The organism is Sinorhizobium alkalisoli, assembly GCF_008932245.1.
Lineage (GTDB): Bacteria > Pseudomonadota > Alphaproteobacteria > Rhizobiales > Rhizobiaceae > Sinorhizobium > Sinorhizobium alkalisoli.
Genome location: NZ_CP034910.1, coordinates 342,687 through 399,023, shown reverse-complemented (window position 1 = coordinate 399,023; position 56,337 = coordinate 342,687). Strand labels below are relative to the sequence as shown.

General features: G+C 63.4%; 50 protein-coding genes, 2 pseudogenes and 1 riboswitch (2 of these 53 running past the window's edge). Of the genes and pseudogenes, 18 read left to right on the top strand and 34 right to left on the bottom strand.

Annotated features, from left to right (window positions below):
- On the top strand, positions 1-895 hold the 3' portion of the coding sequence (gene hmgA / locus EKH55_RS19490; protein ID WP_151612580.1) for a homogentisate 1,2-dioxygenase. The gene continues 470 nt to the left of window position 1, outside the view; the window shows 895 of its 1,365 coding nt (coding positions 471-1,365); its start codon lies beyond the left edge, outside the window; its stop codon occupies positions 893-895.
- A 460-nt stretch (positions 896-1,355) separates the two neighbouring features.
- The gene (locus EKH55_RS19475) at positions 1,356-2,036 is read left to right on the top strand and encodes a cupin domain-containing protein (protein WP_151612578.1); all 681 of its coding nucleotides are present in this window, start codon (positions 1,356-1,358) and stop codon (positions 2,034-2,036) included.
- A gap of 23 nt (positions 2,037-2,059) precedes the next feature.
- Here the strand turns inward: EKH55_RS19475 and EKH55_RS19470 are convergent, their stop codons facing one another.
- The 3 genes from EKH55_RS19470 to EKH55_RS29465 all read right to left on the bottom strand — a co-directional run bounded on the left by EKH55_RS19470 (position 2,060) and on the right by EKH55_RS29465 (position 4,243).
- The gene (locus EKH55_RS19470) at positions 2,060-2,407 is read right to left on the bottom strand and encodes a hypothetical protein (protein ID WP_151612576.1); all 348 of its coding nucleotides are present in this window, start codon (positions 2,405-2,407) and stop codon (positions 2,060-2,062) included.
- A gap of 231 nt (positions 2,408-2,638) precedes the next feature.
- Complete coding sequence (locus EKH55_RS19465) at positions 2,639-3,496, bottom strand: EAL domain-containing protein (protein WP_151612574.1); 858 nt, start codon at positions 3,494-3,496, stop codon at positions 2,639-2,641.
- A 57-nt stretch (positions 3,497-3,553) separates the two neighbouring features.
- Positions 3,554-4,243: a hypothetical protein gene (locus EKH55_RS29465; protein WP_192803841.1), complete on the bottom strand. Its 690-nt coding sequence runs from the start codon at positions 4,241-4,243 to the stop codon at positions 3,554-3,556.
- Between the two features lie 275 nt (positions 4,244-4,518).
- Here EKH55_RS29465 and EKH55_RS19450 point away from each other — a divergent pair, with 275 nt between their 5' ends.
- Both EKH55_RS19450 and EKH55_RS19445 read left to right on the top strand, forming a co-directional pair.
- Entirely contained in the window at positions 4,519-5,919 is a 1,401-nt protein-coding gene (locus EKH55_RS19450; protein WP_151612570.1) for a sensor histidine kinase, read from the top strand.
- The gene (locus EKH55_RS19445; protein ID WP_151612568.1) at positions 5,916-6,569 is read left to right on the top strand and encodes a response regulator; all 654 of its coding nucleotides are present in this window, start codon (positions 5,916-5,918) and stop codon (positions 6,567-6,569) included. Before EKH55_RS19450 ends, EKH55_RS19445 begins: the two co-directional genes overlap by 4 nt.
- Here EKH55_RS19445 and EKH55_RS19440 read toward each other — a convergent pair.
- Positions 6,559-6,953 (bottom strand): annotated as a pseudogene (locus EKH55_RS19440) (hypothetical protein). The gene EKH55_RS19445 and the pseudogene EKH55_RS19440 overlap by 11 nt on opposite strands.
- 373 nt (positions 6,954-7,326) lie before the next feature.
- Here EKH55_RS19440 and EKH55_RS19435 point away from each other — a divergent pair.
- Positions 7,327-7,998, top strand: a complete 672-nt coding sequence (locus EKH55_RS19435; protein WP_151612566.1) for a hypothetical protein — start codon at positions 7,327-7,329, stop codon at positions 7,996-7,998.
- Between the two features lie 376 nt (positions 7,999-8,374).
- On the opposite strand, the gene EKH55_RS19430 is transcribed toward EKH55_RS19435, so the two are convergent.
- From EKH55_RS19430 to EKH55_RS19380, 11 genes are all read right to left on the bottom strand, one after another.
- Positions 8,375-8,809, bottom strand: coding sequence for a type II toxin-antitoxin system VapC family toxin (locus EKH55_RS19430; protein WP_151612564.1), 435 nt, complete (start codon positions 8,807-8,809; stop codon positions 8,375-8,377).
- On the bottom strand, positions 8,809-9,048 hold the full coding sequence (locus EKH55_RS19425) for a type II toxin-antitoxin system VapB family antitoxin (protein WP_151612562.1): 240 nt from the start codon (positions 9,046-9,048) through the stop codon (positions 8,809-8,811). The genes EKH55_RS19430 and EKH55_RS19425 overlap by 1 nt, the downstream gene beginning before the upstream one ends.
- Positions 9,049-9,124: 76 nt before the next feature.
- Positions 9,125-10,402: a Gfo/Idh/MocA family protein gene (locus EKH55_RS19420; protein ID WP_151612560.1), complete on the bottom strand. Its 1,278-nt coding sequence runs from the start codon at positions 10,400-10,402 to the stop codon at positions 9,125-9,127.
- Positions 10,403-10,419: 17 nt separating this feature from the next.
- The gene (locus tag EKH55_RS19415) at positions 10,420-11,436 is read right to left on the bottom strand and encodes a LacI family DNA-binding transcriptional regulator (protein ID WP_151612558.1); all 1,017 of its coding nucleotides are present in this window, start codon (positions 11,434-11,436) and stop codon (positions 10,420-10,422) included.
- Positions 11,433-12,389, bottom strand: coding sequence for an ABC transporter permease (locus EKH55_RS19410; RefSeq protein ID WP_151612556.1), 957 nt, complete (start codon positions 12,387-12,389; stop codon positions 11,433-11,435). Before EKH55_RS19410 ends, EKH55_RS19415 begins: the two co-directional genes overlap by 4 nt.
- Positions 12,386-13,378 carry an ABC transporter permease gene (locus EKH55_RS19405; RefSeq protein WP_151612554.1) on the bottom strand — a complete coding sequence of 331 codons (993 nt, stop codon included), beginning with the start codon at positions 13,376-13,378 and terminating at the stop codon, positions 12,386-12,388. The genes EKH55_RS19410 and EKH55_RS19405 overlap by 4 nt, the downstream gene beginning before the upstream one ends.
- Complete coding sequence (locus EKH55_RS19400; protein ID WP_151612552.1) at positions 13,378-14,883, bottom strand: sugar ABC transporter ATP-binding protein; 1,506 nt, start codon at positions 14,881-14,883, stop codon at positions 13,378-13,380. The genes EKH55_RS19405 and EKH55_RS19400 overlap by 1 nt, the downstream gene beginning before the upstream one ends.
- Positions 14,884-14,945: 62 nt before the next feature.
- Positions 14,946-15,968, bottom strand: coding sequence for an ABC transporter substrate-binding protein (locus EKH55_RS19395; RefSeq protein WP_151612550.1), 1,023 nt, complete (start codon positions 15,966-15,968; stop codon positions 14,946-14,948).
- 105 nt (positions 15,969-16,073) lie between these two features.
- A complete protein-coding gene (locus EKH55_RS19390) occupies positions 16,074-16,394 on the bottom strand; it encodes a c-type cytochrome (protein WP_151612548.1) in 321 nt (106 codons plus the stop codon).
- A 184-nt stretch (positions 16,395-16,578) separates the two neighbouring features.
- The gene (locus tag EKH55_RS19385; RefSeq protein WP_069460945.1) at positions 16,579-17,640 is read right to left on the bottom strand and encodes a LacI family DNA-binding transcriptional regulator; all 1,062 of its coding nucleotides are present in this window, start codon (positions 17,638-17,640) and stop codon (positions 16,579-16,581) included.
- 57 nt (positions 17,641-17,697) lie between these two features.
- Positions 17,698-18,633: an AraC family transcriptional regulator gene (locus EKH55_RS19380; RefSeq protein WP_069460946.1), complete on the bottom strand. Its 936-nt coding sequence runs from the start codon at positions 18,631-18,633 to the stop codon at positions 17,698-17,700.
- Between the two features lie 184 nt (positions 18,634-18,817).
- On the opposite strand from EKH55_RS19380, the gene melA (EKH55_RS19375) reads away from it, so the two are divergent.
- From melA (EKH55_RS19375) to melA (EKH55_RS19350), 6 genes are all read left to right on the top strand, one after another.
- Positions 18,818-20,290 carry an alpha-glucosidase/alpha-galactosidase gene (melA, locus tag EKH55_RS19375; RefSeq protein ID WP_151612546.1) on the top strand — a complete coding sequence of 491 codons (1,473 nt, stop codon included), beginning with the start codon at positions 18,818-18,820 and terminating at the stop codon, positions 20,288-20,290.
- 151 nt (positions 20,291-20,441) lie between these two features.
- Complete coding sequence (locus tag EKH55_RS19370) at positions 20,442-22,523, top strand: ABC transporter substrate-binding protein (protein WP_069460948.1); 2,082 nt, start codon at positions 20,442-20,444, stop codon at positions 22,521-22,523.
- Between the two features lie 107 nt (positions 22,524-22,630).
- Complete coding sequence (locus EKH55_RS19365) at positions 22,631-23,638, top strand: ABC transporter permease (RefSeq protein WP_151612544.1); 1,008 nt, start codon at positions 22,631-22,633, stop codon at positions 23,636-23,638.
- 2 nt (positions 23,639-23,640) lie between these two features.
- Entirely contained in the window at positions 23,641-24,765 is a 1,125-nt protein-coding gene (locus EKH55_RS19360; RefSeq protein ID WP_151612542.1) for an ABC transporter permease, read from the top strand.
- An 11-nt stretch (positions 24,766-24,776) separates the two neighbouring features.
- Complete coding sequence (locus EKH55_RS19355) at positions 24,777-26,447, top strand: ABC transporter ATP-binding protein (protein ID WP_151612540.1); 1,671 nt, start codon at positions 24,777-24,779, stop codon at positions 26,445-26,447.
- Between the two features lie 22 nt (positions 26,448-26,469).
- On the top strand, positions 26,470-27,843 hold the full coding sequence (gene melA / locus EKH55_RS19350) for an alpha-glucosidase/alpha-galactosidase (protein ID WP_151612538.1): 1,374 nt from the start codon (positions 26,470-26,472) through the stop codon (positions 27,841-27,843).
- Between the two features lie 313 nt (positions 27,844-28,156).
- Here melA (EKH55_RS19350) and EKH55_RS19345 read toward each other — a convergent pair whose 3' ends face one another.
- Genes EKH55_RS19345 through thiC form a run of 5 tightly spaced genes read right to left on the bottom strand, consistent with a single transcriptional unit; the run spans position 28,157 to position 32,599 of the window.
- Positions 28,157-28,762 carry a thiamine phosphate synthase gene (locus tag EKH55_RS19345; RefSeq protein ID WP_151612536.1) on the bottom strand — a complete coding sequence of 202 codons (606 nt, stop codon included), beginning with the start codon at positions 28,760-28,762 and terminating at the stop codon, positions 28,157-28,159.
- A complete protein-coding gene (locus tag EKH55_RS19340) occupies positions 28,759-29,532 on the bottom strand; it encodes a thiazole synthase (protein ID WP_151612534.1) in 774 nt (257 codons plus the stop codon). The genes EKH55_RS19345 and EKH55_RS19340 overlap by 4 nt, the downstream gene beginning before the upstream one ends.
- A 1-nt stretch (position 29,533) precedes the next feature.
- The gene (thiS, locus tag EKH55_RS19335) at positions 29,534-29,731 is read right to left on the bottom strand and encodes a sulfur carrier protein ThiS (protein WP_151612532.1); all 198 of its coding nucleotides are present in this window, start codon (positions 29,729-29,731) and stop codon (positions 29,534-29,536) included.
- Positions 29,728-30,768, bottom strand: a complete 1,041-nt coding sequence (gene thiO, locus EKH55_RS19330) for a glycine oxidase ThiO (protein ID WP_151612530.1) — start codon at positions 30,766-30,768, stop codon at positions 29,728-29,730. Before thiO ends, thiS begins: the two co-directional genes overlap by 4 nt.
- 1 nt (position 30,769) lies before the next feature.
- Positions 30,770-32,599 (bottom strand): phosphomethylpyrimidine synthase ThiC, encoded by a 1,830-nt coding sequence (thiC, locus tag EKH55_RS19325; protein WP_151612528.1) that lies wholly within the window; start codon positions 32,597-32,599, stop codon positions 30,770-30,772.
- Positions 32,600-32,695: 96 nt separating this feature from the next.
- Positions 32,696-32,807, bottom strand: a riboswitch (TPP riboswitch).
- Positions 32,808-33,096: 289 nt separating this feature from the next.
- On the opposite strand from thiC, the gene EKH55_RS19320 reads away from it, so the two are divergent.
- Together EKH55_RS19320 and EKH55_RS19315 are read left to right on the top strand one after the other, a co-directional pair.
- Complete coding sequence (locus EKH55_RS19320; protein WP_151612526.1) at positions 33,097-34,974, top strand: ABC transporter ATP-binding protein/permease; 1,878 nt, start codon at positions 33,097-33,099, stop codon at positions 34,972-34,974.
- A gap of 1,331 nt (positions 34,975-36,305) precedes the next feature.
- Positions 36,306-38,165, top strand: coding sequence for an ABC transporter ATP-binding protein/permease (locus tag EKH55_RS19315; protein ID WP_246231943.1), 1,860 nt, complete (start codon positions 36,306-36,308; stop codon positions 38,163-38,165).
- Positions 38,166-38,434: 269 nt separating this feature from the next.
- Here EKH55_RS19315 and EKH55_RS19310 read toward each other — a convergent pair whose 3' ends face one another.
- Both EKH55_RS19310 and EKH55_RS19305 read right to left on the bottom strand, forming a co-directional pair.
- The gene (locus EKH55_RS19310; protein ID WP_151612522.1) at positions 38,435-39,796 is read right to left on the bottom strand and encodes a sigma-54-dependent transcriptional regulator; all 1,362 of its coding nucleotides are present in this window, start codon (positions 39,794-39,796) and stop codon (positions 38,435-38,437) included.
- A 4-nt stretch (positions 39,797-39,800) separates the two neighbouring features.
- Positions 39,801-41,666, bottom strand: a complete 1,866-nt coding sequence (locus EKH55_RS19305) for a sensor histidine kinase (RefSeq protein WP_151612520.1) — start codon at positions 41,664-41,666, stop codon at positions 39,801-39,803.
- 228 nt (positions 41,667-41,894) lie between these two features.
- On the opposite strand from EKH55_RS19305, the gene EKH55_RS19300 reads away from it, so the two are divergent.
- The gene (locus EKH55_RS19300; protein WP_151612518.1) at positions 41,895-43,220 is read left to right on the top strand and encodes a dicarboxylate/amino acid:cation symporter; all 1,326 of its coding nucleotides are present in this window, start codon (positions 41,895-41,897) and stop codon (positions 43,218-43,220) included.
- A 76-nt stretch (positions 43,221-43,296) separates the two neighbouring features.
- On the opposite strand, the gene EKH55_RS19295 is transcribed toward EKH55_RS19300, so the two are convergent.
- Positions 43,297-44,217 carry a response regulator gene (locus EKH55_RS19295; RefSeq protein ID WP_427915861.1) on the bottom strand — a complete coding sequence of 307 codons (921 nt, stop codon included), beginning with the start codon at positions 44,215-44,217 and terminating at the stop codon, positions 43,297-43,299.
- Positions 44,210-47,590 (bottom strand): hybrid sensor histidine kinase/response regulator, encoded by a 3,381-nt coding sequence (locus EKH55_RS19290; RefSeq protein ID WP_151612515.1) that lies wholly within the window; start codon positions 47,588-47,590, stop codon positions 44,210-44,212. The genes EKH55_RS19295 and EKH55_RS19290 overlap by 8 nt, the downstream gene beginning before the upstream one ends.
- A 226-nt stretch (positions 47,591-47,816) precedes the next feature.
- On the opposite strand from EKH55_RS19290, the pseudogene EKH55_RS30300 reads away from it, so the two are divergent.
- Positions 47,817-47,993, top strand: a pseudogene (locus EKH55_RS30300) (RES family NAD+ phosphorylase); the annotation flags it as partial.
- A 140-nt stretch (positions 47,994-48,133) separates the two neighbouring features.
- Here EKH55_RS30300 and EKH55_RS19280 read toward each other — a convergent pair.
- The 5 genes from EKH55_RS19280 to EKH55_RS19260 form a co-directional block, all read right to left on the bottom strand.
- Positions 48,134-48,409 (bottom strand): type II toxin-antitoxin system RelE/ParE family toxin, encoded by a 276-nt coding sequence (locus EKH55_RS19280; protein ID WP_151613883.1) that lies wholly within the window; start codon positions 48,407-48,409, stop codon positions 48,134-48,136.
- Positions 48,409-48,669, bottom strand: coding sequence for a CopG family ribbon-helix-helix protein (locus EKH55_RS19275; RefSeq protein WP_151612511.1), 261 nt, complete (start codon positions 48,667-48,669; stop codon positions 48,409-48,411). Before EKH55_RS19275 ends, EKH55_RS19280 begins: the two co-directional genes overlap by 1 nt.
- 169 nt (positions 48,670-48,838) lie before the next feature.
- Positions 48,839-49,231, bottom strand: a complete 393-nt coding sequence (locus EKH55_RS19270; RefSeq protein ID WP_151612509.1) for a GFA family protein — start codon at positions 49,229-49,231, stop codon at positions 48,839-48,841.
- A gap of 52 nt (positions 49,232-49,283) precedes the next feature.
- Positions 49,284-50,513: an extracellular catalytic domain type 1 short-chain-length polyhydroxyalkanoate depolymerase gene (locus EKH55_RS19265; RefSeq protein ID WP_151612507.1), complete on the bottom strand. Its 1,230-nt coding sequence runs from the start codon at positions 50,511-50,513 to the stop codon at positions 49,284-49,286.
- A 30-nt stretch (positions 50,514-50,543) separates the two neighbouring features.
- Positions 50,544-50,957, bottom strand: coding sequence for a CopG family transcriptional regulator (locus tag EKH55_RS19260; protein WP_151612505.1), 414 nt, complete (start codon positions 50,955-50,957; stop codon positions 50,544-50,546).
- A gap of 128 nt (positions 50,958-51,085) precedes the next feature.
- Here EKH55_RS19260 and EKH55_RS19255 point away from each other — a divergent pair, with 128 nt between their 5' ends.
- The 3 genes from EKH55_RS19255 to EKH55_RS19245 are packed head-to-tail and all read left to right on the top strand — an operon-like array spanning position 51,086 to position 52,367.
- Positions 51,086-51,424 carry an ArsR/SmtB family transcription factor gene (locus EKH55_RS19255; protein ID WP_151612503.1) on the top strand — a complete coding sequence of 113 codons (339 nt, stop codon included), beginning with the start codon at positions 51,086-51,088 and terminating at the stop codon, positions 51,422-51,424.
- A 32-nt stretch (positions 51,425-51,456) separates the two neighbouring features.
- On the top strand, positions 51,457-51,921 hold the full coding sequence (locus EKH55_RS19250; RefSeq protein ID WP_151612501.1) for an SRPBCC family protein: 465 nt from the start codon (positions 51,457-51,459) through the stop codon (positions 51,919-51,921).
- Complete coding sequence (locus EKH55_RS19245) at positions 51,918-52,367, top strand: GFA family protein (RefSeq protein ID WP_151612499.1); 450 nt, start codon at positions 51,918-51,920, stop codon at positions 52,365-52,367. The genes EKH55_RS19250 and EKH55_RS19245 overlap by 4 nt, the downstream gene beginning before the upstream one ends.
- Positions 52,368-52,475: 108 nt before the next feature.
- Here EKH55_RS19245 and EKH55_RS19240 read toward each other — a convergent pair whose 3' ends face one another.
- From EKH55_RS19240 to EKH55_RS19220, 5 genes are all read right to left on the bottom strand, one after another.
- Positions 52,476-52,739 (bottom strand): ribbon-helix-helix domain-containing protein, encoded by a 264-nt coding sequence (locus tag EKH55_RS19240; protein WP_151612497.1) that lies wholly within the window; start codon positions 52,737-52,739, stop codon positions 52,476-52,478.
- Positions 52,740-52,902: 163 nt separating this feature from the next.
- Positions 52,903-53,814, bottom strand: a complete 912-nt coding sequence (locus EKH55_RS19235; protein ID WP_151612495.1) for an SMP-30/gluconolactonase/LRE family protein — start codon at positions 53,812-53,814, stop codon at positions 52,903-52,905.
- A 118-nt stretch (positions 53,815-53,932) separates the two neighbouring features.
- A complete protein-coding gene (locus tag EKH55_RS19230) occupies positions 53,933-54,883 on the bottom strand; it encodes an ABC transporter permease (protein ID WP_151612494.1) in 951 nt (316 codons plus the stop codon).
- Positions 54,880-55,827 carry an ABC transporter permease gene (locus EKH55_RS19225; protein ID WP_151612492.1) on the bottom strand — a complete coding sequence of 316 codons (948 nt, stop codon included), beginning with the start codon at positions 55,825-55,827 and terminating at the stop codon, positions 54,880-54,882. Before EKH55_RS19225 ends, EKH55_RS19230 begins: the two co-directional genes overlap by 4 nt.
- On the bottom strand, positions 55,824-56,337 hold the final stretch of the coding sequence (locus EKH55_RS19220) for a sugar ABC transporter ATP-binding protein (protein ID WP_246231941.1). Its footprint extends 932 nt past the window's final position; 514 of the gene's 1,446 nt are visible here — the last part of the coding sequence; the start codon falls outside the window, past its right edge; the stop codon is at positions 55,824-55,826. Before EKH55_RS19220 ends, EKH55_RS19225 begins: the two co-directional genes overlap by 4 nt.

The following is a 56,337-nucleotide window of genomic DNA, read 5'->3' as shown; positions in this document are numbered from 1 at the left end:
GGCGGACGAATATTTCTATTCCGCCGACGGCGAACTGCTGGTCGTACCGCAGGAAGGCCGGTTGCGCTTCTCAACCGAGCTTGGCGTCATCGATCTGGAGCCGAAGGAGATCGCCATCCTGCCGCGCGGCCTCGTCTACCGCGTCGAGGTGCTGGAAGGCCCCTGCCGCGGCTTCGTCTGCGAAAACTATGGCCAGAAGTTCGACCTGCCCAATCGAGGGCCGATCGGGGCAAATTGCCTTGCCAATCCACGCGATTTCAAATGCCCGGTCGCAGCCTTCGAGGATCGCGAGGTTCCCTCGCGGGTCATTCTCAAATGGTGTGGCCAATTCCACGAGACGAAGATCGGCCATTCGCCGCTCGACATCGTGGCATGGCACGGCAATTACTGCGTATACAAATACGATCTGCGCACCTATGCGCCTGTTGGCGCGATCCTGTTCGATCATCCCGATCCGTCGATCTTCACCGTACTGACTGCGCCGTCGGGGCAAGAGGGCACGGCAAACATCGATTTCGTGCTCTTCCGCGATCGATGGATGGTCGCCGAGCACTCCTTCCGCCCGCCATGGTATCACAAGAACATCATGTCGGAGCTCATGGGCAATATCTATGGCGTCTATGACGCCAAGCCGCAGGGTTTTGCGCCGGGGGGCATGAGCCTTCACAATTGCATGTTGCCGCATGGACCGGATCGCAATGCTTTCGAGCATGGATCGAACGAGCCGATGGTGCCGCAGTTCCAGGCCGAAACCATGAGCTTTATGTTCGAAACCAGATTTCCGCAGCACCTGACGGAATGGGCGGTCAACAATGCTCCGCTGCAGGACGACTACATCGATTGCTGGGACTGCCTCGAGAAGAAGTTCGACGGCACGCCGGGCATCAAGCCCTGATCGCCCGACGCCGGTCGCCATACCGGAATGAGACTGGAAATCGACGAGGCCCCTGAAGCCTAGCTGAGCAGGGTGGAAAGCGCCAACCGCGCCGGAACGCAAGGGTGTCATCGCCCTTGCCGGAGCGCAGCCGCCGCCATGAGCGCAAGCTCATGCCCAGTTCCGGATTGAAGCGCCGGGCCAAAGCTCGAGGCGAATTCTTCAAGGCCCGCCCGCCTGATCGCGCTCGGCGTCGGCAAGGATCCGCTGCCGGTGTCGGCGGGTTATCTGGTGGGAGCCGAACGCGGCGTGATAGGCTCGGTGACCGGCTCCGCGTTCGAGAAGACGTTGGATTCCAGGGTACCGACCGCCGTGCGGCCGACGATCGAGACCATGCCGCTGGAGCGCCCAGGATGCTGTTCAAAAGATGAGGTCCGGTGACGCAAAGTTCGGATCGTGCTGACGATGGGGGACCAGACCAATGCGCATCAATGAAGACCTGGCAAGACCAGTGATCGTCCAAGCGGCTAAACTCGACTGGGTTCCAAGCCCTTCAGCGGGCGTCGATCGCCGCATGCTTTACCGCATCGGCGGGGAGGTCGCCCGCGCGACTTCCATCGTGCGCTACGTGCCGGGAAGCGCCTTCCCACGCCATGTCCATAGCGGCGGCGAGGAAATTCTCGTGCTCGAGGGAACATTCCAGGACGAGCATGGCGACTACCCGGCGGGGTGCTATTTCCGCAACCCGCCCGGCACCTCACATGTGCCGGCATCAAAAGACGGCTGCACGATCTTTGTGCGTCTCTGGCAGTATCGCGAGGGTGACGACGCGCAAATCGTTCGGCAGCCCGGCGAGGGCGAGGCAGCGCCGTTGCGCGAGGGGGCCGAGGCCGCGCGCGTGCTGTTCGATGATGGGAAGGAGCGCGTCTTAATCGAGGACTGGCGGCCGGGTTCGACGGTAATCGTTGAAAACCAGCGCGGTCTCGAGTTCCTCGTGCTCACCGGCAGCCTTACGGTTGGGAGCGAGCAACTAGGCCCGCAGAGCTGGGGCCGGATGCCCGCTGGCGAACCTCTTGAAGCGGGTGTTGGCTCCGAGGGAACGCAGATCTGGATCAAGGATGCGCCCCTTCAGCATCCAGACGTGCTGCAGATGCCCGCCTGAAACGGCGCTATGACCCTACCTGGTCAGCGAAGACGGCTATCGGACCTGGACTCGCGTGCCTTTGTCCGGGTGTGCGCAAATTCGCTCGGGCGATTGTTGTTGGCCGCGGTGATCTGTCTTAGCCGCCTTTTTACAACCTGTCCGTTCCGGTCCTCTCGAAGTTTCATGAGTCTCGCCGGCGGGTCGAGGAAGGTTACGAGCAGGAAGCCGACAGGCACGAGCAGGTAGGCCGGAATACCTGTGCCGGCACTTGCCAGAAACGCGATCGCCATGGCGATTGCAACGTAGACCGCGAATGCGAGCGGGCTGGCTAGCAGCCGAAAGGCGAAATCGGATGGGCGATTTTTTCGTTCGGTGAACGAGAAAGCCATTTCGGGGACTCCCAGATAGAACCTCAGTTCGTCATTGGCCGTTGCCCCCTCGGCGCTGATTCGCACCATATGGAACGGGCGAGCTGTTTGGCAACGACACTAGGACCTTTGGATGCAAAGATCGGACCAAGGTCCTACATGCTGCGGTTGTGGGAAAGGTCGTCGCGATCGACGCAAGGCGCGGTAACAGCCGTAGGTCTAGCCGTGATCTCTTATACCGCCGTGCGTCTTTCAGACGCGCAAAGGTCGCTGTGACTCTTTGAAGCTGCGCCTCGAGCTTTGCGGCAATCGGTTCCGATTTTCGGGCAGATGCGCGAGTAGATTCCCGCGTTGGACCAGCGGGCGATACGGCTCGGAAAATACGGGCGGCAGGGTAGGCTCCGACAGGAGAAGACCCTGCACATGGGTCGCCCCGGCGATCCTTGCTGCGTCAAGCTGCTCGTATGTCTCGATACCTTCGATTACCACGATCGATGCCGAGCGGGATGCCCGGGCAATAATGTGGCGGAGCATGGGCGCGGCGTCGCCCCGGCAATGCCGTACGAAAGATGCATCGACTTTGACAATGTCGACGGGGAAGGACGAGAGCGTGCCCGCGGTCGCGTGTTCGGTTCCGAACGCCTCTATCGCAATCCGGTACCCCAGCGCGCGGGCGCTCTGGAGCATCGCTGCCGAATGTGCCTTCAATGCAACGCTTCCCGTGACTTCGAGAACCATGCGCCGCGCCGCTGCCCGGTGCTTGAAGAGCAATGCGTACAAAGTCGCCGAGCTGTGCTTGTCGACCAGACCCGAAGCCTGGATGTTGCAGCCCAGCGCACATGACGGACGACGGGCCAGCCAGCCCAATGCAAGTTGGAGGAGATACCGGTCGAAGGCCGGGCCAACGCCCGAAATTTCGGGCATTGCCAATAGCTCTTCACTGGTTCGGATCGTGCCATCGGGCTCGGTGAACCTGCCCAGGCACTCCGAATAGAGGACCTTTGCCGGGTCGTCGACCGCGTTGATCTGCTGCAGGGAAAACCCGATCCGTTCTTGCCCCATCGCCTGCGACGCGCCGCCGCCTGCGAGGTCGAGTTGCTCTACGTTCATCAGTCGACCTCTTTCGTTCAGCTTCACCGGCGGCGCCCAATTGTCGATGGGTCAGGTTCACTCCGACGCTTCGAGCTCAGTGTCCGCAGGTTCGGGAAGCGTTTCGCGAATCTGGTCGATCTTGCCGACTGCGGGTCCAACGCCGAGGATCTCCTTGGCTTCAAGAAGCGCATCGTCGGTCACAACGCCTCCCTTGGTGAAACTCTCGAGCGCCTCCCGAAGCGCCTCGTCGCTGAGTGCCGGATCTGTCGGAACGGCGTCGGGACCGAACTCGGCTTCGAACTCGGCATAGGAAATCACATAGGCAGAGATCGCCGCCATGCGCGGATCGTTGGAGTTGAGATAGGCGTGATAATTCCTCTTCAGCGAACTCAGTCCGGCGGTGTCGCTCTTGACGCTCTTCGGCTTGATCGTTGCAACGCTTCCCGTTTTCGGGACCTTCGCGGATTTGATCGTCTTCTTGGTCTTGGTGCCCCGCGTGAAAAGCGACTTCAGGAGATCGCCAGCGTCTCGATTGCTCTTGCCTGCCTTGTCCTGTTTGCCGCCGGTGGAATGCCCTTTCCCGTGGCTCCCTCCATTGCCATTTCCTCCGCCCTTGCCGTTTCCTCCGCCGTTGCCATTGCCGCCGCCGCCGTTGCCGCCTTTGGCAAAAGCAAGTTCGGCGGTGCCCAAAGCAATGCTCGCCACTGGAGCAAGCGCGATGGCCAGGACGACGACGCTCCGCCCGATAGTCTTGGACACACTCATGCAGGCCTCCTTCGAATCAATTGCCCCTCTCTGCGGAGGGAACAGGCACAGTCGATCGGCTGCGACGGTAGCTCGCAAGACGGCAAGGCGCCACCGCTCCCGGACCATTGCCCTGGTCGGTAGGACTTAGGTCGCATCGGCCGTCGGGAAAAAGGTCCAATCCGTGGCGCGAACCATGGCATGCCATTGACCGCTTTTTCGCGGGCGATAGTTTATGCTTTCAATTCGACCTCAGTGCCGCCAGCGAATCGGGCGGGCGATCCCGAGAACTTTTCGTGCGCACCAAGGACTTGATCACACGATGGAATGCGCAAGCGCTGAGCAGGCAGTTCCTGCTGGCCGGCGGCATAGTTGCGGCTGCGGCGATGCTGGTGGTCGGGGCGTTCGTGACCAGCCTCATAGAGGAGGCGGTCACGAGAAACTCCGCAGCGACGACCGCGCTCTATGTCGACAGCGTGATCGCTCCGCTCCTGCCTGACATGCAGACCACGGAAGTGCTGGACGATGCCGTCGCACGGGCGCTCGACGAAACCTTGGGCCAGGGGGCACTCGGAAACCGGCTGCTGGAATTCCGCCTCTGGCGCGCCGACGGTACCGTCCTCTACTCGAATCAAGCGGAGATAGCCGGAAAGCGGTTCGAGCTCAGTCCGCAATTGCGCACGGCCTTTTCCGGCGAGATGGTGGCTCAATTGCAGTCGCAGGACGGCAGTCAGGATGTGACCGGCCGCCCGGCAGGCAATCCGTTCCTTGAAATCTATAATCCGGTCCTGCAGCCCTGGTCGGGCGAGGTCGTGGCGGTTTCCGAATTCCACGAAATCGCCCACGACTTCCAACTGAGTCTGCGTCGGGCGCGGTTTCTCACCTGGCTCGCGGTTGCGGGCTTTACGCTCGCCTTCTTCATCATGCTTTCGGCGATCGTCATGCGGGGGAGCAGAACCATCGAAAAGCAGCGTGCCGCGCTCAAGCAGCGCATCGACGAGCTCTCTGCGCTCCTGTTGCAGAACGAGACCCTGCGTGGGCGCGTGCAGCACGCCTCCCAACGGGCAACGGCGCTCAACGAGAAAATGCTAAGGCGCATTGGAGCGGATCTGCATGACGGCCCGGCGCAGCTCCTGGCCTATGCGTCATTGCGGCTGGACAGCGACCTATTGACGAACCCTATGACTTCGAACGAAAAGCGCGACCGCGAACTCGCCGCGATCAAGGCCAGTCTCGAAGAGGCGATGCACGAGATCCGGACGCTGTGCAACGGGCTGGTGCTGCCGCAGATTGAAACCGCCAATCTGCCCGAGATCCTCGAGCGCTGCGTTGCGGCGCACAGGCAGCGGACCGGTTCGGCTGTGGATCTGTCGCTCTCCGACCCGCCTGCGCGCCTTTCCCCGTCGGCGAAGATATGCATATACCGCTTCGTGCAGGAAGCGCTGAACAATGCATATCGGCACGCAGGAGGCATCGGCCAGCGCGTCACGCAGACCATTGAACGCGAAAGGATCCGGATCGAGGTGGCGGATGGCGGGCCCGGTTTCGATCCAAGCCAGATCAGCTCTACGAGCCTCGGGCTTGCCGGTCTCAGGGAACGGGTGGAGAGTCTCGGAGGAACGTTTGAACTGAACGCGGCCGCGTCGGGCACCGTTGTCCGGATGTGGCTCGACATCAGGGAGATAGGGCAGATATGACGGCTGAAATACGTGTTGCTGTAATCGACGATCACCCTCTGTTCAGGGAAGGGGTCACGAGGAGCCTGTCGGAGATCGATGGATTCGCAGTCGTCGCCGAGGGGGACTCACACGACGACGCACTGAGAATCGCCGAGAATCTCAAGCCCGACGTGATGCTTCTCGACATCTCTATGCCCGGTGGCGGGCTGGCAGCCCTCCCGCTGATCATGGAGGTCGCCCCCTCGCAGAAGATCGTCATGCTCACGGTTTCGGAAGCCGGCGACGACGTCACCGCCGCACTGCAGAACGGCGCCAGGGGCTATGTCCTCAAGGGTGTTGGCTCGAGAGCACTGGCGGATATCATCCGGACCGTCGCCTCGGGCGAGAGCTATGTGGCGCCGACGCTCTCGGCGAAGCTGCTGTCCAGCCGGGCCCCAGAGCCTGCACGCAAGTCCGACCTGATCCGGGATCTGACCATCCGCGAGAAGGAGGTTCTCAATCTCGTCGCCTCCGGCATGAGCAACAAGCAGGTCGCAAGGCGGCTCAATCTGCACGAAAAGACCGTCAAGCACCATATGACCCAGATCATGGCGAAGCTCGACGTCGCCAACCGCACGGAGGCAGCCATGGTGCTGCGCGACGCACTCGACCGCCCGCTCAGTCAATGAGGGACAGGAGCCGTTTCTGATCGTCTTCAGTGGCGCTGCGGTTGACGATGATGCGCCCGCGGGCATCCTTCATGATGTATCGCCCGTTTCTGATCTCTTCGCTTATTCCCTTGGCGTGGCGTACTCGCAAGGTCGAACCCTTGTTTCCGGTGCCCGTGCCTCGCGCGCTCGACCCGCTCGTTGAACTGTCGCGGCCCTTGCTGCTGCCGCCGCCGCTACCGCCCCCCGGCCGTTGCCGCCGGAATTGCCGTTCCCCCCGCCATTTCCCTTGCCCTCGTTCTTGGCGAGGGCAGACTGGGGTGCGACTTCAAGGCTCGAACCGGAAATTGTCGCCTTATAGGGAAGTGCGACGAAGCCGACCAACGCAACGAACAGGACCGCCATGGTCTTCCGTCGCGTCGTCTTCGTCTCCTTGAGGACCATCATTGGCGCACCTTCCGCCTCAAAAAAGTTTAACCCGGCTTTTCGGTGAACAAGGTCACCCGGATCGGGTTCCGCGCAATATCGACACGAAATTCGAAATTCGCACAAAGCACGCGTGATCTTGAGATCACCTTGCTTACGCCCCAACAGATCGTCAAGCCACGCCTTCCGTCGCCAGCACCTTTAGGACCTTTCTCTCGGCCCGGTCGGACCTTCGGCCAAGACGAAGGTCCTAAGCGTCATCCACTTCCCTCTGCTTCATGCCGGTCGTCGGGACCGCCGATCGGATCTTTGTTGATCGGACCAACGGCTCAGACGAAAAGGCAATGGTCCGATGTCATGGGTGCGCACGGAACAATCTCGGGAACGCCGAATTCGAACTTGCCTAACTGAGGCTTGCACTTCGAACCAAGGAAAGGAACACGCACATGACGAGAATTGTCGCAGTTTAGCTGCCGCACTGCTTGCCTGCGCGAGCGTGGCCACACCCGCATTCGCACAGGACGGCAATGGAAGTGGCAATGGAAATCGCGAGGGCAATGGTCGTGGTAGCGAGAACAGTGCCGCCGAAAGCGCCCCCGGCCATGCCAAGGGCGAAGGCGAGAGCGCCAGGGACTTTGCACCCGGTCAAGTGAAAGGCGACGACGAAAGTGCCAAAACTTACGCGCCGGGTCAGACCAAGCGGGCTGACGATGGAGACGACGATGATACGACCGGCAGCGTGAACAACACGAATTTGGGCACGCTGATCTCCACGATCCGCGCCAGCAAGACCGATCTAAGCGGGATTGCGGATGATGTCGAGGTCACCGTTGTCGACGTCGACGAGTTCGCGGTCAATCGCACCGCACTCGACAACGCCGTCGAGGCCCGGGAGGCAGAAATCGCCCAGCTTCGCCAGGATCTGGCCGAACTCGACTTTGACGACCTTACTGATGACCAGATAGACGCCGCGGTTGCGGTGAGGGTCGAGGCTGACGGCACGCTTACCGTGTTCGTCGATTGAGCCATGGTCTCATCAGCCTGATAGGGTGGGGCACTTAAAGCGCGTCGCGCTTCATGGTATTCGTGCAACGCGCATTAGTTCTTGTTTTCATGCACGTCGTTGGCCCAAAACCGCTGCACACTCTTGGGCGACATGCATTAGGCCCTTTCAGGCTGGTTTGCGCCGTTTCGTCGCCGACGACCATAACCGCCCCAACAGATCCTCAAGCCGTGCCTGCCGCCGCCAGTCGGTCAGGACCGTTCCCTTGGCGGCGGTATCGGTCCTCCGGCCAAGACGAAGGCCACGGGTCTTCACATTTGCTATCGCCACTACACGGCGAAAATCGGCCGCAATCTATTCTGTTGCAACCATTTCGGGTAAAGGCCAGGGCTTGGCGCTACCAAGCCAGATCGGTTTCGCTGAAATCGTGGCCCTTATATGCGATCCGCAGCCGGTTCGCCTGGGCACAGGCGTAAGCGAAGCAATCGCCCATGTTGAGCTTGGCAGGGTGATTGACGATTTTGCCATAACGCTGCGCGGCGTCGATCGCCTTGGTGCCCACGTCATCGCCAATCACGGTTTCCTTCGCTGCCAAGTCGGCAATGAACTGGTCGACCAATTGCCGCGCTTTTGCGAGCATGGCCGGGGTGGCGGCCTTGTTTGGTCCCTCGACCTCCGCAAATTGCCGTGTGAGCGACAACACGGCTTCCATGCGGACGACTGCTGACACGTAAAATTGGCCATCGTGCTGTGTCAATCGATCCATCAGGTCGTCTGCATCGTCTTCCAAGCCGATGATCGCCACGATAACCGACGCATCAATAAACAGCATCAATCCTCCCCCCACAGTTCGTCCGTGACCTTCTTGTGGTCAAGGTGAACCATTGGGCCAGCTGCGCGAGCCATTGCGAGGGTCTTTGCAAGACGATCGCGAACATGCAGTTTGGACTTGCGGCTGTCGATCTCGTGCTTGAGCGCAATTTTGACAGCCTCAACCTTGGTAGAGTTGGTGAGTCCGACAAGCTCCTCGGCGAGTTTATCCACCTCAGCGTCTTTGATGTAGAGGGGCATGGCAGCATATCCTTTCGAGGATATTATAATATGCTCGTTTACATATCCCCGCAATGTAAAACCCGCCGTCCGCCTTTCAGGCTGAAAATGCGCCGTTTCGTCGGCGGCGACCATGGCCGGTACGCGCCACCAACGGCACGTAATTCTCGAGCTCCGCTGCCGGAAAGTGCAGCGTCGCGCCGATTTCGGCGGAGCGATAGAGTCCCATCAGGATCTCGACCACGGCAAGCCCGTCCTCAAAGGTCTCGATGGGTTTGATCCCTTTGCGGAAACACTCGACCATGTGCCGGTTTTCGTCGGTGTAGCCATAGACGCCCGCCTCGTCTTCGAGTACCGGCATCAGCCCCTGCTCGGCATTCTGTTTTTCGACGAGGTCCTCGCCCTCGGACCCTTGCACGGCTCGCGACAGGAAGATCTTGAGGCCGGCGCCGAGCGAGTTATATTCGAGTGCATATTCAGGTCCCAACAGCTCGAGCTGGATGCGCAAGCCGGCGCCGACATAAGCCCAGGAGGTCGTCGCCTCGATCATCAGCTCCTGTCCGTTTTCGTCCTCGAGCATGACAGTTGCGCGGGCGAAGTCCTCGGCAGGGCGGTTGCGGTAGTCGACCTCGCCGCCGAAGCGGTGGCGGAGCTGGTCGGCATAGCCAGGCCGCGTCCATTTCAGGTTGGCGACCGTGCCGTTCACCGCCTGGACCTTCAGGGAGTTGCGCGGTGCGCCGGGCGCGGTCAGAAGATGACGCGCCACCTCGACGCTGTGGCACATCATGTCGGAAAGCACGCCGCCGCCCTGTTTGTCGCCCTGCCAGAACCAGGGCTCGTGCGGACCGGAATGCTCCTCCGCCGCCCGCGCCAGATAGGGCCTGCCCGTCGTCGAGACCGCGCGCCGCCAGATGATCTCCTTGCCGCGCTGCACCGGCGTGGCGAATACCTGATTTTCGAGATAGCCGTGATTGAGACCGGCGTCCTCGGCAAGCTGCAGCATTTCCCGGGCTTCCGCGACCGTGCGCGCCAAGGGCTTCTCGCAGGCGACGGCGAAGATCTTGCTGCGTCCCGCCTTGATCTCCCGATGCAGCGCCCGCATGACGTCGATCCGCGTGTAATTCGGAGAGAGAATCCAGATCGCGTCCACGTCGCCGGAGGAGACGAGCGCCTCGAGACTGTCATGAGCGCGGCAGCCTCCGAGCTCGAGCGCCTTCACCGCTTCGGCAAAGCGATTGCGGTTTTCGGGACTGCGGCTATAGACGCCGGTCACCTCGACGTTGCGCACGCCGACCATCGACTTGAGATGGAAGCCGGCGATGAAACCGGTTCCGACAAAACCGACACGCAGCGTCTGCTTCGGTAGCATGGTCATGTCTCCCTCCCAGAATATCAGCGGGGCGGCGCCGTGCTGCTCCTTATGTTCAACGCCGTCGGCAGCACGATCGCATCGTCCGCATCGGTGCGGCCCCCCGACAGGATCTTCAGCAGCAGCTCCATGGCCTTCCGGCCGATCTCGGCGCGCGGCTGGCTGACGGTCGTCAGCGGCGGATAAAAGGCCTTGCTCAGATAGAGATCGTCGAAGCCGACGATGGAAACGTCGCGCGGCACGTCGCATCCCGACCTTCTGAGTTCATGCACGGCGCCATAGGCCATTTCGTCATTGGCGACGAAGAGTGCCGTCGGCGGCTCCGGCAGGGCAATAAGTCGCCGGCACGCTTCCTGCCCGCTTTCGAGCAGGAAATTGCCGCGCACCTCGTAGCCCGCGGGGATATCGAGATCCGCAGCGCGCATGGCAAGGCGATAGCCTTCCCGGCGGTCAAGGCTCATCGGTTCGGGAATGGGGCCGCTGATATGGGCGATCCGCCGATGGCCAAGCGAGATCAGGTGCTCCACCGCCGCCCGGGCGGCGCCGACATTGTCGATCTGCACATGCGGCAGCCTCGAGCCCTTGATCATCTCCAGCGCCACCACCACCGGCAGGCGGCTCCAGCCGCCGGCGCGGGTGCCGCCATCGGGCGGCAGCTTGCCGGTCATCAGGATCATGCCGTCGGCATGGCCGTCGCGCAGCATGTGGAAATACTCGGTTTCGCGGGCCGGTTCGTTTTCGGTATTGCCCATCAGCACCGAATAGCCGGCCTCCCGCGCCGTCGCCTCAACGCCCTTCAATACGTCGAGATAGAACGGATTGCCGACATCGCGTACGACGAGCAGCACCGCCATCGACTTGCGGGTCCTCAGATTGCGGGCGCTGACATTCGGGCGATAGTTGAGCTCGCGTGCAAGCTCACGGATACGCTGGCGCGTCTCGGCCGTGACTAGGCTGGAATCGGCAAGCGCGCGCGAGACGGTGGCGACGGAGACACCCGCTTTGACGGCGATGTCCTTGATCTTCGGACGCTCCCTCATGCCCGCATCGCCCGCCCGCGGCCATAGAACGTCATCAACAGGAGAAGCGTCGCCCCGAAGACCATCTGCCGGCCGGACTCGTCGATGTTCACCGTTGTCAGTATCCCCTGCAGGATGACGAGCAGGACCGCGCCGGCCATCGTGCCGGTATAACCGCCTTTGCCGCCGGCGAGCGAGGTGCCCCCGAAGACGACGGCGATGATGGAGGTTAGCGTATATTGCTCGCCGACATTGGCGAATGAGGAGCCGGAATAGCCGAGCAGGCAGAGCCCGGCGAGCGCCGCAAACATGCCGGAGATGACGAAGAGTGCGATGCGCATCGGCCGCACCGGCACGCCGGCCATATGGGCCGCATGCTCGTTCGATCCGATTGCGTAGATGCGGTGGCCGAAGACGGTGCGGTGGAGCATGAAGGACATCAGCAGCCCCACCGCTATCCAGAGCCAGATGATGCCGGGCAGGCCGAAGACGAGCGGCTGGCTCACGAAGCGCGACAGGGAAGGGGCGGCCTGGCCGGAGGGAATGCCCATGCGGATGACGACCAGCAGTCCTTGCAGCACGCCCAGCATGCCGAGCGTCATGACGAGCGGCGGAATGCGCAGGAGGGTCACGCCGAGCCCGTTCAAGAGGCCGAAGAAGGCGCCGGCGGCGAGGCAGGCGGCGATCGCCGGCAGGATGCCGCTGTCGGCGCCGTTCATGACATTGCCGGCGATTATCGCCGAGAGCGACACGACCCCGCCCACCGAGAGGTCGATGCCCTCGCGCCCGCCGAGAATGACGACGTTCTGGCCCGCTGCGACGATGCCGAGCAGCGCGGCGACGATCAGCAACCGCAGGATCTGCCCGCCACCGGCAAAGCCGGGCGACAGAAGCTGGCCGAGATAGAGAAGCACTACGATCAGCACCAGAGCGACGACGACCGGCTGACGAATAAAGGAAATCACCCGACTCATGACCGCGCCCTCCGACCGGCAAGCACGCCCGCCATCAACACGAGGAGGATGGCGAGCCCTTGCATGAAGTTCTGCCATTCGGACGGCGTGCCCATGAAGAAGACGAGCGAATTGATAAGCCCGATCGTCAGCGCTCCCAGGAGCGAACCGACCACGGTTCCCCAGCCGCCGGCAAGGGCACTGCCGCCGAGCACGACAGCAGCCACGCTGTAAAGCGTCATCTTGCCACCGACGAGCGGATCGCCGCTTGCCGTGTCTCCGGTGATGCAGAAGGCCGCGAGCGCGGCAAAAAGGCCGCAAAGCATGTAGCCCCTGATGCGGATGGACACGACCGGGAGGCCGGTCTGGTAGGCTGCCTGCCGGTCGTCGCCGACGGCAAGCAACTGGGCGGCAAGGCGCGTACGGGCAAGCATGAAAAGGAGCGCGAGCAGCACGGCGAGGATGTAGAAGACGAAAGGCAAATCGAACAGCCGACCGCCATAGGTGCGCCAGAAGAGCGCGGGCGCCGGCGTTCCGGCGACCGGCAGGATATAAAGTGCGAGCCCGGTAAAGAAGATGCTGGTCGCGAAGGTCGCAACGATCGCCTGCAGGCGCAGCACGGCGGCGACGAGACCGTTGACAAGGCCGCAGGCAAGGCCGAGCAGCAGGCCTAGCGCCAGCGAAAGCAGAATGGCGCCGGCGCCCCCGCCCCATCGCTCCATCAACACGATGATCGTCACATTGACGAGCGAGAGGATCGACCCGACGGAAAGGTCGATATCGCCGGCATAGACGACATAGGTCTGGGCGATCGAGAGCAGGATCAGCGCCATATAGGTGCTGAGGAGGCCCGTCAGCGCGCGATAGCTGAGGCTTGCGGGCGAGAAGAAGCCGTTCAGAAGAAGAAGTGCCGCGACGATGGCGAGCGCCGGCAGGAAGGGATAGCGCTCGAGCAGCCTGCGGATGCTGCCGACGCGGCGCGACATCGGGCCGGTTGCGATCTCTGCCATTACGCGGCCTCGTAAGCGGCTTGATAGAGATTGTAGCGGGTGCGTTCGGCACCGGTGAGTTCCCGGCTGACGGACCCACCGTTGAAAACGAGGATGCGGTTGGCGTTGCCGAGAAGTTCGGCATCCTCCGAGGAATAGAGAAGGATGCCGAGGCCCTCGGCCGCCAATTGCCGGATCAATGCGAAAAGATCGGCCTTCGCCGAAAGATCGATGCCTTTGGTCGGGTCGTCGAGCAGCAGCACGTCCGGTCGGTCGATCAGCCAGCGGGCGATGATCACCTTCTGCTGGTTGCCGCCCGAAAGCGCGCTGATCGGATCGAAGAGGCTCGCAAACTTCGTGTGCATACTCTGAAGTGCGGGCAGTACCCGATCACGCAGCTTGGACGGGCTCGCGATCATCACGCGATCGCGCAGATAGTGGATCGGTGAGACGTTTTCGATGATGGGGCGGCCGCTGATGACGCCGTCGCGGCTGCGATCGCCCGAGACATAGGCGCAGCCCCGCCGGATCGCCTCGCGCGGGCTCGAAGCCCTGAAGCGCTCGCTGCCGATCCGGATCTCGCCGGAGGTGATCGCGCCGGCGCCGAAAATTGCTCGAAGCAGGGCGGACTGCCCCTGGCCGTGCAAGCCGCCGAATCCCAGGATCTCGCCGCGGCCGACCTCCAAGCTGACATCGCGGAAGCCGGCGCCGGAAAGATTGCGGACCGTCAGCGCAGCTTCCGCCGCGGTGTCGACGGCGGCGGGGACGGAGGATTGCGAGGCCGGCATGTCGCCGGCGCCGCCGACCATCAGCCGGATCACGGTGGCGGCATCGGTCTCGTCGAGATTGAGGGTCGTGATCGTCTCGCCGTCGCGGATGATTGTGACGCGGTCACCGATAGCCTTTATCTCGTCCATGCGATGGGAAATGAAAATGATACCGCGTCCGCGGCGCTTGAGATCGCCGAGGATCTCGAAGAAGCGCTCGACCTGGGCGCGGTCGAGCGCCGAAGTCGGTTCGTCGAAGATGAGGAGCGGCGCCTCGCTCGCCAGCGCCTTCATGATCTCGACGAGTTGACGCTGGTCCGGGCGAAGATTGCCGACAAGCACGTCGGCCGCGAATCCTTCGCCGGACACGCCGTCGAACAGCGCTATATAGCGTGCCGCCCGCTCTTTCATCGAAGCCCGGTCGACAAAGAGGCCGCCCCTGACCGGCAGAGCCGCCAGGCAGATGTTCTCCTCGACCGAGCGGTGAGCGGCGAGGCTGAGTTCCTGATAGAAGATGCCGATTCCTTGCGCCCGTGCCGATCGCGGTCCGGTGATTGTGGCAGGCGTGTCGTCGATCAGGATTCTGCCGGCATCCGGCCGCACGCTGCCGGCAATGATCTTGCAAAGGGTGCTCTTGCCGGACCCGTTCGAGCCCATCAGCACATGGACCTCGCCGGCTACGACTTCGAGATCGCCCCGGCGGAGCGCCACGGTAGCGCCGTAAGCTTTGCTCACGCCGCTCAGTTTCAGTTTCGACATGGAAACCCGTCCACCACGGTTCGTCGGCCGAGCGCGAGCAACCGGCCCACGCTCGGAGGACCTCATTTGAAGAGAGCTTCCGCCTCTTCGATCGAAAGCGAGCTCGTATAGGAGTAATAGCCGGGCTTGCCTTCGAGCTGCTTGGCCGCCTCCTCCACATTCTCGCTATCGATGAACGGGATCGGCAGGTAGAGCGCATTGCCGTATTGGCCGGCCTTCGCCGGGTCCTTGAGTTCCTTTCCCTGCAGCATCAGAACCGCGACGTTGAGCGCGCTCGCCATGACACCGGGCGGATTGACGGTCGCGCCGGAGTTCAGCTTCTCCTTTATCCAGAGATCGATGAAGTCCTTGCGGATTTCGCCGGTCGCGGCGATCTGGTCTTTCTTGCCTGCATCCATGATCGACTTCCAGGCACCGGCCGCCATGCCGTCCTGGACGAAAACGCCGTTGATGTCAGGATAGGTGGCAAGAATGTTCTGCATCGCCTGCTGTCCCTGCGCCTGGTCCCAATTGGCATTGACCTCGTTGACGATCTGGATGTCCGGATGATCTTTGAAGACCTGCCGGTAGCCCGCGACACGCATCTCGTTCGCCGGATGGCCCGCGACGCCGTTGATCGCCACCACCTTGCCCTTGCCGCCAAGTGTCTTTGTAAGCCACTCGGCGCCGGCGGCACCCCAGGCGGTCTGGTCGATGCCGACATAGATCGCGTCGGGCGACGAAACCTCGGCGTCCGTCGCGATCACCAGGATGCCGGCTTCCTTCGCCTGAGCAAAGATCGGATCGAAGGCCGTCGGGCTGTTCGGGTTGATGATGATCGCGTCCACGCCCTCCGCGATGAAATTGCGGACATGGGCAATCTGCCCGGGCACGTCGACATTGGCGCTCTGTACGGAGACCTCGACGTCGACGCCGCGCTCCTTCCATTTCTCGGCCGCCGTCTTCGCCTCGTCGATCATCTGGGTGCGCCACTCGCTGCCGACCCAGCCGTTCGAAAGACCGATCTTGAAGGTCTCGGCAAAAGCCGATGCCGAAATCGCCATGGATGCGACCGCACCCATCGCAAAAGCAATAAACCTCTTCATAAGATCCTCCCAACTTATGCGACGCTTATGAAGCCAGAAAATGTAATCGATTTCAACGACGATCTGTCGTTGTGCGCCGGTGCGGCTCAGGCGCTGCTGTCGCGATTATCGCGACTGACGCGCGATATAGGCGACGAGGTCGGCGATCTCCGATCGCGCAAGCGACAGCGGCGGCATGCGGGAATGGGTGGGATCCGTCAGGAACGCGGTGAGCGCGGCGTCGTCGAGCCGCTTCGAACTGCCGATCTCGGCAAAGGTCGGAACCGTGTCCGAGCCTCGGCTTTGACCCGGAGCAACTACGTGACAGCCGGCGCACCAGCGCTCGGCAATCCGCTGGCCATTCGCCCAATCGGCCGCCGCGCTTTGCCCTGCCAAAAGGCCGATGAGAGCCAGCGCCACCGTCACGCATTGAACGCATATATGCATCGTCGCAACTCCTCGCCATTCGGCCAACGCATGATCTTTCCGATGGTAGCCTGCTTTCGTTTCGGTGCAACCGGGCGCAAGGTCAGTTCGCAACCGCCTCGACTTGGCGGCGGCCGCTTTGCGGGGCCTGCTTGGTCCGGCGCAGGAGCACGATACATTCCGCCTGGTGCGACACGGAGGCAGCTCAGTTCCGCGCCGCCAGCCGGGTCCCGGTCGTTTCCTCGGTTTCCGCCGGCTGAGCCATGCTGCCGCGCCAGATGATCTCGGTGGCGAGGATCACCTTCTTGGCGACTTCGCGCCCGGAAAGGCGCTCCAGCAGCAGGTCGACCGCGGTTTCGCCGATCAGTTCTGCCGGAATTTTTACCGTGGTCAGCGGCGGAGCAAGGAACTGCGCGACCGGAATGTCGTTGAAGCTGGCCACCGCGACGTCTTCGGGAATTCTGAGCCCCAATTCCCGGATTGCCCTGTAGGCGCCGAGCGCCATGTTGTCGTTGCAGGTGATCAGGAGCGTCGGCGGATTGGGGTTCGACAGCATCGCCTTTGTCAGCATGTAGCCGCTGTCGGGGGTCAGGCGCTCGACCATGCACAGATCCGGATCATAGAGCCCTGCCTTCGTCATCCAGTCGATGAAGGTGCGGCAGCGCCGCTCCGCATGGATATTGTCGGGCCCGTAGAAGGCGTCCACCCAGCCGACGAAGCCGATCCGGCGATACCCCATGCCATGGGCAGCTTCCAGGAGCCGGGTCATGGCATGGGCGACGTCGCTCAATACGCTGTCGTCCAAGTCTCCGATCGGCGCATAGTCGGCAAAGACGAGGTGGCGGCTATGGCGGCGCAGCCATTCGAGTTCCTCGCCATAATAGTGCCCGACGGCCACCACGCCCGAGGCGCCCTCGAGGATCGTCGCTTCCGGAGCGTTTCCCGTGAGGAAGACCTTGACGACCTCGCTCTTCAAGGCCTGACAGCGGCTTTCGATGCCGAGCCGGACGCCGACGTAATAGGGGTCGGCAAGTTCCTTGGCAGGGTCGAGGAAATGCACGAGCGCGATCTTCAGCCCGGCACCGAGGCTTTGAGCGGCTGCGCGGCTGCGGTTGCGCGGCGTGGCATAATTCAGCGCCTCCGCCGTCTCGATGATCGCCTGACGCTTCTTCGTCGAGATCGAGAGCGTCGGATCGTAGTTCAGGACCCGCGAGACGGTTGCTGATGAAACGCCGACGGCCGCAGCGATTTCCTTGATTGTCACCATTTTTACGTTCCCGCGTGCCTATCCTCATTCGTTTAGTAAAATTTTATCGCCGCGATTTCAATCGCGTGCAGCGGCCAAGGTGGTGACGGATTCGCTTGTTTTTTGTCCATTCGGCGCCACGCTTGCATACATGCCGGTCGTGCGGAACTCGGTGGGGCTGGCGCCGAAGACGCGGCGGAAGACCTTGGCGAAGTAGTTGGGATCCTCGAAGCCGGACAAGATCGCGACCTCCTTGACCGGCAGGTCAGCGGTCTTGGTAAGGAGCTTCACCGCCCGTTGCAGCCGCTTCTGCAGCACGAATTCCGCCGGCGGCATGCCTTCGCTCGCGGCGAAGACGCGGGAGAAATGGGCGCGGCTCAAGCCTGAGACACGGGCCAGTTCCTCGACGGGCAAGGGTTTTTCCAGATTAGCGAGGATGTGGTCGATCACATGCTGCATTCGGCGATATTCCTCGCTGAGGACGGGGTGCGAGCCGAAGACGTCGTCGTAAAGCGCCATCGCCGCCTCATAGGCGATTGCCGAGGCGCGGCCAGGCGTTTCCGCTCCGGTGATCAGCCGCAGGCTGCAGTCAGAGAGATGCTCGATCGTTTCCGGGTGCAGCCTGACGACGGGGCCAGTGACCGCGAGAATGGCGCGGTGGATGCGCAACGCCTCCTCGCCGTTCATCGAGATCCAGAAGAATTCCCAGCGGCCGCCGTCCTCGAGCCAGTAGCGATGATTGTGCGGCACGAGCAACAGCAGTGTCTCGCCCTCGCGCAGGCGATAGGTACGGTTCTCATAGCGCAGATTGCCGGCGCCGCCGATCGTGTGCTGCAATACCGTGAACGGCGTCTGGCCGCGCTTTCGCCCGTCCCAGTCATAGCCCGCATCGGTCCGGATCTCATAGCCGGTGCTCGTCGGCATGGTGTGCAGGCTCTGCCGTCCCCGCGGGAGTGAAACGGTCCGCATCACCGGCCCTTTATCGATCAATTGCTGCAGCACAGTATTACCCATGAAAGCACAATACCTCTCTAGCGGTGCGACTGATTATACACATAATGGCTGCAGATCACGCAAGGCAACCGGTTTGGCCGGGTTTGGCGGGCGCGGCTGTGCTCGGCGTGTGAAATCAGTTCGATGAATTGATTTTACCCTTTTGGCGCGAGGATCGCGGTCCGCGAGGAGGAACAAGAAGACCATGAGCAGCTTCAAGATCGCCATCATCGGCGCCGGCAGCGTCGGTTTCACCAAGAAGCTCTTTACCGATATTTTGTCCGTGCCGGAGCTCAGGGACGCTGAATTCGCCCTGACGGATCTGAGCGAGCACAATCTCGGCATGATCAAGACGATCCTCGACCGGGTCGTCGAGGCGAACAGACTGCCGACGCGGGTGACGGCGACGACCGATCGCCGCAAGGCGCTCGAGGGCGCACGCTATATCATCAGCTGCGTGCGCGTCGGCGGTCTCGAAGCCTATGCCGACGACATCCGCATTCCGCTGAAATACGGCGTCGACCAATGCGTCGGCGACACGATCTGCGCCGGCGGCATCCTCTATGGCCAGCGCAATATTCCGGTGATCCTCGACTTCTGCAAGGACATCCGCGAGGTTGCCGAGCCGGGCGCGAAATTCCTGAACTACGCCAATCCGATGGCGATGAACACCTGGGCGGCGATCGAATACGGCAAGGTCGACACGGTCGGCCTCTGCCACGGCGTCCAACACGGGGCCGAGCAGATCGCCGAGATCCTCGGCGCCAGGGACGGCGAACTCGATTACATCTGCTCCGGCATCAATCACCAGACCTGGTTCATCGATGTGCGGGCGAACGGTCGCAGGGTCGGCAAGGATGAGCTCGTCGCCGCCTTCGAGGCGCATCCGGTCTTCTCCAGGCAGGAGAAGCTCCGCATCGACGTGTTGAAGCGCTTCGGCGTCTATTCGACGGAAAGCAACGGCCATCTCTCCGAATACCTGCCCTGGTATCGCAAGCGTCCGGACGAGATCGCCAAATGGATCGACATGTCAGACTGGATCCATGGCGAGACCGGCGGCTATCTGCGCTATTCGACCGAGACCCGCAACTGGTTCGAAACGGAATTTCCGCGCTTCCTCCAGGAGGCGGCCCGGCCGCTGGACACGATCAGGCGCTCGAACGAGCATGCGAGCTATATTCTCGAGGCGCTGGAGACCGGACGCGTCTATCGCGGCCATTTCAACGTCAAGAACAATGGCGTGATCACTAACCTGCCGGCCGATGCGATCATCGAATCGCCGGGCTTCGTTGACCGCTTCGGCATCAACATGGTGTCCGGCATCACGCTGCCGGAAGCCTGTGCGGCCACCTGCATCTCGTCGATCAACGTCCAGCGCATGTCGGTGCATGCGGCGATTGCCGGAGACATCGATCTCCTGAAGCTCGCCGTGCTGCATGATCCGCTGGTCGGCGCGATCTGCACGCCGGAGGAGGTGTGGCAGATGGTCGACGAGATGGTCGTCACCCAGGCGAAATGGCTGCCGCAATATGCGCATGCGGTCGATGCGGCGAAGGAGCGGCTGAGCAAGGCGACGGTCAAGACCCGCGACTGGAAGGGCGCCGCGCGCCGCGATGTGCGCTCGATCGAGGAGATCCGTGCGGAAAAGGAAGCCGCAAAGTTGCGCGCTGCTGGTTAGGTTGTGTGGGCAGAGGGGATAACCCGGCCGCATCCGCACGCGCATCGAAATCATCGCGAGGTCATCTGCGTGAGGAGACGCGGGTGCTCGTGACCAAGGAGGAGTGCCACCCGACCCGGGCGTGGCGAATGAGGAGGGAGAACGAGAGACAATGAAAACGTACCGACTGAAGACAGCGGCCAGCCTGCTGATCGGCATTTCCGCCTTTGCGGTGCAGGCCGCTGCATCCGAACCGACCGTCGTGCCGGAACCGCCGCCGTTTCCGGCGCAGGGCGAGATCACCTATGTGCCGCGCGATTCCATTCTGGAATTCAAGGCGCTCTCCGAATATCACGAGCCTGAATGGGTGACGGAGAAATTTGTCAAGTCCGGCAAGCTGCCGCCGGTGGCCGAGCGCCTGCCGAAGGAGCCGATGGTCTTCAAGACCGGCAACATGCCGGACGGTGCCGGCGTCTATGGCGACGTCATGCGCCATGTCATCGGCGGCCGGCCGGAAGGCTGGAACTACAGCGCCGGCCAGACCCAGGGCTGGGGCGGTATCGACATCGGCATGTACGAATGCCTGACGCGCACGGCGCCGCTCTACCAGGTGGAAGCCGAAGACGTGGAGCCACTCCCGAACCTTGCCAAGAGCTGGGAGTGGTCCGAGGACGGCCATAAGCTCACCATGCACCTGATCGAAGGCGCGAAATGGTCGGACGGCGATCCCTTCGACGCCGAGGACGTGATGTTCTACTGGGACAACAACGTCGTCGATCCAAACGTTTCCCCACTGAACGGCGCGACGCCCGAGACCTTCGGTGAGGGCACGACGCTGAAAGAGATCGATAAGTACACGGTCGAATGGACCTTCAAGGAAGCCTTCCCGCGCCAACACCTCTACGCCATGGCCTACGGCACCTTCTGCCCCGGTCCGTCGCACATCCTCAAGACCAAGCATCCGAAATTCGCCGATACCACCTACGACCAGTACAAGAACGGTTTCCCGCCGGAATATCTGAATATTCCGGTAATGGGGGCATGGGTTCCGGTCGCCTATCGGTCGGACGACATCATCGTGCTCCGCCGCAACCCCTATTACTGGAAGGTCGACGAGGGCGGCAACCAGCTGCCCTATCTGAACGAGGTCCACTACAAGCTCTCGACCTGGGCGGATCGCGACGTGCAGGCGATCGCCGGATCCGGTGACTTCTCGAACCTGGAGCAGCCGGAGAATTTCGTGGAATCGCTGAAGCGTGCGGCGGATGAATCCGCGCCCGCTCGACTGGCCTTCGGTCCGCGTGTCATCGGCTACAATCTGCGCATGAACTACTCGGCCAATGGCTGGGGCGAGCCGGACGACCGCGCCCAGGCAGTCCGCGAGCTCAATCGCAATCTCGACTTCCGCAAGGCCGTAACCATGGCGGTCGATCGCAAGAAGCTCGGCGAAGCTCTGGTCAAGGGACCCTTCACGGCGATTTACCCGGGTGGGCTCTCCTCCGGTACCAGCTTCTATGACCGGGGGTCGACGGTCTACTATCCCTATGACCTCGAAGGCGCCAAGGCGCTTCTCGAAAAGGTCGGTCTCAAGGACACCGACGGCAACGGTTTCGTCAACTTCCCCGCCGGCACCGCCGGCGGCGGCGACGTGCAGATCGTGATGCTCGTCAACTCCGATTACAATACCGACCGCAACCTTGCGGAAGGCGTCGTCGGGCAGATGGAGCGGTTGGGCCTGAAGGTGGTCCTCAACGCGGTCGACGGCACCAAGCGGGACGCGACGCAATATGCCGGCAAGTTCGATTGGCTCGTGCGCCGAAACGACCAGGAATTGACCTCTGTCGTGCAGAACACTACCCAGCTCGCCCCGGTCGGTCCGCGCACGAGCTGGCACCACCGCGCGCCGGAAAGCGGCGAGGTCGATCTCCTGCCGCACGAGAAGGAACTCGTCGACATCGTCAACAAATTCATCGCGACCAACGACAATGACGAGCGGGCGGAGCTGATGAAACAGTTCCAGAAAGTGTCGACGACGAATGTCGATACCGTCGGGCTCACCGAATATCCGGGCGCACTGATCATCAACAAGCGCTTCTCGAACATTCCGCCGGGTGCGCCGATCTACATGTTCAATTGGGCGGAAGACACGATCATGCGTGAACGGGTCTTCGTCGCGGCGGACAAGCAGGGCGACTACGAGCTCTATCCGGAACAGCTTCCCGGCAAGCCCGGCGAAGGTGGGCCGATCAACTGAAACTGAACCCAGGCCTCCCGGATTCGAAGCTCCGGGCCGGGAGGCAGCCCTTTCAGTCCGCGGCGATCTTCGCGTCGTCCAGGGAAAACCGACAGAAGGAAACGGCCATGTTCAGATTTCTGCTTGTCCGCGCCGCCTCTGCCATACCCGTGCTGTTCGTCCTGAGCGTGGTGACGTTCGCCATCATCCAGGCGCCGCCCGGAGACTATAGCGACTACATCCGCTCGCAGCTCATCAACCAGGGCGGGGCTTCATTCGAGGCGGCCGACGCCCAGGCGCAGGCCTATCGCAAGGCGCACGGCCTCGACAAGCCGCTGCCGGTTCAGTACGTCAACTGGGTCACCGGCATCCTGACGCGCGGCGATTTCGGCCACAGTCTCTACTACAACAAGCCGGTCGCCGACGTCGTCGGGGAACGCCTGCCGCGCACGCTGGCGCTGGCGCTCGTCTGCCATATCCTGGCCTCCGTCATCGGCATCGGCTTCGGCATCCTTGCCGCCACCCGGCAATATTCCTGGATCGACAGCCTGCTCTCGACCGTCTCCTTCCTCGGCATGACAGTGCCGCGCTTCCTGATGGCGCTGATCATCGTCTACGTCCTGGTGTTCCACTTCAACGTCAGCGACATCAACAGCTTCCATTCCGCCCGCTACGGCGGCGCGCCCTGGTCCTGGGGCAAGTTCGTGGACCTGGTGAAGCATGTCTGGCCGGTGATCGCGATCGCGACCTTCGGCGGGCTCGCCTATAACATGCGCGTCATGCGCGGCAACCTGCTCGACACGCTGAACGCGCAATATGTCGAAACGGCCCGCGCCAAGGGATTGAGCGAAGGCGCCGTCGTGATGCGGCACGCCGTTCCCAATGCGCTGCATCCGCTCATCATGTATCAGGGCGTCGTTCTGCCTTACATGCTGACCGGCGAGATCGAGACGGCGATCATCTTCGCGCTGCCGACCGTCGGACCGGCGATCGTCGGGTCCATGTGGGTCGGCGACGTCTATGTGACGGCAACCTTCATGCTGGTCCTCTCGGCAACGCTGATCCTCGGCAACATCATCGCCGACATGATGCTCGCCGCGATTGACCCGCGCGTGCGCATGGGAGGAGGGGCCTGATCATGACCATCGACGTTCCGACCACGGTCCCCGTGGCGCAGCCGGACGAAAAACAGCACCACGAGAGCTATTCGGCCCTCGTCTGGCGACGCTTGAAGCGTTCCTGGACCGGCATGCTCGGCCTCTTTCTCGTCGGCCTGCTGATCTTCATGGCGGTCTTTGCAGACTTCCTGTCGCCCGTCGATCCGAAGGCGACGGGGGTCGCTTTCGCACCGCCGCAGGCGATCAGCTTCCATGACAAGGACGGCAATTTCGTCCTCCCGCCGAGGACCTATCCGCTCGGCGACACGGACGAACTCGACCCGATCACCTTCCAGCCGATCGTCGGCTTGGACTACGACAATCCGCAGATCCTCGGCTTTTTCGTCAAGGGCGCGCCCTACAAGCTCCTCGGGCTGATCCCGGCCGAGCGCCACCTCTTCGGTACCGTCGACGGGTCGGCGGTGCATTTCCTCGGCACCGACAAGTTCGGCCGCGACGTCCTCTCGCGCATCCTCTACGGGTCGCGCATCTCGCTTATGATCGCGCTGATCGTGGTCTCCATCGTCACCGTGGTCGGCACGACCGTCGGCATGGTGTCAGGCTATTTTGGCGGTCGCTTCGACGCCTGGGTGCAGCGCTTCGTCGAACTCGTGCTCGCCTTTCCGCAGCTGCCGCTCTACCTGGCGCTTGCCTCGCTGATCCCGGTGACTGCGCCGACCAACGTCTTCCTCGCCTTCGTCGTCATCGTGATGTCGGCGCTCGGCTGGGCACAGATGTCGCGCGAGGTCCGCGGCAAGACGCTGGCGCTCGCCCGCATCGACTATGTGCGCGCCGCGATCGCGATTGGCGCGACCGATCGGCGCATCATTTTCCAGCACATCTTCCCGAACGTGATGAGCCACGTGATCGTCGCGGTGACGCTGGCGATCCCACAGGTGGTGCTGCTCGAATCCTTCCTCGGCTTCCTGGGCTTCGCCGTGAAGCCGCCGCTCATCTCCTGGGGGCTGATGCTGCAGGATACGGCGACCTATTCGGTCATCGGCTCCTATCCCTGGATCCTTTCGCCCGTCGCCTTCGTGCTCGTCACCGTCTTCGCCTTCAATGCGCTGGGCGATGGGCTCCGCGACGCAATCGACCCCTATTGAGGAGCACGCCGATGGCAACGATCGAAAGCATTGTCCCGGCACCGGAAGAACGGCGGGACCGCCACACGAAGGATACGCGGCCGGTCATCGACGCGCGCCGGGTCGCCGTTACCTTCAAGGTCGAGAACGGCACGGTCGAGGCGGTGAAGGACGTGTCCTTCCAGCTCTATCGCGGAGAGACGGTGGCGATCGTCGGCGAATCCGGCTCCGGCAAGTCAGTGACCGCGCGCACCGTGATGGGCCTCCTGTCGAAGCGCGCGACGATCGCCTCGCAATCGCGGATCGAATATGACGGCCGGGACGTCCTGAAATTCTCGGCCAGGCAGCGCCGGGCGCTGCGCGGCGACCGCATTGCGATGATCTTCCAGGAGCCGATGAGCTCGCTCAACCCGGTCTACACGATCGGCAGCCAGATCATCGAGGCGATCCGGGCACACCGGCGGGTGAGTCGCCGCGCCGCCGCAGAGCGGGCGCTGGAACTGCTTCGCCACGTCCAGATCCCCGACCCGGAAGCGCGGCTCAACCAATATCCGCACCAGCTTTCCGGCGGCCAACGCCAGCGCGTGATGATCGCCATGGCGCTCGCCAACGATCCCGACGTCTTGATCGCCGACGAGCCGACGACGGCGCTCGACGTCACCGTGCAGGCGCAGATCCTCAACCTGATTCGCGGGTTGCAGCAGGAACTCGGCATGGCGGTGATCCTGATCACCCACGACCTGACCGTGGTGCGGCAGTTCTCCGACTATGTCTACGTCATGCAGTTCGGCGAGGTGAAGGAGCACAACACGACGGCGGCGCTTTTCGCCAACCCGCAGCATGCCTATACGCGCCGGCTGCTCGCCTCCGAGCCCTCCGGTTCGGCCAATCCGCTGCCGGACACTGCGCCGATCGTGCTCGACGGCCGCAGCGTGCGCGTCTCCTTCATGCTGAAGAAGGGTGGCTTCTTCAAGCCGGAACTCAAGGAGCTCGTCGCGGTCGACAGCTTGAGCCTCAATCTCCGCCGTCATGAAACGCTCGGCCTCGTCGGCGAGTCCGGTTCCGGCAAGACCACGTTCGGCCAGGCCCTAATCCGGCTCATCAACACCGACGCCGGTGAAATCTATTTCGACGGCCAGCCGATCCACGGCAGAGACCGAAAGGGCATGCGGCCGCTGCGCTCGAAGATCCAGATCGTCTTCCAGGACCCGTTCGCCTCGCTCAATCCGCGCATGTCGATCGGCCAAATCATCGAGGAAGGGCTGATCGTCAACGGCATCGGCGAGAACCGTAAGGACAGGCTGACACATGTCCAGGATGCGCTCGTCAGCGCCGGTATGCCGGCCAATATCCTGTCGCGCTTTCCGCACGAATTCTCCGGCGGCCAGCGCCAGCGCATCGCCATCGCCCGCGCCATCGCGCTCGAGCCGGAATTCATCCTGCTCGACGAACCGACCTCGGCGCTCGATCTCTCGGTGCAGGCCCAGATCATCGAGCTGTTGCGTAAGCTGCAGGACGAACGGGGTTTGAGCTACCTCTTCATCTCCCACGATCTCAAGGTCGTGCGCGCGCTCTGCCACCGGGTGGTGGTGATGCAGCACGGCAAGATCGTTGAAGAGGGGCCCGTCAACGAAATTCTCTTCAATCCCAAGACTGCCTACACGGAACGGCTGGTAAGAGCCGCCTTCGAAGTGGCCGCATGACCTATCAGAACAGAGGTACTCCATGACCCGACAACCCAAGATCACCTTCATCGGCGCCGGCTCGACCGTGTTCATGAAGAACATCATCGGCGACGTGCTGCAGCGTCCGGCGCTTTCGGCCGCGACCATCGCGCTGATGGATTTGAACCCGGAGCGTCTTGCCGAAAGCGAGATCGTCGCCGGCAAACTGGTGCGCACGCTCGGCGCAAAGGCGAAGATCGAGACCTATTCGAATCAGTTGAAGGCGCTCGAAGGCGCTGATTTCGTCGTCGTCGCCTTCCAGATCGGCGGCTACGAGCCCTGCACGGTGACCGATTTCGAAGTGCCGAAGAAATACGGGCTGCGCCAGACGATCGCCGACACGCTCGGCGTCGGCGGCATCATGCGGGGTCTACGCACCGTGCCGCATCTCTGGAAGATCTGCGAGGACATGCTCGAGGTCTGCCCCGAGGCGATCCTCCTGCAATACGTCAACCCGATGGCGATCAATACCTGGGCGATCGCCGAGAAATATCCGACGATCAAGCAGGTCGGCCTTTGCCACTCGGTGCAGGGTACCGCCTTCGAGCTTGCCCGCGACCTCGATATTCCGCTCGACGAAATCCGCTACCGCGCCGCCGGCATCAACCACATGGCGTTCTATCTCAAGTTCGAGCACCGCCAGAAGGACGGCAGCTATCGCGATCTTTATCCGGACCTGATCCGCGGCTATCGCGAGGGACGCATTCCGAAGCCCAGCCATTGGAACCCGCGCTGCCCGAACAAGGTGCGCTACGAAATGCTGACGCGGCTCGGCTATTTCGTCACCGAAAGCTCGGAGCATTTCGCCGAATACACGCCCTATTTCATCAAGGACGGCCGCCCGGACCTGATCGAGAAATACGGCATTCCGCTCGACGAATATCCGAAGCGCTGCATCGAGCAGATCGAGCGGTGGAAGGGCCAGGCGGCTGCATATCGGGAGGCCGAGACGATCGAGGTTGCCGAGAGCCACGAATACGCCTCCTCGATCATGAACTCGGTCTGGACCGGCGAGCCGTCGGTGATCTACGGCAACCTCCGCAACAATGGCTGCATCACCTCGCTGCCGGAAAACTGCGCAGCCGAGGTGCCCTGCCTTGTCGACGCCTCCGGCATTCAGCCGACCTATATCGGCGCGCTGCCGCCGCAATTGACCGCACTCATCCGCACCAATATCAACGTCCAGGAACTGACGGTCCAGGCTCTCGTTACCGACAATCGCGAGCATCTCTACCATGCGGCGATGATGGACCCGCACACGGCCGCAGAGCTCGACCTCGACCAGATCTGGTCGCTCGTCGACGACCTGCTCGCCGCCCACCGCGACTGGATCCCGGAATGGGCCCGCGTGTCGAAGAAGGTTGAGGCCGCCTGATTCTTTCTCCCGGTCAGGCGACCAGATGGCCCCGGGACATTGGTTCCGGGGCCTTTCTCGATGGTGGTTTCCCCCTCATCCGGCCTGCCCGTCCTCCGCAGCAACTGCGGAGGGTGGACCGGCCACCTTCTCCCCGCAAGCGGGGCGAAGGAGACTCGCGGCGCCCACATTGCCCATAACAGCTCCAACTATGGCGCGGATCACGGTGGGCGTTCACCGGTAGCGACAAATTGCGACGGTGTCCCCTCGCCCCGCTTGCGGGGAGAGGGCTAGTTCTCGGGTTAAACCCGAGGAGAGGGGCAGAGTGTGACCCTCACCGCCAAGCCTCAGTCTTCCGAATCCACTCCCGGGTCCGACCTTCGGGATCCGCATTCAACGTGATATCCGTCACCACCGCGGCGCTGTCCGCACCATGGGCAAACACCCCGCCGATCCGCTCCGGATTGAGCCCGCCGATCGCCACGAGCGGCAGCGTTCCTACGCGTTCGCGCCAGCTGGAAAGCCGGTCGAGCCCCTGTGGTGCCCATTTCATCTTTTTCAGGATCGTCGGGTAGATCGGCCCGAGTGCCACATAGTCCGGCTCGGCAACAAGCGCGGCCTCAAGCTCCGTCTCGTCATGAGTGCTGAGCCCAAGCTTCAGCCCGGCGGCGCGGATCGCACCGAGGTCGGCGTCGGCGAGATCCTCCTGGCCGAGATGGACGAAGTCACAACCCTCCTCGATCGCGAGGCGCCAGTAATCGTTGAGGATCAACTGGCAGCCATGCGCCGCGCAGGTCGCCTTCGCGGCGCCGATCTCGCCGCGGATGTCCTCGTCGCTCAAGTCCTTGATCCGAAGCTGCACCAGCTTGACGCCGAGCGGCACGAGGCGTTCGATCCAGGCGGCGCTGTCGACGATGAGATAGAAGGGGTCGAGCTTCACGAGAACACCGCCTTTCCGATGACCGGGGTTGAGGGGACGGCCATGTCGCGCGGCTCGATCATGCCGGCCTGAAAGGCCGCATGACCGGCTTCGATCGCATTGGCGAAGGCCTCCGCCATTGCGGCCGGGTCGCCGGCGCCGGCGACCGCCGTGTTGAGCAGCACCGCCTCGAAGCCGAGTTCCATCACCGTTGCGGCATGCGACGGGCGGCCGATACCGGCGTCGACGATCAGCGGCACATCGGGAAAATCCGCCCGCATGGCGCGCAGCGCCGGCAGGTTCTGCGGGCCCATGGCGCTGCCGATTGGCGCGCACCAGGGCATCAGCACCTTGCAGCCGGCGCTGAGCAGCCGTTCCGCGACGACGAGGTCGTCGGTCGTGTAGGGGAACACCTCGAAGCCTTCGCCGACGAGGATGCGCGCCGCCTCGACCAGGCCGAAGACGTCCGGCTGCAACGTGTCGTGATGGCCGATCACCTCCAGCTTGATCCAGTTAGTCGAAAAGACCTCCCGCGCCATCTTCGCCGTCAGCACCGCTTCCGACACGGAATAGCAGCCGGCGGTGTTCGGCAGCACGCGCACGCCGAGCTCGCGGATCAATTCGAAGAAAGCGCCGCCGTTCCTGCCGCCGGCGGTCTCGCGGCGGAGCGATACGGTGACGATCTCCGTGCCCGAGCGGCGCACGGCCTCCGCGAGAACGGCGGGGGAGGGATAACGCGCGGTCCCGAGGAGGAGGCGCGAGGAGACTCGGGTTCCGTAGAGTTCGAGCATGTCAGCCTCCCTGCATCGGCGAGAGCACTTCGATCCGGTCGCCGTCGGAAAGCCGGCAGGTGCTGCGATCCTCGCGGTGCACCAGTTCCCCGTTGACGGCCGTCGCCAGCCACTCGCCCTCGTATTCGAGCGCCAGCAAAAGCTCCGACAACGTCGCTGCGCCGCTCTCCAGCGTCTCGCCATTGACGATCAAGGTCATTGGATTGCTCCGTGTCGAAAAGATGGGTGGCGGTCCGCCGCCGCGGGTTCCTCGAAGACGGGAGTGAAGGGCGGATGTTCCCCGGCACAGAGCCTTTCCGCCAGCTGCCGCGCCATGGTGGGGGCAAGCAGGAAGCCGTGGCGGTACATGCCGGCGATCGCGAACCCGTCGTCACGGTCGAGGACGCGGGGCAGGTTGTCGGCGAAGGCCGGACGAATGCCGACGCCAGTCTCCACGACACGCGCCTCGCCGAAGGCGGGATGTACCGCGTAGGCGGCGTTCAGCAGCTCCATCAGCGAGCGAGCGGTGATCGGTCCGTCATCATCGGTCTCGATCATGGTCGCGCCGACCATGAACCGGTGGTCTTCGCGCGGCACGACATAGAGCGGATGGCGCGGATGAAGCAGGCGGACCGGCCTCGAGAGGCTGATCTCCGGGGTTTCCAGAAAAAGCATCTCGCCGCGCACGCCGCGAAGGCCGGGCGTGGTGGCGATCGCCGCGGCGCCCGTGCATTCGACCACGGCGGCATAGGATCGATCGGAGGGCACGTCCGAACAGCCGAGGTGGAAATGGACGCCGCTCGCAATCAGTGTCTCGTAGAGGCCGGCCATCGCCTTCCGCGGATCGAGATGGGCTTCCTCGGCAAAGAACAGCGCCCGCTCGAAGCGGCCCGCGAGGTCCGGTTCGAGCTCTGCGATCGCGTTGCCGCCGACCCATTCATATCCGCGGGTGCGGGCGGCGAAGCGATCGAGTTCTCCGCTGTCGCGGCCAGCCGCGACGACAAGTGTACCCTTGCGGAATACCGCGCCAGGGAGGGCCTCCTCCCACCAGTCGGCAGAGGAAAGCCCAAGCATCAACACGGCTTCGTCGCCCGCTTCGCGTTCGCAAAACGCCGCGAGCATGCCGCCGGCATAGGTGGATGCGCCGGTTCCGACGGTTTCCGCCGCATCGACCACCTCCACCGCGATGCCGCGGCGGCTGAGCTCGAGGGCGGTGGCGAGACCGGCGACGCCGGCTCCCTTGATCAGGACCGGCATCTCATTCTCCCGGCTGCGTTTCTGGCGCGACCGGCATGTAGAGATCACCGCCGTCGCGGTATTTCGCCGCCATGGTCTCCAGCCCCTCCTTCTGCGCTTCGGCGCGGATGTCGTGGGAGATCCGCATGGAGCAGAATTTCGGGCCGCACATTGAACAGAAATGCGCCACCTTGTGCGCTTCCTTAGGCAGCGTCTCGTCGTGGAAATTGCGCGCCGTTTCCGGATCGAGCGAGAGGTTGAACTGGTCCTCCCAGCGGAACTCGAAGCGGGCGCGCGACAGCGCGTCGTCGCGGATGCGGGCCGCCGGATGCCCCTTGGCGAGGTCGGCCGCGTGCGCGGCGATCTTGTAGGTGATGACGCCCACCTTGACGTCGTTGCGGTCGGGCAGCCCCAGATGCTCCTTCGGTGTCACGTAGCAGAGCATGGCGGTGCCGAACCAGCCGATCATCGCCGCGCCGATCCCGGAGGTGATGTGGTCGTAGCCGGGCGCGATGTCGGTCGTCAGCGGCCCGAGTGTATAGAAGGGGGCCTCGCCGCAGGTTTTGAGCTGCTTGTCCATGTTCTCCTTGATCTTGTGCATCGGCACATGGCCGGGGCCCTCGATCATCACCTGGCAGTCCTTCGCCCAGGCGATTTTCGTCAGTTCGCCGAGCGTTTCGAGTTCGGCGAACTGCGCCCGGTCATTGGCGTCGGCGATCGAGCCGGGACGCAGGCCGTCGCCGAGCGAGAAGGAGACGTCATAGGCGCGGCAGATGTCGCAGATCTCCTCGAAATGCTCGTAGAGGAAGCTTTCGCGGTGGTGGTGCAGGCACCACTTGGCCATGATCGAGCCGCCACGCGAGACGATGCCGGTGACGCGGTCGACGGTCAGCGGGATATAATGGAGCCGCACGCCGGCATGGATGGTGAAATAGTCGACCCCCTGTTCGGCCTGCTCGATCAGCGTGTCGCGGAAAACCTCCCAGGTGAGATCCTCGGCGATGCCATTCACCTTCTCCAAGGCCTGGTAGAGCGGCACCGTGCCGATCGGCACCGGCGAGTTGCGGATGATCCATTCGCGAATATTGTGGATGTTGCGGCCGGTCGAAAGGTCCATCACCGTGTCGGCGCCCCAGCGCGTCGCCCAGACCATCTTCTCGACTTCCTCGGCCATCGACGAGGTGACGGCGGAATTGCCGATATTGGCGTTGATCTTCACCAGGAAGTTCCGGCCGATGATCATCGGTTCGGATTCCGGATGGTTGATGTTGGCGGGGATGATCGCCCGGCCGCCAGCGACCTCCTGGCGGACGAATTCCGGCGTGACGAAATCAGGCACCGACGCGCCGAAGCTCTCGCCGTCGCGTGTGAGTGTCTCTTTCGCCGCCTTGCGGCCGAGGTTTTCGCGGATGGCGATGAACTCCATCTCCGGCGTGATGATGCCGGCCCGGGCATAGGCGAGCTGGGTGACGGCCCGGCCCGGCTTGGCGCGCAGCGGCTGATGGAGCATGGGGAATTCCGGCGTCAGCCGCTCGCCGGTGGCAAAACCGTTGTCCTCCGCCTTGACGGCGCGGCCCTCGTAACGCTCGACATCGCCGCGTGCCACGATCCAGTCGCGGCGCAACCGCGGCAGGCCGGCGTCGATGCGGATGTCGGCGTCGTCGAGCGTGTAGGGGCCGGAGGAATCATAGACCGTGACCGGAGGCTCCCCGGAGGTCGGATGCAGCGCGATCTCGCGCATCGGGACGCGCAAATCGGGATGGAGTTCGCCCGGTTTGTAGACTTTTTTCGAGGCGGGGAGAGGTCCCTGCGTGACGGAGGGCGGCGTGGAAAGAGGTTTGAGAACGTTCATCTTGAGGCTCCAATTTTTGCGTTGGAGACCCAGTTCTGAAGCCGGAAGGATGAAAAGACGCTGTGCCGACGGAACGTGAAACTACGGAATCCTGGCTTTCGCACGTCTGCACCGTCCCTACGCCAGTATGAACTGGATCAGGTTCAACGGGTCACTGCGCGCTCCAGCAGTATCTCAGCCCCTTGCCGGGACCCCCCTGGTGAATGGCGCCCATAGTCACCGATATCGCCGCGCCGTCAAGATGGTTTTTTGGGACCCCAGCGAGGCACTCGCGGTGGACTGTCTCGTTTCTCGCCTCCCGCTTGGTTGGAACATCAGGGCACAGGGACTATTCTCTTAGGAAACTGATCGCGATCAGTGCGGTCGGGCGCAGCCTTGTCGATAGTGGATGGGATGGGAATGAGGAGCGTGTTCTGATCAGGAAGATCGGGGAGAAGGCCTTGCACGTGTGGAGCCGAAAGTGGGGAAGAGAGCCCCGGTCGACTCCCGTATCGCCGATGCGCAGCTTCTGGGGGCTGATGTGGGCCTATTGGTTTTCCGAGAAGTGGCAGGAGGCCTGGGGGCTGGCAGCGGTCATCGTCGTGCTCACCGGTCTGTCGGCGATTGCGAGCGTCTGGTTCGCCGAAGCCTCGGGCGAACTCGTCAGCGCGATAGCCTTTCTCCACCATCCGCAAAATCCCACGACGCTCAGCTCCATTCTGACGATCGCGGGGACGCTCGCCGCGATCATGGTGCTGAAATCCATCGCGTTCACGGCCGTGCGCCACTTCTTTTCGACGACCCTGCATCGCAAATGGCGGGCCTGGCTTGACCGACGCTTCAATGACGCGCTGCTCGACTGCAAACATACCCATCTTCACCTGCAGCGCGGCGTGGCGGAAGCCATTCCGACGTCGGTGGGCGTGCCGGACAATATAGACCAACGCGTCCAGGAATCGATCAAGGGCATGACCGGCGGCGCTATCGGGCTTGCCATGGGCGTTGCCGGGGTGACCCTGTCGCTCTACTTCGTCGGCGGCAGGATCATCGAGACCTCGACGGAGGTGAGCGGGCTGGAGTTTCTCGGCAGCTATGGCAGCGCCTTTCTGACGCTTGTTGCCGTCGCTGCCTACGTCCCCTTCAATACTTATGTCGCCGCCAAGCTCGGCGCGATCCAGCAGCGGCTCGACGTCCGGATGCAATGGGCCGAGGGCAGCTACCGCCGCGAACTGACGACGCTTCTCCACCGCAGCTTCCATGTCGCGGCCTCGCAAGCGGAAGGGGTCCAGAAGCGCATCCACAGGCGGCGCTATCGCGACATCGACCAGACTTGGTCGAACCTGAACATCCTGACGGCGTGTTATATGGGCTTCGAGCTCGTCCACAATTTCTTCGGCCAGCGCATCGTCGCCTATGCTCCGGGTCTGCTTCCCTATGTCAATGGCAAGGTCACGCTGCAGGGCTATGTCACCGGGGCGGAGCTTGCCAATGCGATCATCAATGATTGCTCCTGGTTCATCCACGTCATGCCGGACATAGCAAGGCTGAGAGCGAATGCGCGCCGCATCACCGATCTTGCCAATGCGATCGAGGACGTTCAGCGGCCCCGCGCTTTCTATGCCCGGACAGGTCACGCGGAGTTGAACCGCGTCTGGCAGGATCCCGAATTCGGCGTGACGATCCGCCGCCTCGAGCTGATGCATCCTGGCCATGACCTGCCCTTCATTACGACCGGCTATCTCCACATCAGTCCTGGCGAATGGACGCTTCTCGTCGGCAGGTCGGGCAGCGGCAAGTCGTCGCTGCTCAAGGCGATAAACGGTCTCTGGCCGCATGGCCGCGGCACAGTCGCCCTGCCCGGAAACGTGCGCACGCTCTTTGCCGCCCAGGACGTGAAGCTGCCGCCGATATCGCTGAAGGAACTGATATGCCTGCCCGAGCCGGGCGACGCGTTTACGGATCGGGAAGCTTTAGCGGCGCTTTCCATGGCCGGCCTTGCCGAATTCGTCGGCGATCTCGCCGCGGAGGGGCGCGGTGCGCAAAGCTGGGACCAGCTCCTTTCCGGAGGGCAGAAGCAGAAGCTGGTGCTTGCGCGCATCCTCCTGCAACGGCCGGGCCTGATCTTTCTTGACGAACCGACCGGCGCGCTCGACGTCGAGGCGACGGTCGCGTTCCATCAGGCGATCAAGGATGTGTGCCCCGGCGCAACCGTCGTCAGCATCATGCATGACGCAGTGCCGCCGAAATCTGCAAAGGGCGAGAATTATTACGACAGCGTGCTCGCCATTGCCGACGGCCGCGTGACGAAGCGGTCGCTGCCGAAACTGGCAGGTGGCCCGGTCGGTCCCGCGCGCGTGAGGCGGCATCCGGAGCCAATGGGGCCAGGATCGAGATGAAGCCCGCCACCATATGAATTGAGGAAGACCCTAATTAAATTAATTTGGATGCGAAGCGACAGGAGCCCCTCCATGTCGCTATCAATGACCGGGTGCGCCGCCTGCTCCCTCGGTAACAAGGGTTCCCCTGATCGGCTGCTACATTTGGGCAGCCAACCAGGAGAGCACACGATGCGTGTCATTCTAGTCGCTATGATTGCCTCAGTTCTGAGCATACTTGCCTTCAAATACGCTGATCATTCTCTGGGGAATGTGCAGATCGTGGCGACGGCTCAGGAACTTGCAAGCAGTTAACGGTCGGCCGCTTCACTCACTGCCTCCAATTTCTCGCATTCAAACGCTTTACAGGGAATGGACCAAGCCAGCATTGCGGTCCTGGTACTTATCTTCACCCTCATCGCTGTCGTATTGAGTATCCTGGCAGTGGGCCCAAGAGATGAGGCGCCGCCCACGGAACCGACATTGATTCCTCGGTACCGTCGTTTATGCGCTTGGTAGGGGGTGACCCGCCGCCGTCAACACCGAGCAGAACGGCAATGGCGGCAGCGGCATCACCCTCAGCTACGGTTGGTGAGCGTTCGGAGCTTGCGAGCAGCGCCCCGGGCGCACCCGCACCAGCCGGCGGGCGGCAACAGCACCGACCGGGCGCTGTCTGGACGCCGTCGGGGACGATCGTCGCGACCGCGGATAAGACGCACCACGCTGTAGGCGGAAAGAATTCAGGATTGCTGCCCGCAGCTGCGTCGCCGCGGCAGCACTCGTGGGGCAAATGTGGCTGCGCGCCGCGGCCTGCGACAAAGGTGCCACTGGCTCATATTTCCTTAAATCGTAATACAGCCTGTAATAAAAAGTGCTGTAACGATCCATCGCGTCTGAAGAGATGGGCTGCGCGGTAGTTGAGACGCGAACGCGCAACGGTTATGCTTGCTGCGATTGATTGCATTAACGGGCGTCGCGTGCCGTCGACCCAGACCGCTGCACACTATCGGGCGTCACGAATACGTGCGTCCCAGCGTGGTATTGTTGTTAATTGCATAGGGGCTGTCATCGAATTTCCAAGAGGGGCGGGTTCCTATCGCGGCCGGTCATGGTCGGTCGCCAGGGCTGAAACTGCAGTTGGACATTCGGAATGAGCGGGCAGACGGGCGCTTGCGAAGCGGCCGTGCGTGACCCCTGTGTGCTTGAGGTCCCGAACAGGGATGCTCACAGGCAAGGGAGGGGGGGACGTGAATTTGCACTGGGGGAGTCGCAATTTACACCGGGGGAGCCGCAGGCGGGTAAGGGAGCCGCAATCGACGCCCGTTTCCGCAATGCGCAGCTTTTGGGGGGTAATGGGCGCCTACTGGCTTTCCGACAGATGGAAGGAAGCATGGGGGCTCGCCGCGGTTATCATCGTGCTTACGGCCTTGTCGGCAATGGCCAGTGTCTGGTTTGCCGAGGCGTCGGGCGAACTCGTCAGTGCAATCGCCTTTCTTCACCATCCACAAAACGCGACGACGCTCACCTCCATCCTGGCAAGCGCGGGAACATTGGCCGGGATCGTCGTGCTCAAGGAGATCGGATTCATCGCAATCCGCCACTTCTTCTCGACGACCTTGCACCGCAAATGGCGCGCGTGGCTCGACCATCGCTTCAATGAGGCGCTGCTCGACCGCAAGCACACGCATCTGCACCTGCAGCACGGTATGGCGAAGGCCAACGCGTCGAACGCGGCAGTCCCGGACAATATCGACCAGCGGATCCAGGAATCGATCAAGGGCATGACCGGCGGCGCCATCGGGCTTGCCATGGGCATTGCCGGCGTCATCCTGTCGCTCTTCTTCGTCGGCCGCAAGATTATCGAAACCTCGACCGAGGTCGAAGGCTTGGAGTTCCTCGGCAGTTATGCCAGCGCCTGCCTGACGCTCGCAGCCGTCATCGTCTACGTTCCGATCAACACCTTCCTTGCGGCGAAGCTCGGGGCGATCCAGCAAAGGCTGGAAGTCAGGATGCAATGGGCCGAAGGCAGCTACCGTCGCGAACTGACGACGCTGCTTCACCGCAGCTACCATGTGGCGGTCGCCGATGGCGAGGCAGTACAGAAGGACATCCACAGGCGACGCTATCGCGACATCGACCACACCTGGTCGATCCTCAACATCCTGGCCGCGTGCTACATGGGCTTCGAGCGCGTCTACAACTTCTTCGGCTCGCGCATCGTCGCCTATGCGCCCGGGTTGCTCCCCTATGTCGCCAGCAGGATCAGCATGCAGTCCTATGTCACCGGGGCGGAGCTTGCCAATGCGATCATCAACGATTGCTCATGGTTCATTCATGTCATGCCCAATATAGCAAGGCTCCGGGCGAATGCACGCCGCATCACCGACCTGGCGCAGGCGATCGAGGACGTGCAGCAGCCGCGCGACTTCTATGCCCGCACGGGCCGGTCGGAATTGCGCTATGCCCAGCAGGCTCCCGAGTTCGGCTTGACGATCAGACGGCTAGAGCTGATGCACCCGGGTGATGTTCTGCCCTTCGTCGAGACCAGCCATCTTCACCTCGACCCCGGCGAGTGGGCCCTTCTCGTCGGCAAGTCGGGCAGCGGCAAGACATCGATGCTCAAGGCCATCAACGGCTTTTGGCCGCATGGCCGCGGCACGGTCGTGTTGCCGAGAAACGTCAGGACCTTCTTTGCCGCGCAGGACGTGAAGCTTCCGCCCGTATCGCTGAAGGCGCTGGTATGCCTGCCCGGCCTCGTCGGCGCCTACTCGGACGCCGCCGCCGCCGCGGCGCTCTCCAAGGCCGGCCTTGCCGAATTCGTCGGCGACCTTGCCGAGGAGGGTCGCGGCACGGGAAGCTGGGACCAGCTTCTTTCCGGGGGGCAGAAGCAGAAGCTCGTGCTGGCGCGCATCCTGCTGCACCGCCCGCGGCTGCTCTTCCTAGATGAACCGACGAGCGCGCTCGACAGCGAGGCGACGGTCGCGTTTCACCAGGCGATCAAGGATGAATGCCCCGGCGCAACGGTGATCAGTATCATGCACAACGTCGTGCCGCCGAAATCCGTGAAGGGCCTGGAATTCTACGACAGCAAGCTCGCCATTGCCGACGGCAGGGTGGCCAAGATGCCGCTGTCCAGACTGATAATCGGCCCCGTCGGCCCTGCACGCATAAAGGCGCATGCGGAAACAGCGGTCGGCTCCGGATCAAGGTGAGGCCAGCGATCCGCGCGATTCCGACCCGAGTCCTTGGGGCTGTTGCCGTCCCTTCCCGCTACCGCGACCTTCCCCCGCAGCAGGCGGGACAAGGGACTCGCGGCGCCCTGTCGCCTTGCAGGCATCGCTGACAGAAGCGGAGGGGCGAGCGGCCAACTCTCATCCCCCTCGCCCCGCTTGCGGGGAGAGGGCTTGGGTGAGGGGCGGTTCTCCGCCCGGAACGCATTATCGCGCCTACAGCGCCGCTTACGATTTTCGGGCTGATGCGCCTAAACGCTTCCATCCTTCGCGGAGTCTCGCCCGGCATAGTTCGCGCGATTGATGCCGTGGCGCTGGAGCTTGTCGTAGAAGGTCTTGCGGGGAATTCCGAGTGCCAGCAGGGTCTCCTTGACGTCACCGTTGTTTGCCGTCAGCGCCTGCCTGAGGATGTCCGCCTCGTAGCGCTCCAGCCGTTCGGGCAGGGTGCCGCCATTTTCCGGGGCGGCGGGTTTCCCGGCCGGCATCTCCGCCACGCCCAAAGCCACCCGCTCGGCGAAATGCGAAAGTTCGCGCACATTGCCGGGCCAGGGGTGCGACATCAGGTGGTCGCGGACGGCGGCCGGGATGTCCGGCATGTCGCGGCCGAAGCGTTCGGCGGCGCGCTTCAGGAAGTGCGAGAAGAGCAGCGGGATGTCCTCACGGCGTTCGCGCAAGGGCGGGATCGACAGCGTCACGACGTTCAGCCGATAGTAGAGGTCCTCGCGGAAGTCGCCGCGCTCGGCCGGATCGCCGAGATCGATCTTTGCCGCCGCGACGACGCGGATGTCCACGGGCCGAACGATATTGGTACCGAGCGGGGTGATCTCGCGCGCTTCCAGAACGCGCAGCATCTTGACCTGGGTCGCCGGCGGCATCGCCTCGATCTCGTCGAGGAAGAGCGTGCCGCCGCTCGCATGTTCGATCCGGCCGATGCGCTTCTTGACGGCGCCGGTGAAGGCGCCGGGCTCATGGCCGAAGAGTTCGCTCTCGATCACCGTCTCCGGCAGGGCGCCGCAATTCAGCGCCACGAAATTGCCGGTCCTGCGCCGGCTCCACTGGTGCAGGAGCGTCGCCACGACCTCCTTGCCGCTGCCGGTTTCGCCGGCGATGAGCACGTCGACATCGGTGTCGGCGATGTGTTTGAGCGTCTGGCGCAGCCGTTCCATCACCAGCGTCTGGCCGATCAGCGGCAGGCTGTCGGCGGCGGCTTCCGCCGCCTGGCGCAGCCCCCGGTTTTCCATGACGAGCCGGCGCTTCTCGTCGGCGCGCCGCGCGCTCTGCACCAGCCGGTCGGCGGCGAAGGGCTTGGCGATGAAGTCATAGGCGCCGTCCTGAATCGCCTGTACCGCCATCGGTATGTCGCCGTGGCCGGTCACGAGGATGACGGGCAGGTCCGGGTCGAGGCTGGCGACCTTGCGGAACAAGGCCAGCCCGTCCATGCCCGGCATGCGGATATCGCTGACGATCACGCCGTCGAAGTCTGGGTTGAGTGCTTCGAACGCTTCGGTTGCGCTGGCAAAGGGCGAGACGGTGAAGCCGGCAAGCTCCAAGGTCTGCTGCATCGCCTTGCGCAGGTCTCGGTCGTCGTCGATCAGGAACACGGCGCCGCTCATTAGTTCAAGCCTTCTGCAAGAGGACGGTGAATGTCGTGCCGGTGGAGCCGCTTTCGACCTCGATCGTGCCGCCATAGTCGGAAACGATTTCCTTGGAGATCGCCAGGCCCAGCCCGAGACCCTCCTCCTTCGAGGTGTTGAAGGGCGTGAACAGTTCCTCGCGAATATCGGCCGGAATGCCGGGGCCGTTGTCGGTGACGGTGAGCGTGACGCCGTTGGCCGTCTCCTCGCAGCGCACCTCGATCGTGCCGCCGTCGCCGCTGCCGATCGCTTCCAGCGCGTTCTGCAGCAGATTGATCAGCACCTGCTCCAGCCGGATGCGATTGCCGAGCGCCCTTAATCCGTCCGGCGGCAGCGCGATCCGGATCGCGTCCATGCGCCCGGCAAAGCGGCTGCGCAGAAGCATGAGCGCGCCCTCGATGACATTCTTCATCGGCGTCGGCTCGGCGGCAAAATGGCCCTTGCGGGCAAAGCGGCGCAGTTCCTCGGTGATGGCGCCGACCCGGTCGGTGAGTTCGGCAATGCACTCCATGTTCTCCGCCGCGGTCGCGCTCTGGCCGCGATCGAGAAAGGTGCGGGCATTGTCGGCATAGGCACGGATCGTGGCGACCGGCTGGTTGATCTCGTGGGCGACGCCGGCGGCGACTTGGCCGAGGATCGCCAGGCGGTTCGCCTGCACGAGATCCTGCTGCACGGCCTGCAGCTTTTCCGTCGTCTGGCGATGATCGGCGATCTCGGTTTCGAGGCGGTCGCGGGCCATGCTGAGATCGCGCGTTCGTTCCGCCACTTTCCCTTCGAGTTCCCTGGCTCTCAGCCGCTCGGCCGCCGACCGCATCGCGATCGCCTGGCGGCGGCGCAGGAGGAAGGCTGCGAGCCCGAAGAGCGGCACGAGAACCGCGAGCAGGATCAGCCGTGCTTCCCGCGCGCCGGCCGCGAGCGGGGCAGTCAGCGGCGACAGCAGCTCGAGCCGCCAGTTCGTCGATGGCACCATGGTCTCGACGCGCAGGAAGGCTCCAGCGCCGCCGCCTGGCAGCAGGGCGTCGAGCGTAGAGGAGCCGTCGGGCCGCGCTTCGACCTTGTCGAAGGGCAGCGGCAGCAGGGGAGCATCGCCGAATTGCAGGCTTTCGCGGATGGCGGCGAGCCGGTCTTCGGCGATTGGCTTCGTCGTCATGAAGCGCCACGACGGCAGGCTGGTGATCAGCACGATGCCGCGGCGGTCGGTGACATAGGTCGGCTTGTCCGAGACGCGCCAGTCGGTTTCGAGACCGTCGAATTCGAGTTTGGCGACGATCACGCCGAGCGGTCCGTCCGCCCCGTCGATCCGTCGGGAAATGTAGAGACCGGGCTGCCTGCTGACCGTGCCCAGGGCGAAATGCTCGGCCTTGCCGTCGCGCATTGCCAACCGGAAATAGTCGCGAAAGCCGTAATTGCTGCCGACGAAGCTCGTCGGCTCCCGCCAATTGCTGGCGGCGACGGCGACACCATTCTGCCCGATCAGATAGACGACCGCCGTTTCCGCACTTGCCGCCAGGCTCTCGAGCTTGCGGTTGATCCGGTCGAGCGATTGTTCGTCCGCGGAGCGAAGGGCTTCGCGAATGGCGGAATCATCGGCAAGAACCAATGGAAGCGCGCGCTGCCGTTCGATGACGGCCCTCAAGAGCGACGCCTTCAAGCTGGCGTCGATGCGGCTTTGCGAGTCGATCCCCGCAAGCGCTCTCGTCCGGCCGTATTCGCCGGCAAGTAAAAGGCCGGCCGCCAGAACGGCAAGCGCCACCGCTGCGAAAACAAGCCACGACCGCCGCGCGCGGCGGCGAAGCGTTCGCAGATCGTCCGTGCCGGACAGTTTCTTGAACATCGCGCCATTGTGCATGTTTTCGCGCAAAGCGCCAGTGGACCTGTGCGGATATCCGCACAGGTAAGGAGTGCAGAATTGTGAAGCACAAAGAAAATGCAAGCGATTTCAACTATCTCGCGGTGCCGCACAGAACTGGCACGCGCGTTGCTAAATAGCTCACAAGGCGGCAGCAGCTGTCGATCTTCGGAAAAGCGGCCCGGGAGGCCCGGCAATCGCCGGACTGGGCGCCATGTGGAGGATATCATGATCATAGAACATTCCGCGGAAGCCCGCGGCACGACACCCATCTATCGCCATCTCTATGTCCAGGTCCTGGCGGCGATCGCCGCGGGCATCCTGCTCGGGCATTTCTATCCCGGCATCGGTACCGAGTTGAAGCCGTTCGGCGACGCCTTCATCAAGCTCGTCAAGATGATCATCGCGCCGGTGATCTTCCTGACGGTCGCGACCGGCATCGCCGGCATGACCGATCTCGCCAAGGTCGGCCGCGTCGCCGGAAAGGCGATGATCTACTTCCTGACCTTCTCGACGCTGGCGCTCCTTGTCGGTCTCGTGGTCGCCAATGTGGTGCAGCCGGGTTCCGGCATGCATATCGACCCCGCCTCGCTCGATGCCAAGGCGGTCACCGGCTATGCGGAAAAGGCGCATGAGCAGTCGATCACCGGCTTCCTCATGAACGTCATCCCGACGACGCTCGTCGGCGCCTTTGCCGAGGGCGACATTCTGCAGGTGCTGTTCATCTCGGTGCTCTTCGGCATTTCGCTGGCGATGGTCGGCAAGAAGGCCGAGCCGGTCGTCGATTTCCTGCAGGCGCTGACGCTGCCGATCTTCCGGCTGGTGGCGATCCTGATGAAGGCCGCCCCGATCGGGGCCTTCGGCGCCATGGCCTTCACCATCGGCAAGTACGGCCTCGCCTCGATCGCCAACCTCGCCATGCTGATCGGCACCTTCTATCTGACCTCGTTCCTGTTCATCTTCCTCGTGCTCGGCGCGGTTGCCCGCTACAACGGCTTCTCGATCGTCTCGCTCATCCGCTATATCAAGGAAGAGCTGCTGCTCGTCCTCGGGACGTCGTCTTCCGAGGCGGCACTTCCGGGCCTGATGAACAAGATGGAGAAGGCGGGCTGCAAGCGCTCCGTCGTAGGCCTGGTTATCCCGACGGGCTATTCCTTCAACCTCGACGGCACCAACATCTACATGACGCTTGCGGCGCTCTTCATTGCCCAGGCGACTGACACGCCGCTCTCCTTTGCCGACCAGATTCTGCTGCTGCTCGTCGCCATGCTGAGCTCGAAGGGGGCGGCCGGCATCACCGGCGCCGGCTTCATCACGCTTGCCGCCACCCTCTCTGTCGTTCCGGCGGTTCCGGTCGCCGGCATGGCGCTGATCCTCGGCATCGACCGTTTCATGTCCGAGTGCCGCGCAATTACCAATTTTATCGGTAATGCAGTAGCGACGCTGGTGGTGGCGAAGTGGGAAGGCGAGCTTGATCAGGCGCAGCTTTCCGTCGCACTCGCAGGCGACGCCCCGGTCGAAACCATTCCGGCGGTGGTCCAGCCAGCGGAGTAATGCCTCCCAGGGCCCGCACGACAAGTGCGGTTGGGCGCGGTCCGGTCTTCCGGATCGCGCCCCTTTTTTTGTTTGGTCAAATGCCGTGCAGCACCTGGGTCGCCTTGACGGCGGCGGAGGCCCGGTTTTCGACGCCGAGCTTCACATAGATCTGTTCGAGATGCTTGGTGACGGTGCGGGCGCTCAACCCCAGTATCTCGCCGATGTCGCGGTTCGCCTTGCCCTTGGCGATCCAGAGCAGCACCTCGGATTCCCGCTGGGTCAGATGGAAATGCTGGCGCAGCATCTCGTCGTCGCTCATGCCGTTCTCGGCCGTCAGCCGGAATAGATATTCATTGGCGCCGATGGCGCCGAGATAGGAAATCTGCAGGCCCGTCTGGCCCGCCTGCTGCAGCGTGACGCTGCCCTGCCTTTCGCCGGCCCGTCCTTCGCGCTCCCGCAACCATGCGGCGATGCGGCCGGCGACGACGGCGAGGCCATCGTCGCTGCCGGTGGCGGCGTTGACGAGGCGGGTCGCCTGCGGCGTCGACCAGCGCAGGGTGCCGTCGCCGCGCACGGCCAGCAGATGTCGCCCGGCGGCATCGAGCGCGACGCGGGCGCTCTGGGCGGAGCGGGCGTTCGAAAGGTGGACGCGCATGCGGGCGCGCAACTCGTCGATGTTGATCGGCTTCGTAAGATAGTCGACGCCGCCCGCTTCCAGCGCGTGCACGACATGCTCCGTCTCCGTCAGCCCCGTCATGAACACCACCGGCACCTGGGCAACGGATGCATTCGCCTTCAGCCGTATGCAGGTTTCGAATCCGTCCATGCCGGGCATGACCGCATCGAGAAGGATGATATCGGGGGTGATGCGGTCGGCGATATTGAGCGCGGCATTGCCTGAGGTGGCGATCAACACCGAGAAGCCGGACTGTTCCAGCGCCTCGGTCAGGAAGCCGAGCGCCTCGGGAGAATCATCGACGAGCAGGACAATGTCGCGCGGGTTCGCGTCAGTCACGGCTATTCGCCTCCTCGGGCAACATCCGTTTCAGGAGGGCGTCGTAGCCGGCGAGGTCGAAGGCCTCGACAAAGGCGCTGACGGCCTCGGCAAAGGGCTGGTTCTCCGGGTTCAGGGCAATCTCCGTCAGCTTCGCCTCGATGCCTCTGACGTAGCCGATTTCGCCGAGCCGGATCAATTCCTTCACGTGATGGTCGCCGGGGCTCCTCACCGCGCCGGTCTTCCCCGGGTCCGGCGTGTGCCTTGCATCGTCCTCGTAGATCCAGTCGAGCTTGAGGTGGATCGCCAGCTTGTCGGTGAGCTGGCGCACGCCGAAGGGCTTGGCAAGCGTGTCGTTGTGGCCGATGGCGGCGGCCGCCGAGCCGTCGCCGATATTGGCCGAGAGCATGATCACCGGCGCCGTCTGGCCGGCTTCTCTGAGCCTCGTCACTAGTTCCCAGCCATTGATGCCGGGCATGGTTATGTCGATCAGGAACAGATCGGCCTTGACGGCTTCGACGAGCGCCAGGCACTCGGCGCCGCTTGCCGCTGCAATCACCGTAAAATCGAGCGGCGCCAAAATTTCGCGCATGAGGTCGCGGTGGTCCTGGTTGTCGTCGACGACCAGAATTGTCCGGCGCGCGCCCTTGTAGGACCTGATCCTGCGCACCGGATCCTTGAGCGCCGCCGGCCGGTCGACGGCCGAGAGCATCAGCCTCACCTTGAAGGCGGTGCCCTTGTCCTTCTCGCTCACCACGGAGATTTCACCGCCGAGCGTCTGGGTGAGCAGGCGGGTGATCGTCAAGCCGAGACCGAGCCCCGGCATGCGATATTCCGCATCGCCGCGTTGGAAGGGTTCGAAGATCTTCGGCAGGTCCTTGTCGCTGATGCCGCGGCCGCTGTCCTCGATGGTGAATGCCGCCACCTGGCTTCGATAGGCGACGTCCAAGCGGATGCGGCCTCGATCGGTGAATTTCAGGGCGTTGGACAGCAGGTTGACGAGAATCTGCCGGAGCCGCTTCTCGTCGGTGCGCACATATTGCGGCAGCGACGGGGCCCGGCTGTGCTCGAAGGCGACGCCCTTGGCTTGGGCCTGCGGGTGGAACATGTCGACGATCTGGTCGAGGAAGTCGTGGACATCGATCTCGTTCGAATAGACCTGCAGCTTGCCAGCCTCGATCTTGGAAATGTCGAGCAAGCCGTCGATCAGGCCCGAGAGGTGGTCGGCGCTGCGCCGGATCGCCTTGATCGCCCCTTGCCGGGCAGGCGGGATGGTCTCGTCGCGCTCGAGGATCTGGGCATAGCCGAGAACCGCATTCAGCGGCGTGCGCAGTTCGTGGCTGAGGCCGACGACATAACGGCTCTTGGCGCGGTTCGCCGCCTCCGCCGCCTCCTTGGCGTTCTGCAGCGCCGCGTCGGTCTTCTTGTGGGCGGCGATTTCCTTCAGGAGTAGCGTGTTCTGGCGGGAGGATTCTTCTTCGGCCACGACGCGGCTGTCATGGGCGAGCACATAGAACCAGGAGACGACGCCCGCGGCGATCGCAAAGACGAAGAAGACGATCGCGATCGTCCGCTCGACCACTTCGGCGGTCTCGGGCTGGGCTGCGGTCGTCTGGTGCGCGATCATCGCCAGAATGACGCCGATGCCGGCGATCGACAGGATGGCGGCGATCGCGTAGCGGCCAAGGCGGGTGGCGAGCCTTTCGACGACCGGCTCCGGCAGCAGCGTCTTGGCGACGGTTGCGATTTGCGTGTTCAGCCGTGCCTTCGGCTTGCACATGTCGTGACAGCGGCTGTCGAGCGAACAGCAGAGCGAACAGATCGGCGCCGCATAGGCCGGGCACCAGGCCATGTCCTCGGGCTCGAACGGGTGCTCGCAGATCGAGCAGGTGATTTCGCTTTCGCGGAACCAGCTCTTGCGCGGCTTGCGGGCGAGGTAGAACTTGCCGTCCGTCCACCAGGCAATCAGCGGCGAGACGATGAAGGCGGTGATGAGTGCGATATAGGGCGCAAGCGAGGCGGCGGTCGCCCCGAGTGCGCCGAAATGCGCGACGAGTGCGAGAAGCGCCGAAACGCCCATCGCGCCGATGCCGACGGGGTTTATGTCGTAGAGATGGGCACGCTTGAATTCGATCCCGGGGGGTGACAGGCCGAGCGGCTTGTTGACGAAGAGGTCGGCCGAGATCGAGCAAAGCCAGGCCATGGCGATGATGGAGAAGATGCCGAGCGTCTCCTCGAGCAGCCGATAGATGCCGAGTTCCATGAGGAGAAGCGCGATCGCCACGTTGAAGACGAGCCAGATGACGCGGCCGGGATGGCTGTGGGTCAACCGCGAAAAGAAGTTCGACCAGGCGAGCGACCCGGCATAGGCGTTCATCACGTTGATCTTCAGCTGCGAGATGACCACAAAGGCGACCATCAGGAGCAGGGCCGCCGTTTCCGACGGAAAGATGTAGCCGAAGGCGGTGTAATACATCTGCGCCGGATCGGCGGCGCGGGTCGAAGGCACGCCGGAGCTCAGCGCCAGCACGACGAGGAAAGAGCCGGCGAGGAGCTTCGGCGCGCCGAGGACGACCCAGCCGGCGCCGGCGAGGAAGACGCCGATCCGATGGTGCAGCTTGCGCTGGCCGTCCGGAGGCAGGAAGCGCAGGAAGTCCACCTGTTCGCCGATCTGCGCCATGAGGGCGAAAATGACCGCGGAGGCGGCGCCGAATTCGAGGAGATCGAAGGGGGCGAGGGTACCTACGGGCCCGGAAGTATGCCGGAGGCCGGCATAGGAAAGCCAGAGGCCCACCTTCTCCCAATCGGCAAGCGCGATGAAGGCGAAGGGCAGGATGTTGAGCACGATCCAGAAGGGCTGGGTGGCAAGCTGGAACTTGCTGATCAGCCGGACGCCGTGGGTGACCAGCGGGATCACGACGACGGCGCTGACGATGTAGCCGATCCAGAGCGGTAGCCCAAGCGCGAGCTCCAGCGCGCCCGACATGATCGAGGCCTCGATCGCAAAGAGGATGAAGGTGAAGCTGGCATAGACGAGCGAGGTGATGGTGGAGCCGATATAGCCGAAGCTTGCGCCGCGCGTCAGAAGGTCGATGTCCACCCCGTAGCGAATGGCGTAGCGGCTGATCGGCAGGCCGACCAGGAGGATCATCAGGCTCGCCACCAGGATCGCAACGATCGCATTGGTGGTGCCGTAGGACATGGTGATGGCGCCGCCGATCGCCTCCAGCGCGAGAAAGGAGATGGCGCCGATCGCCGTCTGCGAGATGCGCTCGGAGGAGAAGCGCCGTGCGCCTTTCGCGGTGAAGCGCAGCGCATAGTCCTCAAGCGTCTGGTTGGCGACCCAGCGATTATATTCGCGTCGAACGGGAATGATGCGCTGGCGTGCCGCCATATTGCCTCGGTTCTCTCGGATTGCCGGCGGACGCCAGTTTTCCCTTCGTAGCACGGGCGGAGGACGGGCGGAATTGCTGCGTTGCGGGAAAGTTGCTGCGGAATGCGGACGTGGACGCGTTTCGGTTGATCAACGGTGCCGTCGCGACTGTTGAATATGGGCGATGTGAGTCACGAGGCCGATCACCAATCGAGTGTGCCGGCGGCGATGTGACGCTTGTGCCCGCAAGGGATTTGGCGAGCAATGGTGTCTCGAAAGGAGGAGCGTGATCTTGCTGGTCCCCAGTGTTGTCGCCCGACTCGACCGCAATATTCTGATAAATCCAGCTCATTCGGAGTTCCCTGAAATTCAGGGCAGTCTTCATCACCCGGTTTACTGGGATCGCCGCCTCTTCGGGCCGTGACTGCGCAGAGCGCCTTGCCTGCTCGGTTCAGATAATCAGCTTCGCCGCTCGGATTTACGTGCAGCGTTGTTGCAATAGCGCCGCCTGAGACCGACTCTGCTTTTCGTTTCCGGACATGTCGGAAAGCACGTCGCTTCAGACTAGCGGTTCTCGCGTGTGTGCCAGAGCCGTAAGACATAGATCGTCGACTGCTGGATTTCATAGCGGATCTCATAGTGGCCAACGAGAACTCGCCGGACTTCCCGGGGCTCGAATTCCTCGAGCCGTTCGCCAAGGCGCAGTTGTTCGAGCAGGCGCTTTGGAGCGGCAGTCAGAGACCGCACCGTCCGTGCTGCAGCCAAGCGATTGACCGGTGCGAGAATATCATACAGGCGGCCGAGGTCGGAAACCGCCTTGGTCGTCCACATGAGCTGCATCACGCCGGCGGCTGCAGAGGCGTATCGCTGTCGAGGCTGTTGGCCCAGGCTTCAACAGCCTGCTGATCAATAAAGTGGCCGTCGTCCACATCCGCCAGCGCCTCCAGCGTCAGGCGCCGGCGCTCTTCTTCTTGATCAATCCAGGCAGACAGCGCCTGCTTGACAATCCAGCCGCGCGAGCGTTGGAGTCGCGCCGCGATCTCGTCCACCTTCTCGGCCAGCGGTCGCGGCACGTGAGCCGTTAAGACCTTTGTCTCCATCGAAAATCCTCTACGATTCAAAACTAATCATAGTGATTAGGAGTGATTAAGTCCAGTCAAGCTCGCTTGGCGCTGGCGAAGGTCGCGCTTCGTGCCGGCACCGCGCCTTACCGCCTCCCGGCCTCGTTGACCACTCGCCTTCCCCTACAGTCCGTTCCGGATATTGACCTCACTCCTCAAGGCGACCCGTGGCGTCACGATCGCGCTCGTACCGTCTCGTCAACGGGAACGGCGGCAACCAGCACTCGCGGCGGACGGTCCAGAGTTCGTAGGTCGGCATCAACTGATCAGGGGCATCCAGGGATCCCAGGTTCACTTCAATCTCGTCGGCGCTGCGTCCGAAAACGGACGAGCCGCAGCGGGGGCAGAAAAACCGGCCGGCATAATCGCGTGTTTCGCCCTCGATCGTCACCGCCTCCTGAGGGAATATCGCGGAAGCGTGAAAAAGGGCTCCATGATGCTTGCGGCAATCGAGACAGTGACAAAGGCCGACCCGGTATGGTCGTCCCGAGGCCATGATTCGTACGTTGCCGCACAGGCAGCCACCGGTGAAACGGTCCATGCTGCGTCTCCTCTATAAGGCATGTGCCAAGAAACTGAAGCAAACTGTCGATTTAGCAGTCCGGCGCCGTGCCCAGGAAAAACTGTACCATGATCCGGGAAGCGTCGGGGCCTTTGGGGTCGGCGTAGGATCCGCGCGCGCTCCCGCCGCTCCAGGCGTGCTGCGCCCCGTCGACAATCCAGCACTCCGCCGCCACTCCCTTCGCGCCTTCTCTGACAATTCTTGTGTAGCCGCGCCTATCGCCGGCAGCAGGCTGGACAGAGCGCGTGATCCGCCCGGCGCCACAATGCCACGCCATGATCCGTTCGGCATTGGAAGGATCCACCGTCGAGTCGGCGGTTCCGTGGAACACGATCAAGCGCGGCCCGCCTTCGCCCTTCAGGTCGTCGGCCGGCAAGCCCGGCCCGCCCTGCCCGCGCATTGCAGCGAAGGCCGATACCACGTCGCTTGCCGAGCGGTAGGCGAGGCCGGAATGGATGCCGACGCCAGCATAGAGGTCCGGGTAGGTCTCGGCCATGATTGCTGCCATCGCGCCCCCGGCGGAGAGGCCTGCGACGAAGACCCGGTCCGGCGGGATCGCAAAAGCGTCGCGGACGCTGATTGTCAGTCCGGCGATGATGGCCGGCTCTCCGGCCCCGCGTGCCTGATCGCCCGGCCGGAACCAGTTCCAGCAGGACATGGCGTTGTCGCCGGCCGTCTGGGCGGGATAGGCGACGAGCAGGCGATGCTCCTCGGCAAGCTCGTTCATGCGCGTGCCCGCGGCAAAGTCCTCGGGGCTCTGTGTGCAGCCGTGCAGCATCACGACGAGGCCCTCGAGCCTATCCGAACCGGAAGCCGGCACGTAGAGCCGGTAGCGTCGCGAGCCGGCGGCGCAGGCGAAGGTCAGGTCCCGGAACTCGGCACCATCCGGGAGCGGCAGCTCGGGCACCCTTGCCGGGAGCCTCCGGACGGCGCCGTCAAGTCCAAGCCGTCGCCGGCCGTCCCCAAGGATGCGCAGCACCTCGCCCAGAGGTCTATTCCGCCGCTTCGACGCCGGGCCAGAAGGTGGCCCCTTATCCGCGGCGGGTGCGGGCTCGCCGGCAAGGCTGCCCTCAATGACACGCGCCGCTGCCCATTGGGAGGGCCGGGAAGCCACTGCCGTAGCGCCGGGCGCAGCGTTGCTCCCCGGCCCGAGGCCTCCAGCCGCGAGTGCGGCCCGGATGATCGCGGTGGCTCCCGCGGGATCGCCGGCGCGCAAGGTGCCGGTCGCGCGGAGGATCTCCGCGACGAAGTCGCTCTTCATGATGATTGCCTTCCTGCCGCTCCCGCGGCGTTACCTGATCCGATCCGCAAGCGCCGCCTTCACCTCGGCGCTTGCCTGCAGTGCCCCCAGAACGGTGAGGGAACCGATGGTGTCGCGCGCGAGCGCAGGGCTCACGTCCGGTGCAATGCGGATGAGACCCACCACCTTGATGTGAAGCCGTTGGCCCGCCGCCCGCACCGCCTCGAGATCGGTGGCCGCGTAATCGCGCAGCCCGAGCTCCAGCGTGTGCCGGTCGATGGAGCGCGAGATCTCGTCGGAGTGGCTCGCCAGCTGGTTGCGGATTGCCGTCCGGATGAAGTCGGTCCGGTTGGAGTAGAAGCCCTCCTGCACGAGCAGGTCGATCCTCCCCAGATCTACATAGCCGAGGTTGATCGTGATCTTCTCCGACTCCGGGGTCTTGTCGCGCAATTGCCTGACGTTCATGAGCAATTCTCTACCATCCACATGGATGGTATATGGATGATCAATTGTCGCAGGTCAAGGGGAGCGCTTGACAGTCCGGTGTATCTTTGTAATAAACCGATAAGTTAATTAAACGTCCGGTTAAACAAGTGGATCAACTCAGCAGCACCCTCTCGGCATTGGCCGACCCGACCCGCCGGGCGATCATTGCACGCCTTGCCGCCGGCGAGGCGACGGTGAACGAACTTGCAGCGCCATTCGATATGAGCCTGCCGGCGGTATCCAAGCATCTGAAGGTGTTGGAACGCGCGGGGCTGATATCCCGGGGCCGTAATGCCCAATGGCGGCCGTGCCGGCTGGAGGCGGAGCCGTTGAAGGAAATCGCTAACTGGGTCGAGCGGTACCGCCACTTCTGGGACGGCAGTTTCGACCGGCTCGACGACTATCTTCATGAACTGCAGCGCAACGAGAAATCGGATCACGACTGAACCGGGTTCGCCCGACCGCAAGGGAGAAGATCATGAATGCCCCGTCTGCGAAGGAGCAAACCGGCCTCACCATCACGCGCATCTTCAAGGCGCCCGCCCACCTCGTCTTCGAGGCATGGACCACACCGGAACACCTGGCCCGCTGGTGGGGGCCGAAAGACTTCACGGTGCCCGCGATTACAACGGATTTTCGTGAAGGCGGCGCCTGGCGCGGCTGCGTCCGCTCGCCCCAAGGCCAGGATTACTGGGCGCACGGCAGCTATCGCGAGATCGTGGCCCCGAGCCGCATCGTCCTCAGCTTCACCTGGGAGGAGGAAGGCGCCATCGACACGCTGATCACGGTCACCCTCGAGGACGTGGCGGAGAGCACGCGTCTCACCTTCCATCAGGCGCCGTTCACGAGCGCCGAGAGCCGCGATTCGCACGCGGAGGGATGGAGCGAGTGCATGGACCGGCTCGTCGCCTATGTCGCTGCCCGGCAGGAGGAAATGCAATGAAGAAGGGCTATCACGGAAGCTGCCACTGCGGCGCGGTGCGCTTTTCCGCAAATCTCGATCTTGCACCGGAGGGAAGCCGTTCCCCAGCGCCGCGGCCGGGCGTCTGGTGGACGACAACCTTTCGCTGCAACTGTTCCTCCTGCCTGAAGACGCGGTTCTGGAAGGTGTTCGTCACGCCAGAGGATTTCTCGCTGCTTTCCGGCGAGGAGGCTTTGGCGGAATACCGCTTCGGCGAACGCATGATCCGCCACGTCCTCTGCCGGCACTGCGGCGTCCATCCGTTTGCCAGCGCCGACTTCGAGATGATGGGCGGCCCGTTCCATGCGGTGAACATCGCCTGTCTCGACGACGCGACGGATGAGGAACTCGCGAATGCTCCGATCGTGTATGAGGACGGCCGGCACGATGCCTGGGATCGGCCACCGGCGGTGATCGGCTACCTGTGAGGGTCTGCACCGCTCCTCCACGCCTGCCGTGATCGAAGTCGGCGGTCTGGTCAAATGTCGGCGACCGCCTCAGGGCGGTAAACAACCTGGAATCGCTTCGTCGAGCGTTTAGCTTTGGTGCTCGGAGTAGAGACTGTTGAGGTGCTTCGGGACCTCTCCACCCGTCAGACTCGGACGGGGATCCACAAGGGACTGGCGCACGCGGGCCCTGATTGCGGCCAGGCGCTCCTCGTGCTCTTCCTCGTCCCGAAGAAGGGCGCGCACCGCCGCGCGCATTGCCTTGCTTGTGGAGCCGTAAAGACCCGCCTCCACGCGCGCCTTGATGGCGTCGGCCATTTCAATGGGAAGGGTAATGCCCAGTTTTTCGGCCATACTCATGCGTCCAGCTTGCTTGCTCTTTGTGAGAGCAGGATAAAATCCTACCGGACGCCACCTGAAACTGGCGCCGTCTGGCCGGTAAGGCAGTTGGCCAAAATCGCAGCTCCGGGTAGGACGTGGCTCGAACCGTTGCGAAATGCCAAGCGACACCCCCCGCTCACGGAACCTGGGCGCCGGTCGCGGTGACATAGATCGCGTAGAGCGACGTCGTCGCGGCGATGAAGAGGCGATTGCGGCGAGGGCCGCCGAAGGTGAGGTTGGCGACCGTCTGCGGCACGAGAATCTTGCCGATGCGCACGCCGTCCGGTGCGAAGCAGTGCACGCCGTCCCCGGCGCTCGACCAGAGATTGCCTGCCGTGTCGGTGCGGATGCCGTCGGGGATGCCGTTGTCGATCGTCGAAAAGACACGCCCGTTGGCGAGCTGCCCGTCCAGAACATCGAAGGCGCGAATATGCCGCGGCAGCGCGTCGTCATGGCTTGCGCCGGAGTCGGCGACATAGAGGATCGTCTCGTCGGGCGAGAAGGCGAGGCCGTTTGGCTGGTTGAAGTCGGTGGCGACCGCGGCGAGCTCGCCGGTTATCGGGTCCAGCCGGTAGACATTGCGGCTCTCCTGTTCCGGCTCCGCGCGATAGCCCTCATAGTCGGAAAGGATGCCGTAGGTCGGGTCGGTGAACCAGATCGTGCCGTCCGACCGGACGACGACGTCGTTGGGTGAATTGAGCCGCCGGCCGCCAAACCTTTCGGCGAGCGTCGTGATCGAGCCGTCGATCTCGGTCCGGGTGACGCGGCGTGTTCCGTGCTCGCAGGAAATCAGGCGTCCCTGCCGGTCGCGCGTGTGGCCGTTGGCGAAATTCGACGGCTGCCGGAAGGCGGAGACGCCGCCTTCCGGGGTCCAACGCAGCATCCGCTCGTTCGGGATGTCGCTCCAGAGGAGCTGGTTGGCATCGCTGAACCAGACCGGCCCCTCCGCCCAGCGGCAGCCGGAATAGAGCTCCTCGAGGCGCGCGCTGCCGACGATCAGATGGGCGAAACGCGGATCGTCGATCTGGTAGATTTGTTCCCTGGCCATGTGGTCCGTCCCCGAACTCGAGCGCGTTTCGATCTGACTGGATCAGATCGACGCTCTAACGCTTTCTTTCTGACGCATGATCTTATCGATCGTCGTTTCACTCCGGTCGGTCCATGCTCTAACGCGCGCCAGGCTGTCGGCCGCCTGCGAGCATGATGACGCTGATGATGATGAGCCCGGTCATGATCAGGCGGATGCCCGCGCCGAGGCCGTAGGTATTGAGCATGGAGACGACGAGAAACATGAAGAGCGAGGCGCCCCAGATGCCCGGCACGTTGGAATCGCCGCCGGCGACCGCGGTGCCGCCGAGAACGACGACCGCGATCGACATCAGAAGATATTCCGTGCCCATGTTGAGGGCCGCACCGCCCGAGAAGCAGGCGAGCAGGTAGCCCGCAAGCGAGGCAAGGACGGCCGAGAGCACGTAGGTGACGAAACGGGTGCCGTCGACCGGAACGCCCGCCATGCGCGCCGCCGGCATGCTCTGGCCGATCGCGGAGATCCAGCGCCCGTAAACGGTCTTTTCGAGCAGGAACCAGGCGGCGACGGAGATCACCAGCGCCACGAGGGAAACGTTGGGTACGCCGAGCGTGGTCGACGTCGTGAAATCGGCGAGGAAGCTCGGCGGTTTGATGCGCAGGCCGCGATTGGTCCAGATGGCCGCCGACTGGATGATGAAGCTCATCGACAGCGTCGCGATGATCGGCGGGATGCGCAGGGCCTTGATGAGGGCATAGTTCGACAGGCCGACACCCATCCCGATCAGGATTGCCGTCGCCAAGCCCGGCAGGATCATGGCGTTGTCGACGTCCATGAGCTTCAGCGCCACGGTGCCCGCGAGCGTCATGGTGGCGGGTATCGACAGGTCGATGTTGCCGGGGCCAAGCGTGATGACGAACATCTGGCTGATGCCGACGATGATCGAGAAGGCGGCAAAGGTCAGCGCCGCCTGGGAGAGGCCGAGGGTGCTTGCGCCGCCCGTCACCATGATCGTCGCGAACCAGACCAGGAAGGCCGCGAACCATGACCAGATCCAGGGCGCGCGCGAAAGCCGGTCGACGATCCTCATCGCCGCTTCTCCCGATATTCCAGACGGTTGAGCAGCAGGCGCAAGGCGAGCACGATAATGAGGATCGCGCCCTGGGCGCCGATCTGCCAGTCGGGCGAGATGCGCAGGAAGGAGAGGAACGAGCCGGCAAGCGTCAGCGTCAGGGCGCCGATGACCGCGCCGATGGGCGAGACGCGCCCGCCTATGAATTCGCCGCCGCCGAGGATCACGCCCGCGATCGAGAGCAGCGTGTATCTAAGCGCGATGTTGGCATCGGCCGATGTGGTGAGCCCGACGAGCGCGATGCCGGCGAGCACCGCAAAGACGCCGGCAAGTCCGTAAGCCGCAGCGCGGGCGGCGAGCACCGACCAGCCCGCCCGCTCCACCGAGCGCTGATTGCCGCCGATACCGCGGATGAGTACGCCGAGCGAGGAGCGCATTACGATCAGATGCGCGACGATGGCAATGACGACGCTGGCGACGATCGCCATCGGGGCGACGGGTGGCTTCATCGTCATCAGGCTTCGGACCCATTCCGGCGCCTGTCCGCCGGGCGCCGGCAGCAGAAGCACGGCAAGCCCGGCCCAGACGAAGCTCATGCCGAGCGAAACCACGATCGATGGCAGGCCGCGCAGGTGAATGACGACGCCGAGCACGGCATAGACGGCGACGGCGCCGGCAAGGATCAAAATCCCGACAAGCGGCTGGTCGCGCAGGAAGGTCGCCGTCACGCAGGCGACGAAGCTGACGAAGGTGCCCATCGCGAGATCGAGGTCGTTCACCGACATGATGAGCATCTGGGCGATCGTCGCGAGTGCGATCGGAACCGCGAGATTGAAGAGCAGGTTGAGGCCGATATAGCTCATCGCGCGCGGCTGCAGCCAGAAGACGGCAGCAAGAAGCACGGCGAGCGAAAGGGCGGGAATGGCGAGCCGGATCGCATCAGCCGAAGGCGTCAGCTTCATGCCGCTGCCTCCCCCTTGAAGGACGCGGCGAGGATGTTTTCCTCGCTGACGGCGTCTCCCGCCAGTTCCGCGACGATTTCCCCTTCGCGGAAGACATAGACGCGGTCGCAGAGGCAGACCTCCTCCATCTCCGTCGAATACCAGACGAAGGTGCGGCCGCGCTGAGCCTCCTGCCGAATGATCTCGTAGACCTCCTGCTTGGTGCCGACGTCGACGCCGCGCATGGGATCGTCCATCAGCACCACCGGCGCCCGGGTCGCGAGCGACCGGGCGAAGAGCACCTTCTGCTGGTTGCCGCCCGAAAGCGACAGCATGCGGTTGGCCATGTCGGGCGTGCGGATATCTATGCGGCGCCTCCACTCTCCGGCGCGCTCGGCCTCCGCCTCGGCGTCGACTACGCCGCGTGCGGCAAGATCGTGGAGCGAGGCGATGGAGAAGTTCTTGAGGACGCTCCAGAGTTCGAAGACGCCGTTCAGGCGGCGATCCCCCGCGACGAAGGTCACCGCCGGG

Excerpts from the sequence above, each read along its gene's own strand:
- EKH55_RS19475 (WP_151612578.1), top strand. The coding sequence starts at position 1,356 with ATGCGCATCAATGAAGACCTGGCAAGACCAGTGATCGTCCAAGCGGCT.
- EKH55_RS19470 (WP_151612576.1), bottom strand. The coding sequence starts at position 2,407 with ATGGCTTTCTCGTTCACCGAACGAAAAAATCGCCCATCCGATTTCGCC.
- EKH55_RS19465 (WP_151612574.1), bottom strand. The coding sequence starts at position 3,496 with ATGAACGTAGAGCAACTCGACCTCGCAGGCGGCGGCGCGTCGCAGGCG.
- EKH55_RS29465 (WP_192803841.1), bottom strand. The coding sequence starts at position 4,243 with ATGAGTGTGTCCAAGACTATCGGGCGGAGCGTCGTCGTCCTGGCCATC.
- EKH55_RS19445 (WP_151612568.1), top strand. The coding sequence starts at position 5,916 with ATGACGGCTGAAATACGTGTTGCTGTAATCGACGATCACCCTCTGTTC.
- EKH55_RS19435 (WP_151612566.1), top strand. The coding sequence starts at position 7,327 with ATGTCATGGGTGCGCACGGAACAATCTCGGGAACGCCGAATTCGAACT.
- EKH55_RS19430 (WP_151612564.1), bottom strand. The coding sequence starts at position 8,809 with ATGCTGTTTATTGATGCGTCGGTTATCGTGGCGATCATCGGCTTGGAA.
- EKH55_RS19425 (WP_151612562.1), bottom strand. The coding sequence starts at position 9,048 with ATGCCCCTCTACATCAAAGACGCTGAGGTGGATAAACTCGCCGAGGAG.
- EKH55_RS19420 (WP_151612560.1), bottom strand. The coding sequence starts at position 10,402 with ATGACCATGCTACCGAAGCAGACGCTGCGTGTCGGTTTTGTCGGAACC.
- EKH55_RS19415 (WP_151612558.1), bottom strand. The coding sequence starts at position 11,436 with ATGAGGGAGCGTCCGAAGATCAAGGACATCGCCGTCAAAGCGGGTGTC.
- EKH55_RS19410 (WP_151612556.1), bottom strand. The coding sequence starts at position 12,389 with ATGAGTCGGGTGATTTCCTTTATTCGTCAGCCGGTCGTCGTCGCTCTG.
- EKH55_RS19405 (WP_151612554.1), bottom strand. The coding sequence starts at position 13,378 with ATGGCAGAGATCGCAACCGGCCCGATGTCGCGCCGCGTCGGCAGCATC.
- EKH55_RS19400 (WP_151612552.1), bottom strand. The coding sequence starts at position 14,883 with ATGTCGAAACTGAAACTGAGCGGCGTGAGCAAAGCTTACGGCGCTACC.
- EKH55_RS19395 (WP_151612550.1), bottom strand. The coding sequence starts at position 15,968 with ATGAAGAGGTTTATTGCTTTTGCGATGGGTGCGGTCGCATCCATGGCG.
- EKH55_RS19390 (WP_151612548.1), bottom strand. The coding sequence starts at position 16,394 with ATGCATATATGCGTTCAATGCGTGACGGTGGCGCTGGCTCTCATCGGC.
- EKH55_RS19385 (WP_069460945.1), bottom strand. The coding sequence starts at position 17,640 with ATGGTGACAATCAAGGAAATCGCTGCGGCCGTCGGCGTTTCATCAGCA.
- EKH55_RS19380 (WP_069460946.1), bottom strand. The coding sequence starts at position 18,633 with ATGGGTAATACTGTGCTGCAGCAATTGATCGATAAAGGGCCGGTGATG.
- melA (WP_151612546.1), top strand. The coding sequence starts at position 18,818 with ATGAGCAGCTTCAAGATCGCCATCATCGGCGCCGGCAGCGTCGGTTTC.
- EKH55_RS19370 (WP_069460948.1), top strand. The coding sequence starts at position 20,442 with ATGAAAACGTACCGACTGAAGACAGCGGCCAGCCTGCTGATCGGCATT.
- EKH55_RS19365 (WP_151612544.1), top strand. The coding sequence starts at position 22,631 with ATGTTCAGATTTCTGCTTGTCCGCGCCGCCTCTGCCATACCCGTGCTG.
- EKH55_RS19360 (WP_151612542.1), top strand. The coding sequence starts at position 23,641 with ATGACCATCGACGTTCCGACCACGGTCCCCGTGGCGCAGCCGGACGAA.
- EKH55_RS19355 (WP_151612540.1), top strand. The coding sequence starts at position 24,777 with ATGGCAACGATCGAAAGCATTGTCCCGGCACCGGAAGAACGGCGGGAC.
- melA (WP_151612538.1), top strand. The coding sequence starts at position 26,470 with ATGACCCGACAACCCAAGATCACCTTCATCGGCGCCGGCTCGACCGTG.
- EKH55_RS19340 (WP_151612534.1), bottom strand. The coding sequence starts at position 29,532 with ATGCTCGAACTCTACGGAACCCGAGTCTCCTCGCGCCTCCTCCTCGGG.
- thiS (WP_151612532.1), bottom strand. The coding sequence starts at position 29,731 with ATGACCTTGATCGTCAATGGCGAGACGCTGGAGAGCGGCGCAGCGACG.
- thiO (WP_151612530.1), bottom strand. The coding sequence starts at position 30,768 with ATGCCGGTCCTGATCAAGGGAGCCGGCGTCGCCGGTCTCGCCACCGCC.
- thiC (WP_151612528.1), bottom strand. The coding sequence starts at position 32,599 with ATGAACGTTCTCAAACCTCTTTCCACGCCGCCCTCCGTCACGCAGGGA.
- EKH55_RS19320 (WP_151612526.1), top strand. The coding sequence starts at position 33,097 with ATGCGCAGCTTCTGGGGGCTGATGTGGGCCTATTGGTTTTCCGAGAAG.
- EKH55_RS19315 (WP_246231943.1), top strand. The coding sequence starts at position 36,306 with ATGGGCGCCTACTGGCTTTCCGACAGATGGAAGGAAGCATGGGGGCTC.
- EKH55_RS19310 (WP_151612522.1), bottom strand. The coding sequence starts at position 39,796 with ATGAGCGGCGCCGTGTTCCTGATCGACGACGACCGAGACCTGCGCAAG.
- EKH55_RS19305 (WP_151612520.1), bottom strand. The coding sequence starts at position 41,666 with ATGCACAATGGCGCGATGTTCAAGAAACTGTCCGGCACGGACGATCTG.
- EKH55_RS19300 (WP_151612518.1), top strand. The coding sequence starts at position 41,895 with ATGATCATAGAACATTCCGCGGAAGCCCGCGGCACGACACCCATCTAT.
- EKH55_RS19290 (WP_151612515.1), bottom strand. The coding sequence starts at position 47,590 with ATGGCGGCACGCCAGCGCATCATTCCCGTTCGACGCGAATATAATCGC.
- EKH55_RS19280 (WP_151613883.1), bottom strand. The coding sequence starts at position 48,409 with ATGCAGCTCATGTGGACGACCAAGGCGGTTTCCGACCTCGGCCGCCTG.
- EKH55_RS19275 (WP_151612511.1), bottom strand. The coding sequence starts at position 48,669 with ATGGAGACAAAGGTCTTAACGGCTCACGTGCCGCGACCGCTGGCCGAG.
- EKH55_RS19270 (WP_151612509.1), bottom strand. The coding sequence starts at position 49,231 with ATGGACCGTTTCACCGGTGGCTGCCTGTGCGGCAACGTACGAATCATG.
- EKH55_RS19265 (WP_151612507.1), bottom strand. The coding sequence starts at position 50,513 with ATGAAGAGCGACTTCGTCGCGGAGATCCTCCGCGCGACCGGCACCTTG.
- EKH55_RS19260 (WP_151612505.1), bottom strand. The coding sequence starts at position 50,957 with ATGAACGTCAGGCAATTGCGCGACAAGACCCCGGAGTCGGAGAAGATC.
- EKH55_RS19250 (WP_151612501.1), top strand. The coding sequence starts at position 51,457 with ATGAATGCCCCGTCTGCGAAGGAGCAAACCGGCCTCACCATCACGCGC.
- EKH55_RS19245 (WP_151612499.1), top strand. The coding sequence starts at position 51,918 with ATGAAGAAGGGCTATCACGGAAGCTGCCACTGCGGCGCGGTGCGCTTT.
- EKH55_RS19240 (WP_151612497.1), bottom strand. The coding sequence starts at position 52,739 with ATGGCCGAAAAACTGGGCATTACCCTTCCCATTGAAATGGCCGACGCC.
- EKH55_RS19235 (WP_151612495.1), bottom strand. The coding sequence starts at position 53,814 with ATGGCCAGGGAACAAATCTACCAGATCGACGATCCGCGTTTCGCCCAT.
- EKH55_RS19230 (WP_151612494.1), bottom strand. The coding sequence starts at position 54,883 with ATGAGGATCGTCGACCGGCTTTCGCGCGCGCCCTGGATCTGGTCATGG.
- EKH55_RS19225 (WP_151612492.1), bottom strand. The coding sequence starts at position 55,827 with ATGAAGCTGACGCCTTCGGCTGATGCGATCCGGCTCGCCATTCCCGCC.